This window comes from Vicinamibacteria bacterium (assembly GCA_035570235.1).
Taxonomy (GTDB): Bacteria; Acidobacteriota; Vicinamibacteria; order Fen-336; family Fen-336; genus DATMML01.
In genome coordinates this window covers 1-57,671 of the sequence record DATMML010000037.1, presented here as the reverse complement: position 1 = coordinate 57,671, position 57,671 = coordinate 1, and the positions used below count along the sequence as shown (strand labels likewise).

Genomic DNA, 57,671 nt, shown 5'->3' with positions numbered 1-57,671 from the left:
TGGTCACGTACTGTCCGGTCTCCCCGAGCTGGTCTGCCCGGGCCGCCATCTGCCAATGCGCGCCAAAGACGGCCCGCCGCTCGAGGTCTGCGACCCGGGGGTCCACGTACCAGGGAGCGGGGATGGTGAGGGCTCGCTCCAAGGGCGCGTCCGCGTCATAGGCGCGGACGACCTCGGGCAGGGGCGTCTCCATGGGATCCTCCGCCTGGTCCCGGGCCGGCGTTTCGGCTGGCTTCGGGGAGGCCGGCGGGCTCAGCGCCCGCCTCCGTTCCGGGGGCGGATACGGCCCACGCTCATGGCCCGCGCGGCCGGGGAATCCTTCATGGGCAGGCGATAGCGTCTCTTGCCGTCGAAGGCCTCGAGCGCCCCCGCCACCGCGCCCGCGGTGGGCACGAGGCCGATCTCGCCCACGCCCTTGGCCCCCAGCGGCCCCTCCGGCTCCGGCTCCTCGATCAAGATGATCTCAGTGCGCGGCATGTCGCGCGCGCGCAGCACCCCGATCTCGCGCAGCTTGAAGGTGACGGGCATCCCATCCTCGCAGGGCAGCTCCTCGGTGAGGGCATAGCCCAGGCCCATATGGATCGAGCCCTCGAGCTGCCCCTGACAGAGGGCGGGGTTCACTACCCGGCCCACGTCGTGCGCGGCCACGAAGCGCTCGACGCGGCCCTGGGCGTCGAGGACGCAGACCTGGGTGGCGTAGGAGTAGGTGGTGTGGGTCTTCACCTTGGGCCCGGAAGCCCCCAGGGCGGTGGTGTCGGAGACGACCTCGTCCGCGGCGTAGATCCGGCCCTTGAGGTCGGCGAGGGTCAAACCCCCTTTGAGGTCCGCCTCCAGCTTGCGGGCCGCGCTCATCACCGCCCGGCCTCCGAAGAGTGTGGCCCGGGAGCCGGTAGTCTGGCCGCAGCCCAGGGCAAAGGTGGAGTCCACCTTGGGGCGGAAGACGGAGGGGGAGAGGCCGGTCACCTCCACCGCGAACTGCACGAGCACCGTGAGCAGCCCCTGGCCCATCTCCGTGTAGCCGTTATAGAGGGAGACGGTGCCGTCCTCCTCCACGACCAGGCGGCACTTGCCCCACTCCGCCACCCCGTTGCCGATGCCGCTGTTCTTCATCCCGCAGGCGATCCCCACCGCCCGGCCCGCCTGCCGCGCTTCGTAGTAGATGCCCTTTACCGCCTCCAGCGTCTTGGCGATCCCCACCGACTTGTCGAGCACTTGGCCGGTGGTGGAGAGGTCGCCCAACGAGACCACGTTGCGGCGGCGGACCTCCCAGCCGTCGAGCCCCGCCTTCTGGGCCAGAAGGTCCAAGCAGCCCTCCATGGCGAAGGCGGATTGATTGGCCCCGAAGCCGCGCATGGCTCCGCACGGCGGATTGTTGGTGTAGGCGGCGATGGACTCGACGTCCACATTGGGGACCCGGTAGGGGCCGCAGGCATGGCCGGCCGCGCGCTCCAAGACCTTGCCCCCCACAGAGGCGTAGGCCCCGGAGTCGCCCAAGATCCGGGCCTTGACCGCGGTGAGCCGCCCCTCCGCGTTGCAGCCCACCGTGTAGCGCAGGGTGATCGGGTGCCGCTTGGGGTGGATGCGGATCGATTCCTCGCGGTTGAGGACCAAGAGGACCGGGCGCCCGGAGACCAGGGCCAATAGCGCGGTCTGGGCCTGGACCGACATGTCCTCCTTGCCTCCGAAGGCCCCCCCGTTCGGGACCAGCTCGACCAGGAGCCGTTCCTCGGGCATCGCTAGGAAGCGGGCCACCTGCCGCCGGTCATCGAAGACGCCCTGGCCCTGGCTGTACATGGCGAGGGTTCCGCCCGGCCGCGGCTCCACGAGCGCCGCCTCCGGCTCCAGGAAGAGGTGCTCGACGCGCTGGGTCTGCCAGGTGCCGCTCACCACGTGCGCGCTCGCGGCCAGCGCGGCCTCGGCATCCCCCCGGCTGATCACGGAGCGGGAGAGCAGGTTCGCATGTTTGGGATTCACCCGGGGAGCGCCATCGGCCAGGGCCGCCTCCGGGTCGAGGACGGCGGGCAGGGGCTCGTAGTCCACCTCGATGAGGGCCGCGGCGCGGCGGGCGGTGCGCGCGTCGTCCGCCGCCACCGCGGCGAGCACGTCGCCCACGCAGCGCACCTCCTCGCCCACCGCCACCAAGCCCGGCCAGTCGTCGTAAAGCAGGCCGTACCAGCGCTCGCCGGGCACGTCGGCCGCGGTGACGATCGCGCGCACCCCGGGCACGGCCCGTGCCTTGGTGGTGTCCAGGCCGACGACGCGCGCGCGGGCGTGGGCGGAGAGGAGGAGGGCGCCGTGAAGCAGGCCCTCCCGCGTCATGTCCGCCACGTAGGGCCGCTCCCCCAGGACGAGGTCCGACCCCTGGTAGCGCGCCAGGGACTCCCCCACCCGCCCCCCACACGGCTCGGGGAGCGGCTCCCCCCGGCGGGTCCGGGCCATGAGCTCGACCGCGTCCACGATCTTCACATAGCCCGTGCAACGGCAGAGGTGGCCGTCGATCGCGCGCGCGATCTCCTCCCGGCTGGGGTCCGGCCGCCGATCCAGGAGGTGCTTGGCCCTCAGGGCGATTCCGGGGATGCAGAAGCCGCATTGGAGGCCGCCCACGGCCACAAACGCCCTCGCGGTTGCCTGCCGCTCCTCGGCGCTGAGGCCTTCCACGGTCAGGACCTGCTTGCCCGCCACCCGGCGGGCCTCCACCGCGCAGGTGACGAGGGGATTGCCGTCGACCAGGGCCAAGCAACAGCCACACTGTCCCTGGGGTTGGCAGCCGTCCTTGACGGAGTGGATGCCGCAGCGGTCGCGCAAAACGTCGAGCAGGGATTCTCCCGGCTCGGGCTCGATCGTACGCATCTGGCCGTTGAGGCCGAACTGGACGGGCATCTGGCTCTCCGCGCGGCGCGCGCTCCACGCTTATCATAACCCCGGGGCTGCGGTGGCGGCTCAGTTCCGATTGGTTGCCCGACCTTGCTTAATCCGAATCCCCTCCAAGTGCTTCGGTGGTGGCCTCTCGTGCGTCGGCGGGCGCCGGCGTGAAGCATCGAAGCAAAGCTGTGGCTTGGGGTACTCGTGCCACAAGGTACCGCGCAGCCCCCCGAGGCGGTAAGAGCAAGAGTGCGGGAGCGCCGATTTGACGGCCAGCAAACGTCCCCGGCAGCGAGATTCTACGATCTAACCGCAGTGCGAGAGCAGGAGACAAAAGGAGGCCCAGGGGAAGCTCCCCTGAGCCTCGAAAACCTTCGGCCCGACTAGGGCTGCTGCACCATGACTTCGTCCGCCATCACCTTGCACATACCGTTGGGTGACCCGAGGCCCGAGCCCGCCACGTGCACACGGTTGCCTACTTCGAGCTGGGCGAAGGTCATGGCCGTGTTCCCGTGCCGGATCCGTGTTGTGTCACTCACTTGACACACGTAGTCACCCTTCACCGCGCCCTGTTGAAAAACGGTGATGCTGCCGAGCGTGACGGCCTGCGCTGTGCCCCCACCGACACTGCTACCCGCGCCGCCGCCGGACTTCGAGGTGATAATCCCCTCGACCTCCGCCTTCTCACCTACGTCGAAGCACTTCTGCGCCTTGGGGGAAGGCGAGGGCGACGGGGAGAGTGAAGGCGACGGCGACGAGGTGGGTGAAGCAGAAGGCGAGGACAAAAGCGTCGCCGTGTTGCCCGAGGCCTGGACCGCGATCGTGAGAGTCTGCCCAGCCGCCAAGCTGGAGATTCCGAGATTCGCGTCGATGCCCGGGCCCTGGAAGCGGAGGGTCACCGGGCCCGTGGGCACACCGGTCAATACGAAATGGCCGGAGGAATCCGCGATCGTGGAAATGTTAATCCCTACGACCGCCACCTGGATTGTGGCGGCCGCTCGACCAGCGGAACTGGTGTGCGTCGACATTGCGGCGACAGCGGCCCCCGCGTTGACGGTTCCCTCGATTATGGCCGTACCCGAGGGAGCCAGGGGGCTGTCGCCTCCACACGAGACCAGGGCCAAGCTGGTGAGGGTCACCAGGCCCAAGAAACAAACTCCTCGTCCGTTCTTCATGAAATCTCCCGAGCAAAAAAGGTTATTGCTCAATTCCGTCCATCAGAGTACTTCCGCTCCATCGGAAGTGTGTGACCCGAATCACTTTGGGACTCGAGCGCTGCACCGCCAGCCGCCCTGAAGGGGAGGTTGTCGAGCCGGTCCGCGAAGCCCCGACCCTTCGGCCCCCGCAGCCAGATTCTCCAGCACCCAATGGGTGTTCGTGGGGGCGCTGGCGCAGCGGCCGGCCTTAGGAAGAGAACTTCATTGCCGAGTCGATTTACGTATCACCCGGTCTTTTATTTCGCGCTCGGGCCTCCAGATTCGCCTTTCCGAGTTCGGCGGCTCCGGCTCAAGAGTGCAGGCCAGTAACTCAGGACAGGCCAAAACGAGAGCGGAATAAACCGCCCGGGCTTCCGGGGGGGTGCCGGTTGTCCCGGGTCATTCGGGTCGTGGGTCAGTTTGAGACGGACCCACTTCCCGGGCTGCGGCTTGATTGTGGGGAGCGCCTCGTCCATGCTTTTGGGCCCCCATGCTCTACGGTCCCACGTTCGCCGAGATGCGAGACCCTTCCCTCCTCCCCCCCGCGGTACGGGAAAGAGCGCGCGCGGCCCGGGCGCGACCCCTGGATCCGGCGAACCTCTGGAACCTCTCTTGGCGGGCGGAGGGGGCGGTGCCCTTCGCGGTCCTGCCCGAGGCCCTGACCGGCGTCCCCGCTCCCATCGTGGTCCTCTCCGGTCGCCGCTTTCCCACCGGCTCCCACAAGGTCGGGGCCGCCTACTCGATCCTGGTCGAGAAGCAGCTCGAAGGGGTCTGCGCCCCCGGCCCCCACACCCTGGTCTTCCCCTCCACCGGGAACTTCGGGATCGGGGGGGCCTGGGTGGGGCCCCGCATGGGCTACCGCTCCCTGGTGGTCCTGCCGGAGGAGATGAGCGCGGAGCGGTTCGAGAAGATCCGCGGCTACGGCGCGGAGGTCGTGGCCACCCCCGGCTCGGAGTCCAACGTCAAGGAGATCTACGACCGGGTGCGCTCGCTCGGGGCGGTGCCCGCCAACCGGATCCTGAACCAGTTCGAGGAATTCGGGAACTACCGCTTCCACTACCACTGCACCGCGGCCGCGGCCCGGGAGGTGACCGAGGGGCAGGGCCTCGGGATCGCCGCCTTCGTCTCCGCCCCCGGCTCGGCGGGAACGATCGCGGCGGGGGAGGGCATCAAGAGGAGCTACCCCGCCGCGGTCACGGTGGCAGTGGAGCCGGTGCAGTGCCCGACCCTCTTCAACGTGGGCTTCGGTTCCCACCGGATCGAGGGGATCGGCGACAAGCACGTGACCTGGATCCACAACGTGTGGGCCACCGACCTCCTGGTCTGCGTCGACGACCAAGAGTGCCTGGAAGGCCTGCAGCTCCTCCAGGAGGGGACGGCGACGCTGGAATCGGAGGGGATCGATGGCGGAAGCGCGCGGGGCCTCGTGGACTTCTTCGGAATCAGCGGGATCTGCAACGTACTCGCATCCATCCGCGCCGCCCGTCACTACGGCTTCACCTCCAAGCAGGCGGTGGTCACGGTGGCCACCGACGGGTTCGATCGCTACCCTTCCGTGCTGCGGAGGCTGGACCACGAGCAGGGCCCCATGGACGCGGAGAAGGCGCGTCGCCGGCTCGCGATCTTCCGCGCCCCCAAGGAGGGCTGGCTCCTGGAGGGCACGGCCGCGGTCCGCCGCCGCTGGCACAACCAGAAGTACTTCACCTGGGTCGAGCAACAGGGAAAGACCCCGGCCGAGCTGCGCGCCCTAGAGGACCCCGCCTTCTGGGTCGAGCATCAGGAGCGGACGGGGGAGATCGACCGCCGCATCCGCGAGCGCCGAGAGTGACGGGGCTGCCCTACGTCACCGACCTCACCTGCCTGCGCTGCGGGCGACGCTACCGCCGCGGCCTGGACGGCCCCTGCCCGGCCTGCGGTCCGGAGGGAGTGCTGGACATCGGCTTCGACCTCGCGCGGGCGCGCCGCACCCTGAACCCGCGCAGGCTCGCGTCGCGGCCGCGGAGCCTCTGGCGCTACCGCGAGCTGCTCCCCGTCCCCACCCGCGCCCGCCTCCCGCCCCTCTCCCCGGGGTGGACTCCCATCCTGGACGAGCCGCGCCTGGCCGCCTGGGCGGGGGTCCGCTCCCTCTTGGTAAAGGACGAGGGGCGGAACCCCACGGGCTCGTTCAAGGACCGGGCGAGTGTGGTGGGGGTGGCCCGGGCCCTGGCCCGGCGGGCCCGCGTGGTGGCGTGCGCCTCCACCGGCAACGCCGCCTCCTCGCTCGCGGGGGCGGCGGCCAGCGTGGGCCTGCCCTGCGTCATCTTCGTGCCTGACTTCGCCCCCGAGCCCAAGCTGGCCCAGCTCCTGATCTTCGGAGCCCGGGTCATCCGCGTGAAAGGGACCTACGACCAGACATGGGAGCTCTGCCAGCGGGCCTGCGACCGGTACGGCTGGTACAACCGGAACGCAGCCGTGAACCCCTCCCTGGTGGAGGGGAAGAAGACCTGCGGCCTGGAGATCGCAGAGCAGTGCGGTCGCGAGGTGCCGGCCTGGGTGGCGGTGGCGGTGGGGGATGGCTGCACGCTGGCCGGGACCTGGAAGGGCCTGGTGGAGATGCACGCCCTCGGCTTCATCCCCCGACTGCCCCGCATGCTCGGCGTCCAGGCGGAGGGTGCGCGACCCTTGGTGGACGCTTTCCGAGAGGGCCGGGACCTCCTCCCCGGCCCCGCGGAGACCCTGGCCGACAGCATCTGCGTGGGCCATCCCCGCAACTGGCGCAAGGCGCTCAAGGCCGTCCGCGATTCGGGAGGTGCCTTCGTCGCCGTCCCCGACGACGCCATCCTGGAGGCCATGCGGAAGGCGGGCGGCCTGGCCGGCCTCTTTGGCGAGCCCGCGGGCGTCGCGGGCCTGGCCGGGCTGCGGCGCGCGGTGGCGGAGAAGATCGTGGGTCGGCGGGAGGCCGCACTCGTCGTCCTGACCGGCAGCGGCCTCAAGGACGTGAAGAGCGCCCTGCGCGCCGCCGGCCCGCCCGTGAGCCTGCGCCCGGACGATGGGGAGCTGGCCGCCTATCTTAAGGGCCGGCCGCTCTCCTGAGCCGACCGTCCATGCTGCTCAAGAATGCCGCCCTCGTCGCTCTCGATCCTCCGGGAGTCGAGCGGGGGGACCTCAGGATCGAGGGCGAGACGATCGGGGAGCGGAGCCTGGCCATATCCCCCCGGCCGGGCGAGGAGGTACTGGACCTGGCCGGGGCCCTCGTCCTTCCCGGGCTGGTCGACGCCCACACCCACCTCTACAGCGCTCTCGCCCGGGGCATGCCCGGGCCCGCCCGCGCGCCCCGCAGCTTCGTGGAGATCCTCGAGCGGGTCTGGTGGCGCCTGGACCGTGCCCTGGACGAGGAGTCGATCTACCTCTCGGGGCTCGTGGGGGCGATCGAGGCCGCCCTCTCGGGGACGACCCTCCTCGTGGACCACCACGCCTCCCCCAGCTTCATCCGGGGATCTCTCTTCGTTCTCCGGCGAGCGGTGGAGGAGGTCGGCCTCAGATCCGTGCTTTGCTACGAGACCACGGACCGCAACGGGGGGGAGGGGCGCGACCGCGGGATCGAGGAGAACCTGGCCTTCCTGGCCGATCCCCCGACCGCCCTCAGCCGGGGCATGGTGGGGGCTCATGCCAGCTTTACCTTGAACGAGGAGACGCTGGCCCGCCTGGCCGCGGCGGTGCGGGAAACGGGAGCGAGCCTCCATGTCCACATGGCGGAGGACCAGGCGGACGTGGACGACTGTCGGCAGCGCTACGCGGGTGGCCTCGTGGAGCGATTCGACCGGCACGGGCTGCTGCTTCCCCGCACCCTGCTGGCCCATGGCGTCCACCTCCGCCCCGACGAGATCGAGGAGGCCCAGGCGCGCGGGGCCTGGATCGCCCACAATCCGCGGTCCAACATGAACAACACCGTGGGGCACGCTCCCACCGACGCCTTCAAGCAGGCCGCCCTGGGCACGGACGGGATGGGCGGGGACATGCTCGCGGAAGCACGGGCCGCCTATCTCAAGATGAAGGACGCGGGGCGAAAGGACGCGGTCGGAGCGACCCTCCGCCTCCTGGCCGGCGGGCAGCGGCTCGCCGCCGCCCTCTTCGGCCTGCCCTTCGGCTCCCTGGACAGGGGCGGCCCCGCCGACCTCGGCGTCTTCGACTACCCGTCTCCGACCCCCTTCCGGGCCGAGAACCTGGGCGGTCACCTCCTCTTCGGCCTGGACCGCAGCCACCTCCGGTCGGTCCTGGTCCGCGGCCGTTGGGTGGTGCGGGACCGCCGGCTGGTGACCGTGGACGCGGACGCCGTGTTTGCCCGCGCCCGGGCCGCGGCGGAGGCGCTATGGGGCCGGATCGAGCGGCTCTAAGAGAGTGCGGAAGAACTTCTGATTCGCAGACGAGCTCCAGAGGAGACTACGGTGCGTTAGAGGTAGCTGAGCCAAGCCTCGCGCCGCCCCTGCTTCAACTCCGCGTACCACCTGCAGAGGGGGAACATTGCCACCACTACAAACACCCACACCAGACAGACGAGCGGCAGCGAGTATCCCCAGTCCGGCGGTGCGGTGAAGGGATAGTTCGCAAGGTCGGGCGACTCGAACATCCAATGGCCTGATCCGTACCGTACGATGCAGACAGCGACGGCGAGGGCGTGGATGAGGGAAAAGTGAAGGATGAAATAGAACAACGGCACTCTGCCGATGATGAGCGCGGGCCGAAGGAGTCGCGGCGAGCCATGGTCCACGGACCACAGGAAGATCATCGTCGGACCGAGCGTCATGAGCAGGAATAGCAGCGAGGGCGGGTATTTGGTGGTGTTCAGGAACGAAAGCACGGTGCGGGTCGCGCTGTTCTGGGCCGTCCAGGGCGCCGGGTCGCCGTAGACATTGAAGCCGCGAACAGCGAGAAAAGCCAGACTCAGCGCCAACCCGAGTCGCAGGAGGAACCTCCGTCGGCGATCGGCGCTCCAGCCGTAGATCTGTCCGATTCCATATCCCACGGCAGTAACGCCGACCCAGGGAATCAGCGGATAAGCGACGAACACGACGCGGTCTGGGTTGTTGAGAACAAAACCCGGTGAATGCAGGATCCTCCAGAGCGGGCTCGCCGAGCGCACCGAGTCGAGGAGGTTGTGACTCGCGATCATGAGGACGCCGAGCGCGGTGATGACGGACGGGGGCAGGTGCACGAGCGCGGAGAGGGTGATCATGGCCCAGCCAAGTGCCCACAGGACGACCAGCATCGTCACCCGATAGTCGACGTTGAACTGATAGGCGAAACACCGAAGGACTACGATTTCCAGCAGGAGCAACCACAGCCCTCGAGTGAGGAGGAACCGGGACAGCTCGCCCGGAGACCGACGTCGAAGCGAGAGATACGCGCCCGTGCCCGTGAGCAGGAAGAACACCGGTGCGCAGAAATGGGTGATCCAACGGGCGAGAAACAAGGCGGTGGTCGCGGTGGCCAGATCCGTGGGATTCTGGCCGGGCCTGCCGAAGAAGTCCCGGGTGTGATCGAGGGCCATGATGATCATGATCACGCCCCGGACGAGGTCGATCGACTCGAGGCGCGCCCGACTCGGGGCGGCTTCTCCCGGGTCTTTGGGTGACAAGCGCTCTATTCTCGAGCTCCGGGTGCCCGGCTAGCCGGCCGTCACGAACGCGCTCGGGAACCGCGCGAGGAGCGCGATGGCGTGCTGCAGCTCACGGAGGTCCACACACTCTCCGATACGGTGGGTGTTCTGCTCGAGCCCGGGGCCGATACCCACCATGGGCGGGTGCTTCGTGTTGCCGGAGACCACCCAGCGCTTCCCCTCCGGCACCGCGATCGAGCGATCGTCCTTGGGGACGGGGAAGCCGACGCCGTCGGTAGAGAAGATCCACCGATCCACCCGCGGCTCCTTCCGCAGCGCGCCCGCGGTGGCCCCGCCCTTAGGCTCCTGGACGTGGGGCGTCACCACGCCCCGGTAAGCGGCCACAGCGGCCTGGATCACCGGGTGCTCCTCGGGGGTGAGCCAGCCGAGGTAGACCTGGGGGTTGTCGGCCAAGTAGCCCCGCCAAGTCCTCTGGGCGTACCGGGGGACCGTGACCTCTACCCGAAGCCCCGCCGCGCGCGCGGCCTTTACCGACTCCAGGGCCTCGACGTCCCCGATCGCCCGCTCCGGCGTCTCCCCGATGGTCAGACGCCGATCGAAGCGGAAGGTGAAGCGCTCGGGCACCGCGCAATCGCTGGGGGTGTCGAGGGTGGCGAAGGAGGCGGTGCGCGTGCCGTGGCCGAGGAAGGGGTGGTCGAGGAAGCCGTTGCGGGCCTCATAGCGCCGGGCCGCCTCCGCGACCATGGCCCCCCCGTATTCCAAGGGGTTCAGCCCCTCCCAGGGCATCGAACCGTGGCAGGAGCGCCCCGTGACCGTGACCTCTATCTGCATGCGGCCGCGTTGACCCCGGTAGATGCCGAGCGCGCCCTTCCGCGAGTCGCCCGTCCCCTCCGTCAGGATGACCACGTCGGGGATGAGGGCCGGGGGCGCTCCGGGCAGGACCTTGCCCATGAGGTACATGGGGCCCGCCCCGTCGTTGTCCTCCTCGGCGGCGGTGCCGTAGGAGCGCACGATCGCTCCCCGGAGGGCCCCCGCGGGGGCGAGCTCCAGGAGGATCTTGGTGGCCACGATCTGGGCCACCACGCCGCTCAGTTGATCCGCCGCCCCCCGCCCGAAGAGCAAGTGCTCCCATTCGTTGTCGGGGGGAAGGTAACCGAGCACGCCCCGGAGGGCGGCGCGATCCACGCGCCCGGGGTCGATCAGGCCCTGGTAGCAATCGATGGAGCCGTTTAGCTTCGCACGCCACTGGGGGCGGAGGGCCTGCACGGTGTCGGTGTGGCCGTCCATGTAGATGACCCGCTTGTCGCGGGGGGGGACCCCGTCCGCCTCGTCCTGGACCACCCAGACCAGGTTCCCGTACTCATCGAAGGACGCGTCCTCCGGTCGACGCACGGCGCCGATCTCCACCACCGCCCGCCGCAGGTATTCGAGCCGCGGTCCCTCGTGGTTGCTGAGGCCGCAGAGGGGATCGCCGCCCTCCTCCGGAGCCCGGTCCACGTAGTCGGCGGGGATGCGGATCGCCTCCTGGAGGATCTTGGCCGCGAGGGGACGGTAGCGGCCCGCGAGCTCCGCTACCTGGTCGTCGAGAGAGGGCATCGATTGCCTCCGCTTCAGGCGAGGGCCTCGAGGTGCGCGGCCAGGGCTTCGACCTTGGCTGCGGCCAAGAGGGCCATGATGACGTAGACCTTCTTGTTGGCTTGGCGGGCGACGGCGAGGCGGAAGCGCTCCATCACTCCCGGCGACACCTCGGCCCCGATGTCGGCGGGGAGGCAGTGGAGGTAGAGCGCCTCCTTGGTCAGGCCCATTCGCCGTTCGTCGCAGATCCAGTCCCGGTGGCGGGCGTTCGTCTCGAGGGCGCGAGCTTCGATCTCGGCCAGGCGCCCCCGGTCCCCGGCCCGGTTGGCCTCCACCCGCTCCTGCATGAGCGCGAAGGGCCCCCAGGACTTGGGATAGACGGCGTCGGCTCCCTTGAAGGCCTCGTCCATGGTGGGCACGATCCGGAAGCTCCCGCCCGCCTCCCCCGCATTGTGCTCCGCCTTCTTCAGGGAGCCCGCGAGCAAGGGGTAGCCCTCGGGATGGGCGAGCCGGACGTGGGCGCCGAAACGGGGAAGGAGGGTGATCAGCCCCTGGGGGACGGAGAGCGGCTTCGCGTAGCTCGGGGAGTAGGCCCAGGAGACGGCTATGGTCCGGCCCCGCAGGGAGCCGCGGAAGTGCTCGCGCAGCCAGAGGAGGTCGGCGAGGCTCTGCGTGGGGTGGTCCTCGTCGCACTGGAGGTTGACGATGGGCACCCGCCTCCGCGCCTCCGTGGCCTTAAGGTAGGCGTCGATCCCCTTCTTGACCTCCCGCATGAAGCGGTTGCCTTCCCCAAGGATGAGGTCATGGCGGATGCCGAGGGCGTGAGCGTTCATGCCCAGCATGGCCCCCGTCTCCGCCGCCGTCTCCCCGTGGGCTACCTGGGTGGAAGAGCCGTCCACGATGACCGGCTTCATCCCCAGGCGGGCCGCCGCCCCCGCCCAGGCCGACTTCGTGCGCGTCGAGTTGTCGAAGAAGAGGGCGTAGGCGAGCTCGTCCGGGAGCAGCGCCGTCGGCCGCCCCTCGCGATCCCGAGCCTCCAGCCGCGTGGCCAGGCCCAGGAGCGCTTCCAACTCGGGGGTCGACGCATCCTCGGTGGTGAGCAGGCTCCGTCCGAGAAGGGCCCGCAGGGGGTCGGAGGCGCTCGTCATCGCGGGTCCGATTATGCCGCAACTTCGCGGCCGCTAACCGCTCCGGGCTCCCGGCAGGTCCCGGCCCGTGATCCCGGCAATGGCGCGTCGGGAGGCCTCGAGCGCGGCGTCGATCTGGGCCTCGGGCCCGGACATGTAGAGGCGGCCGTAGGCCCCGAAGAGCGAGGCGTCGACGAGGTTGACCCTCGCCGTCTTCAGGGCTTCGTTCGCGGCGAAGGCTACGTAGCCGGCGGGCTCGACCTCCAGGATGTAGAGCGACTCCCCGCCCAGGATCATGTCCCCGAAGCGCGTCTTGTTGATGATCTGGGCATGATAGGGCTCGACGCCGCGGATCACCTCCTCCGACACCACCCGCGGCTTGAGCCGGTCCGTCTCCGCCAGGCCAAGGTGGTCCAAGACCGCTTTGCCGGCCAGGAGCACCTGTCCCTGGTCCTGGTGGTGGACCTCGAGGAGTCCGAACGATCGCTCGACGACCATGATCCCGGGGGTGGTGGCGGTGGTCTTCAGGGCCACGTCGGTGAGCCGATTGATGACCAGGCCGGGGGCGGTCTCGATGAACATCGCCGCTACCCCCCCCACCGGGAGGTAGCCCCGGGCGATGGTGCCGATGAAGCCGGCGAGCTGGGGCTGCATGCTGTCGATGAACACGTAGGTGCGCAGGGTGAAGTCGGCCACGCCTGAGACCTTAGCGGTAAGACGGCATCGGGTCAACGCGGGTGCCCGGGCGGGGTAAACTCGCCGGGGGGTGGCGGGTGGCTGAACTGATTCCGGCTCCGTTCGCGGCCCTCCTGCGGCGCCTGTTCCACGAGTTCGAGGGGGAGGGCAAGGTCTACGACCTGCCCGCGCGGAAGTTCTGGCACGGTTCCCCCGACCTCGACACCTCCGTCCTCCTCCATGGGCATCGGGCGGCCAACCCCGTGGGCCCCGCCGCCGGGCCCCACGGCCAGATGGCCCAAAACATCGTCCTCTCCTGGCTGGCGGGAAGCCGCATCCTGGAGCTCAAGACGGTCCAGATCAACGACCGCTTGACCATCCCCCGTCCCTGCATCGACATGACCAACGTGGGGTACAACGTGGAGTGGAGCCAGGAGCTTCGCCTGGGGGAGAGCCTGCGAGAGTACGTGGCGGGCTCCATGCTCCTCGACGTCCTCCGCGAGGTCAACCTCCTCGGCCGCCCCTCGGACCCTGCCAAGGACGCCACCATCCTCGACATGAGCGTCGGCTACGACTTGGCGGGGATCAGCTCCCCCGCGGTACGGTCCTGGATCGCGTCCATGAAGGACGCCCGGGCCTCGGTGGAGGCCTTGCGCCTTCAGATCCCGGACGACCTCCGCCGCTTCCGCGACCTGGACTTCCGGACCGCCCTCTCCGACCAGGTCACCCTCTCCACCTTCCACGGCTGCCCCGCCCACGAAATCGAGGGCATCGTGCGCTTCCTGCTCGAGGAGATGGACCTCCACGTGACGGTGAAGCTCAACCCCACCCTCCTCGGGCAGGAGGCGGTGGACGGCCTCCTCCACGACGCGCTCGGCTACGGGGAGATAGAGACCCGGCGGGAGGACTTCGAGAAGGACCTGCAGTGGGGGCCGGCCCTGGAGATGACGGACCGGCTGGCGGAGCGGGCGCGCGCGCTCGGCCGCACCTTCCGGGTCAAGTTCTCCAACACCCTGGTGGTCAAGAACCACCGCCCCTTCTTCCCCAAGGGGGAGGCGGTGATGTACCTCTCGGGGGCCCCCTTGCACGTTGTCACCTTGAACCTGGTGGAGAGGTACCGCCGGGCGCGACCGGAGGTGCCCATCTCCTTCTCCGCCGGCGTCGACAATCGGAATTTCCCCGACTGTGTGGCCCTGGGCTTCGCTCCCATCACCGCCTGCTCGGATCTGCTCCGTCCCGGGGGCTACGGCCGGCTGCCCCGCTATCTGGAGAACCTCGAGGAGCGCATGCGGAGGCTGGGCGTCAAGGACCTGCGCGACTACGTGATCAAGGCGGGCGGGAAGGGGGAGGAGGCGGTGCGCACGTTGGTCGGGTCCTCCCCCTTGCGGGAGGCTCTCCTCGCCTCCCTGGCGTCGGAGAGGGTAGAGCTGCGGGCCATCCTGGCCGCCGCCGGGCAGGAGGCTCTCCACGACCGCCTGGTGCAAACGGCCTCCCTCCTCAACACCCCCGTCGTCGTCGCGCGCGTCACCGCCGACCCCCGCTACCGCGCGGAAGAGAACCGCGGCCTTCCCCGGAAGATCGGCTCCCGCCTGGCCCTCTTCGACTGCATCAACTGCGACAAGTGCGTGCCCGCCTGCCCCAACGACGCCAACTTCGTCTACGAGACCCACGCCCACGCCGCCGACTACGAAAACTACCGGGTCGTGAGGGGGGAGGCGGTGCGGGTGCCGGGCGGCCGCTTCGAGGTCCGCGAGGCCCATCAGATCGCGACCTTTCAGGACTTTTGCAACGACTGCGGGAACTGCGACACCTTCTGCCCGGAGGACGGGGGGCCCTACCTCGAGAAGCCCCGCTTCTTCGGCTCCCTCGAGGGCTGGCGGCGGCTCAAGGAGCGGGACGGCTTCTTTGCCCGCCGGGGGGAGGACGTGGACGCAATCTGGGGACGGCTTAAGGGCCGCGAGTATCACTTGGAGGTGGACCGGGCGCGCGACCGCAGCCTCTTCACCGACGGGAGCGTGAAGCTCGAGTTGCGGCACAGCGAGAGGAGGCCGCTCAAGGCCACGGTGGGGCCGGGGGCGGTGGAGGGACACGTCCTCGATTTTTCGGCCTACCTCAACATGGCCCTCGCGGTGGACGGCGTCCTCGACCACCACCGCGCCAACCCGGTGAATGCGGCCTCCTGACCGCGCTTGAATGTCGGGGCCGGCTCGTTCATGCTAGGCGACCGCGTGACGAGAGCCATGGTTACCCGCACGGGGGAATCCACCGCATGATCGTCGGCCAGCGGGTGCGCCGCCCCGACGCCCCCGGCAAGGTCAAGGGCACCGCCCTCTACGTCGAGGATCTGGCTTTCGGGGGCTCGCTCTGGGCCGGGGTGCTGCGCTCGCCCCACCCCCACGCGCGCATCACGGATCTCGACGTGTCCGCGGCCCGTTCCGTCCCCGGGGTGCGGGCCGCCCTCACCGCCCGCGACATCCCGGGCCAGAACCTGATCCCCCTTATCCAGCCCGACTGGCCGGTGCTGGCCGGGGAGTACGTCCGGCACGTGGGGGAGGCTGTGGCCCTGGTGGCGGCGGAGACCCGCGAGGCCGTGCGTCAGGCCCTGGAGGCCATCACCGTGGCCTACGAGCCCCTGGTCGCGACCCTGGACATGGAGGCGGCCCTGGCCGCGGGGGAGGTGATGGCCCACTGGAAGATCCGGCGGGGCGAGGCCTCGGTGGCCATGAGCCGCAGCGACCTCGTGGTGGTGGAGGGGACGTACCACACCCCCTACCAGGAGCACGCCTACATCGAACCCAATGGAGTGATTGCGCTGCTCGATGGGGCGGGGGGGGTCGTGGTGCACGGCTCCCTGGAGTGTCCCTTCTATGCGCAGAAGGCGGTGGCCTCGGTCTTGGGCTGGGACCTGAACCGCGTGCGGATCATCCAGGCCGTGACGGGAGGCGGCTTCGGGGGGAAGGAAGACGCCCCCTGCGGCCCCGCGGCCCAGGCCGCGCTCCTGGCCGTGGCCACCGGACGTCCCGTTCGCCTCGTCCTCTCGCGGGAGGAGGATATGGCGGTCATGTCCAAGCGCCACCCAGCCCGGATCCGCTGCCGGACGGGAGCCACCAAGGACGGCTTCCTGTTTGCGGCGGAGGTGGACTACCTGCTGGACGGTGGGGCCTACGCCACTCTCTCCCCGGTCGTGCTCTTCCGCGGCACCGTGCACGCCTGCGGCCCCTACCGCGTCCCCAACGTGCGGGTGGACGCGCGCGTGGTGCGCACCCATAAAGTCCCCTGCGGCGCCTTCCGCGGCTTCGGGGAGCCACAAGTCGTGTTTGCCGGCGAGAGTCAGATGGACCTGCTCGCGGAGCGGCTGGGCATGGACCCTCTGGAGCTGCGCCGCCGGAACGCCCTGGATGTTGGGGAGGAGACCATCACCGGCCAGAAGCTCACGGCCAGCGTAGGCCTCAAGGAGGTCCTGAACCGCGTGGCTGACTCCTCGGACTGGGTGCGCCGGCGGAAGGCCTACGCGGGGGACAAGGGCCCGGTCCGGCGGGGGATCGGCCTCGCCGCCTGCTACTACGGGGTCGGCCTCGGGGCTATGGGCCGGCATCTGAACCCGGCGGGCGCGAGCGTGGTGGTGGCGGCGGACGGGAGCGTGACGGTGGCGGTGGGGACCACCGAGACTGGGCAGGGCATGCTCACGGTGCTCTCCCAGATCACGGCCGCGGCTCTGGGTTGCCCCCTGGAGCTCGTGCGCATCGTAGAGGCCGACACCTCCCGCGTGCCCGACAGCGGGCCCACGGGGGCCAGCCGCACCACCGTGATGAGCGGCAACGCCATCCGCGATGCCGCGGGCAAGATTCGGGCCGCGATGGACCCGGTGGTGGCGGACCATGGCTTGGCCTGGCGGGCGGCGGTGCACGCCTGCGTCAAGAAACAGATCGGCCTGGCCGCCTACGGCTGGTCGGTCCCGCCCGAGACCAGCTTTGACCCCGCCACGGGCCAGGGCGAGCCCTTTAGCTCCTATTCCTTCTCCGCGAACGTGGTGGAGGTGGAGGTGGACACCGACACCGGGGAGACCCGCGTGATCCGCGTGCATTCCGGGCACGACGCGGGCCGAGTCGTGAACCCCACCACGGGCGAAGGCGAGGTGGAGGGCGGCGTGGTCCAAGGGCTGGGCTACGCGCTCCTGGAGGAGCACCTGCTCAAGGATGGCCGGATCCTCAACGACCAGTTCTCCACCTACCTCGTTCCCACCCCCCTCGACGTGCCCGAGATCCGCACCGTGTTCGTGGAGCACAACTCGCCCGACGGCCCCTACGGGGCCAAGGGCCTGGGCGAGATCCCGATCATCGCCATCGCCCCCGCCGTGACCGCGGCCATCGCGAACGCGGCGGGGGTGCGGCTGCGGGAAATCCCGGCCACGCCGGAGCGGGTCTTCTCGGCTCTGCGCGGCCAGGCGAGCGGAACCCCGCCGCCGACCAGCCCGGCCGAGCCCGAGGAACTGCTTGGCTGAGATCCTCGACGTCGCCTTCGCCCTGAACGGGCACCCCCGGCGGCTCCGGGTGCGGAGCGACCAGCGGCTGCTGGACGTCCTCCGCGAGGACCTGCGCCTCACGGGCGCCAAGGAGGGTTGCGGCAAGGGCGAGTGCGGGGCCTGCACGGTGATCGTGGACGGCCAGGCCGTCGACTCCTGCCTGATGATGGCCTACCAGGCGGACGGGGCGCGGCTGGAGACGGTCGAGGGTCTGGCCCAGGGTGACCAGCTGCACTCCCTGCAGGAGGCGTTCATCGAGCAGGGCAGCGTGCAGTGCGGGATCTGCATCCCCGGGATGCTGATGGCGGCCAAGGCGCTCCTGGACCGGAGCCCGGCCCCTCCCGGGCCCGAAGATATCCGCCAGGCCCTGGCCGGCAACCTCTGCCGCTGCACGGGCTACAGCAAGATCTTGGCTGCCGTGGCCCGGTCCGGGGGCGTAGCTCAAGCGGCCCCTCCCCCGCTCGCGATCGAGCCCCTCGCCCCCGCATACTACCGGCCCCGGTCGCTCGAGGAAGCCCTCGAGATCCTGGTCCAGCGGGCGGGGGAGGTGCGGCCCCTGGCGGGGGGGACGGACCTTCTGGTCCTGGCCAAGGACGGCCTCGTCAACCCCGCCGCCCTCTTCGATCTCAACTCCGTCCCCGAGCTCAAGGGCATCGAGGAGGAGGACGGCCATCTCCGCATCGGGGCCGGGGTCACTCATGCCGAGATCGTGGGCTCGGCCCTGGTCGACCGCTACTGTCCCGCCCTGCCCATGGCCTGCGCGTGGATAGGGGGGCCGCAGATCCGCAACCGCGCGACCCTCGGCGGGAACTTGGCCAACGCCGCCCCCGCCGCCGACACCGTGCCCCCCCTCTACGCGGCGGATGCCGTGGTTCAGGTCGTCTCCGTGTCCGAGCGGCGGGACGTTCCCATCGCCGAATTCTTCACCGGCCCCCGCAAGAGCGTGCTCGCTCCCGACGAGCTGATCCTGGGCGTGAAGGTGCCCCGGCGTCCGGGCGTGCGGGCCGCCTTCCTGCGTCTGGGCCAGCGCCAGGCCCAAGCCATCTCCAAGGTCTCGATCGCGGTGGCCATGACCTTCCGGGACGGGCGCCCCGATTGGGTGCGGGTGGCCCTGGGGGCGGTGGGGCCCACCGTGATCCGGGCCACGGAGACGGAGAAGGCGCTCATGGGGGGCGGCTATGACGCGCTCCGGCAGGCGCTGGCCGCGGTCAAGCAGGAGGTTCGACCCGTCGACGACCTGCGATCGAGCCGCGAATACCGGCGGGAGATGTCGGCGGTGCTCCTGGAACGTGCCATCCGGAGGCTGACCGAAGCCTGAGCGGCGGCCGGGCCCCCGCCCGTGAGACCGGGCCCCACCTGCGGCCCGGGAGCCGGACGCCCCCTAGCGTGGGACCGTGCCGTCCACGACTTTCTTGGACTCCGGCCGCACCCGCACGCAGACCATCAAATCCTGGTACAGGTCCGGTCGATCATAGAGCCGTTCCAGCTCCTTGCGGAGGGAAGCGGGCGATGCCAGAGCGCCCGTCAGCAGCTTCTTCCCCACGACCTCTACGTGGAGGACATCGGGCCGCAGCAAGGAGTATCGGGCCAGGGTCCACGGCTTGGCGGGCAGCCGGGGATCGAGGTCCTTGACGTTGAGGAGCGTGGTTCCCTTCAAGAGCGACGCGTGGGCCTCGTATCGCTCCGCCTCTCCTTGCCCCTCCTGGAAGGCAATGGCGTACACGACGTCGGTCTTGCGGCCGACGGTAAGGGTGGCCGCCTCCACGTCCGAACCCGCCCCGAAGGACAGGCAACGCCAGGCGCCGACGAGGGCCGGGTCGATGCTGGCCTGCGGGGCCTGGTCGAGAGGCACCTCGGACTCGTAGCAGCCCACCCCCGTCATGGCGAGAACGACGACTGCGGCGAGCCTATTCATTCACCCCTCCCCCCTGTCTTTCTACGCCCCTCTGGCACCCCAAACAACCGGCGCCGCCCGCGCCCTGTGGGGTCCATCGGTGCCTTGGTCACGCTCGCCGCTCCAGGATCTGTTTCGCCGCGTAGTATTCCACACCATTCGCTCCTCGCAGCGCGCCTCCGCCCGCTCGACAAATCACGGAAAGCAGGTGGAGGCGGGCAGACCCCTATGCCAACATGAGGCGAGTGGCTGGTCCCGATCCGGCGGCGACCGCGCGGGGGCCGGGGGGCGGTCGGCTCCCCTGGCCCCTGATCCTGCTCGGGGGCGTTCTGGGGCTCGGCCCGACCGTGGGGTGCGGCGACGCGGCCCGCGCCCTGGCCCCGAGCCCCCTCGAGGCCCAGGCGGAGGGCGACCTCCTCCTCGGGGCCTTGGCTTCGCGTTTCGGTCCCCTGGAGCTGGAGCCGGCTTTCGCGGCCCTTCGGCCCAAGCTGTTGCGGGCCGCCTTTGTCCCCTCCCTGGTCTTTGATGACGGAACCGCCTGGCTGGGGGGCGGCGGGGACACGCGCGCGGTCGACTTTCTGGGAGGCCGCCGGGGCGGGCGGTATCGGCTTGGCGTGCGCGCCATCGCTCCCAGCCCCGAGCAGCCGGGAGACTACCGGGGCCGCCTCCGGCTGCGCAAGGTAGGAGAAGGCCAGTTCGAGTGGTGGTTGCGGGAAGAGCTGGCGGTGGGCGATGTGCGGGCCCAGGGCTTGGCCAGCGTGCTCACCGTCCTCTTCAGGGGGTCGGAGGGCCTGAGCGGCGCGGAGGGGGGGGCCCAGGCGCGGCAGGCCTTGCCCCGGACGACGCTGGCCCTCGGGCGGCTATTCTCGCTGGAGACCTTGACCCTCGCCCCCGCTGCCTCCGGGGGCGCCGCGGTCACAATCGGGTTCCAGCTTTCCCCCCCGAGGATTCGGGCGGACTTCCCCCACTATGCGGCGTTCTTGGAGCGGTTCACTCTCCCCATGCGATTGCGTGCGGTCGCGTCCGCCGCCGCGGGCGAGCGCTTCTGGGAAATCGAAGGAGCGGACGGGCGCTTCACCCTGCGCGCTCGCATTCACGACGGTGATCTGGCTTCCCTCGAAGGGCCACCGCGCAGGCTGCCCGAGACTCTCCACCTCCGAATCGACTATTCGCTCAAGCCCGGTTTTTTTCGCCTAGGCTTCCGAAGCCTGGAAACGGAAGTGACCCTCGTCCGCGAGCCCCACGAGAAAGGCTTTGCCGCCCGCTTCCGGCAGCCACCGGATTGGCAGCTGCCCCTTTTGGTCGAGCCCCTCATCCGATCGCCCCTGCGTCACCCCTTCAGCGGAGAAGGAGCCCTCCTCGCCTTCGCCCTTCGCGACGGGTCGCCCAGCGTTCTCTCGTTCGAGTACCGGCTCGAGGTCAAGGAGAGCTGGATCCTACGCTGGCTGGGGGGCTCCGCCGGATCCATGGTGGGCGCCTTCCGGGGAGGGGCCGAGGAGGAAGCCGACCGCTTCAGCGGCGACGCACTCTCCGCTCTGCGCGCGGATGTCTTCGCCCTCTTCGGGGGAGGCTGAGAGAAGCCCCTGATCGAACGCCGGGTTCTTTGCTCGACGGGCTGGAGGGAAGAGGTCTGAAGGCTTTTCCCCCGGGGACACGTGAGGGCTCCTCGCGCCGTCGAGCGGACGCTTCTTCGCCGTCCACACGATCACGTCCTCGAAGGGGCTGCCGCGGGCCGGTGAGCTAGCTCGGGCGCGCTTCGGCCTCACGCTTTCCGGCGGGCGGAGAGGGGCTAAGGCGTCCGTCGCTTCCGAGGGGCGTCGGGTCGTCGCCTGGCTCCCGGCCGGGAAGCGGATCCGGAGGCGCGCGGTCGGTGGGCTACCGCCAGCAGATGGGGGCCGAGCCCGATCAGGGAAGGCTCACGCTCTACCGCGCGCACGAAGCGGAGCAGGGTGTCCCGCCGCCGGGGATCGGCCCAAAGGAGGTCGAGGTCGTGGAGGAAGGCTCCGGGCCCCTCGAGGGCGACGAGGTCGTCTACGATGAGTCCCCCTGCGCGGACCTCGCTCCGCAGCTCCTCCGGCCGGTGGAAGAAGGCGCTCGTGAAGTACTGCGGCCGGTCCGTGGGGTTGCGATGCTGGCCGTCGACGAGATCCTGCTCCACGATCCGCTGGAAGTCGGGGTCCGCGAAGAGCGCTCCCCGGAGGCCATCGAGGAGAGAGGCGAAGCGGGAGATGGCGGCCGCGAAGAGGAGGCCGCCCGGCCGCAAGACCCGTCGGGCCTCGCGGAGAGCGGCCAGTCGCTCGGCGCGCCGCAGAAGGTGGTAGAGCGGCCCCAGAAGCAGGACCACGTCCACGCTGGCGCGGGCTCGCTCCAGGGAGCGCGCCTCTCCCCGCCTCACGCTGGCCAGCGGGGCCGACTGGGCGGTGGAGGCCCGCTGCGCCTGCTCCACGTGGAGGGGCACGGGGTCTACGAGGTGGACCTCATAGCCCTGCCCGGCCAACCAGAGCGCGTAAGCCCCGGCCGCGCCCCCCACGTCCAGGATCACCGCGGGGGCGGGCGGCAGATAGCGGGTGAGAAGCTCCCGGGTGCGGGCCTGCTCGAGCCGGAACTCCTGGTCGAGCCGCCCCGCCTCCGTGCCCTGCCCGTAGAAGGCAGAGACCTCGGGCGGGATTTCCATGGTGGGTGATTCTAACCTGGCCTCAGCCGGCGCCTTTTGGCCCCGCCGCCCGCGCCAGCCGTCCCACCATCCACGCCACCACCGCGATCCCGGCCAGGAACAGGACCAGGAAGAGGACAAAGGGGGCCGTCTGGGCTTCGACCCGCAGCCTCCCCGCCGAAAAATGAGGGGCCAGCGAAGCCTCGCGCACGCGATGCCGGACGATCGCCATCCCCGTCAGGGCCGCCCCCACCAGGCCCATGCCCGCGAGCAGGTGACGGCCAACCACGGCCAGGGACAGGAGGGCCAGCGCAACCGACCCCCAGAGGAGGGCGGCGTCGGCGGGGTCGCCCCCCAGGAAGAGGGTGCGGACGGGCCCGGGCAGGGAGAGCAGGAGCCAGAGGCCGGAAGCGAGTTGGACGAGCGTGGCCAGGGAGAAGAGGCGGAGGCCGAACCGCTTCATCCAGCCCCCGGTTTCCGGGTCGCGCTTCTCGCGCCCGCGTCCGAGAAGGGCCACCGCCAGGCCGGTCAGGGCGAAGGATGCAATCCAGAAATGGAGGAAGCGGGGCCAGAGGACGGGGTCGGCCAGATTGAGGTGCAGGCCCCGCTCGTCCCCCGCGTAGAGCGCCGCCCAGATCTCGGGCCTCAGCATCAAGGTCATGTTGTTGGTGAAGATCAGGGCGATCACGGAGAATGCGCCCGCGCTCAAGAGGGCGAGCCCGGGGCTCGGGCCCGACCCTCGGCCGAGGGAGAAGCCGTAGGTGCTGTAGTAGCCGACGAGGAGGAGGCCGATCACGGCCAGCCAGCTCCAGGCCATGAGCACCGAGGAGGTGAAGAAGAGCTGGCCGTAGAGAACCTGGAGGAAGAGCAGGGGCGCGATGCCGGTGGTGATCGTGAAGGCGGTGGCGGGGGGGAGGAGCCGAGCCAGATCTCCCGTGAGCAACCGCCAGGGGAGGGCCCCCGCTCCGCCGGCCCGGCCCTTGAAGGCCGCCCAGGCGGCCACGAAGGCGCCGCCCACGATCAGGTTCATGGGCAGGAGGTGGAGCGCGAACGTCGCGACGAGCAGGGTCTTGAGGACCCAGGCGGGGGCGGGGAGGCCGAGGGGGTCGGGGTCGGGCAGGATTGGGCTCAAGGGCGGGTCTCTTCCCCTCGGGGAGCCGCGGCCTTGAGAAAGGGGGGGCCTAACGGCTTCTCACCGGTGAGCCCGGCCAGCCAACGGGCGAGCAAATGCCGCTCCTCGTCCGTCCCCGTGAAGGGCGGCATGAAGCCCTTGAGTTCGTTGAGGTGGCGGAGCTGGTATTCGATGAAGTCCTCCCGCCAGCCCTTCACCATGATGCGGATCCCGTTGTAGCCCTCGATGGTGTGGCAGCTCCGGCACTCCACACGGAAGATCTCGTAGCCGGTCCGGCGCCAATCGGGGTCGTTCACGTCGTGGGAAGAGACCCATTTGGCGGTGGCGAGCACTCCCCGCTGCCCCAAACGCCCCTCCTCCCCGACCCGCACCGCATTGGAGTACATGTAGCCGTAGATGATGTAGGGCTTGCGCACCGCCTCCCGCACCCACTCCGTCACCCCCGTCACGGCCAGACCCAGGAAGGCGATCACTGCCACCAGCACCACCCCCGTCTCCTCCGGTCGGCGGAAGGGGCCAAAAAACGTGAGAAGTACCACGCCAACGGAGAGGGCCACGGAGAGGGCGGCGAAGATCGCCACCGCGGGAGCGCCGCCCATGGAGATCTCGCGGGCCAGGGGCGGGATCTGGCCGATGTACCACAGACCCAGGAGGGGGATGGGCAGGCAGCCCGCGAGCACCCAGCCCGCCGCCTCACGGGTGACCCCTTGGCGGAGGTGATGGTCCTCGATGGTGGAGGCGGTGAGCAGCGCGTAGAGGCCGGCCAGGGCCACCGCCACCGCGGTGCGGATGAGCAGCGAGGGAAGCATGGTGGGGTTGAAGTAGGCGTCCACGAAGCGGTGGCTGCTCAGCCATTCCCCCGGGGTGAGCATGAAGGTCAGGATCCCGTTGATCGCGGCCAGGCTGAGCCAGGCCGCCCCAAAGTAGATCCACCCCACGGTGAGGTGGGTCTGCCGGTCCAGCCGCTCCCAGCCGTAGTAGTAGACGAAAGCCGCCGCGATCTCCACGAAGAAGAAGACCCACTCGATGGCCCAGGCCCAAACAAAGACGTGGATCAGGGTAGAGGTGGCGGTGGGGTGGACGAGACCGATGGTCCACCAGATGCCGGCCCCGCTCACGGCCCCGAAGACGAGCACCACCAGCACGAAGAAGAGAGAGTGCCGCTTCAGGTAGGCCAGGAGGGCGGGATCGTTTCGGCGGTAGGCCCGGGCCTCGGTCAGGACAAGGAACAGTCCCCCCCCCACCGCGAAATGGGAGACGAAGACGTGGAGGATGGCGATCAAACCGATGAGAACGCCGCCCCCCAGCAGAGGCAGATCCCAGACCGGGAAGTTCATGCCGGCGGCACGGTATGCCCGGGTGCCCTCCCTGTCAACGCAGGGGAGGTTCTGAGGACTCCCCCGGGTTCTCGCGCGTCTCCACGGGCAGCCCGAGGCCTCGCCAGGCGCTCAACCCACCGGCCAGGGGTCGCACCCTCGTGATCCCGCGCGCCCTCAAGAGCAGTGCCACCCGGGCACTCGTGGCCTCGTTCGGTCACGTGCAGTAGAGGACGATCTCCCGGTCGCGGGGGATCAAGTCGTGCCGCTCCGCGAGCTCCTCCGCGGACACCCGCAGCGCCCCCGGGATCACACTCGGGTCGGCCGCGAAGTCGAGGGCGCCCCGCAGGTCCACGACCACGATCTCCTCCCCCGCACCCAGCTTGAGGTGGAGATCCTGGGGGCTGATGCGGGCCATCCGCAGGTCGCGGAGGAAGCGCTGCCGCTGGGCGTACTTCCAGGCCAGCCACGCGACGAAAGCGGCGACGAAGAAGGCGCCCAGGGTGGCCGCGTGCCGAGCCACATCCTCCAGCTGGTCGCTGAAGATGAAGCCGAGGAAGAAGTAGGTCGCGGCCCAGATCAGGGCTCCCGCCCCCGCCCAGGGGACGAATCGGGAAAGGCGCATGCCGATGACGCCGGCGAGGGGCGGGGCCACGGTGGCGAGGCCGGGAACGAACTTGGCCACGAGCAGGGTGCGCGCGCCGTGGCGGATGAAAACATCCTCCGTCCGGCGCACGCAAGAGTCGGGCTCCAAGGAGATGCGGCAGAGCAGGCTGAGAATCGAGCTCCCCCGGCGGCGCCCTGCCTCGTACCAAGCGAGCTCGCCGAGCACGGAGGCGACGACGCAGACGCTCAGCGCGGAAGCGATGTCCAGTCGGCCCTGCCCCGCGAGCGCCCCTGCGGCAAGGAGGAGCGGCCCCGTGGGGAGGGGCAGGCCGAGCTGGTCCGCCAACACCGCCGCCGAGAGCACGGCCAGGGGGTGGTGGAGGAGGAAGGCGAGCGGGCCCGTGGGGGAGACTCCAGCCAAGCCCTGATTATGACCGATCCATGGCGCCGGACGCGCCCAGTCTGCTAGCATCGCAGCTCCAATGGTCGGGATGGTCGGAAGCGTCACCTACGAGGAGGTGGCGGCGGCGTCGCGCCGCCTGCAGGGGGTGGCCTCCCGGACTCCGGTCATGACCTCGCGGACCCTGGACCACGAGCTCGGGGCACAGGTTTTCTTGAAGTGCGAGAACCTCCAGCGGGCGGGGGCCTTCAAGTTCCGCGGGGCCTACCATGCGATCTCGCGGCTCTCTCCGGGCGAGAGGCAGCGGGGAGTTCTCACCTACTCCTCGGGTAACCACGCCCAGGCCATCGCCCTGGCCAGCCGGCTGCTGGGGGCGGCGGCCACGATCGTCATGCCCCGGGACGCCCCCGCGGCCAAGCGCCGGGCGACCGAGGGCTACGGGGCGCGGATCGTCCCCTACGACCCCGCCACCGAGAAGCGGGAGGAGGTCGCGCGCCGGCTGCAGGCGGAGACCGACCCCGTGCTGATCCCGCCCTACGACCACCCCGATGTGATCGCGGGCCAGGGCACGGCCGCGCAGGAGCTGCTGGAGGACACGGGGCCCCTCGACCTCCTCCTCGTGCCCTGCGGCGGGGGCGGGCTGCTCTCCGGTTGCGCCCTGGCCATGCGCCGTCTCTCTCCCGGGGGACGGGTTTTGGGAGTGGAGCCGGAGCTAGCCGACGATGCCACCCGCTCCTTCCGGACGGGGGAGCTCCAGACTGTCCACAATCCCCGCACCATCGCGGACGGGGCGCGCACCCCCTCCCTGGGGGCGCTCACCTTTCCGCTCGTGCGGCAGCACGTCGACGACATGGTCACCGTCTCCGACGACGACCTGGTCCGCACCATGCGCTTTCTATGGGAGAGGATGAAGCTCGTGGTCGAGCCCACGGGGGCCCTGGGCCTGGCCGCGGCCTACCGGGGGAGAGTGACGGTGGCGGGCAAGCGGGTGGGGGCCATCCTCAGCGGTGGCAACGTGGATCTTCTGGCTGCCCTGGAGCTCTTCCGGCAGCTTCCCGCCGAGTGAGGAGGCCGCACGGCCAAGCGACCGTGCGGCCCGATTCTGGAGGGGAACGCCGTCAGTTCTTCGCGGGCGCGGGGGCGACGTCCTTGGAGTTGATGTCCCAGGTGATCATGAAACCGTTGGTGCCCTTGAACTCGAAGGCGTTGGGTCCCACCCGATAAGCTTCCACCTCGTTGGGCATGAGGACGAAGCCGTCGTTGCGGGGGACGCCCCAGTACTTGAGGTTCTTGATCAGCACGGGCTCCGCGGTGTTGCCGGGGAAGCGCTTGAGCCGGACTTCGGCCGTCTTCCCGCCATCCATGGCGGCGTGGGCCTCGTCCTTGTTGAACACCCAGGTGTCGATGTTGGCTTCGGCGGTGGTGAAGGAACGCCACTTCACGGGGAACACGTGCCCCATTACCGCTCCCACCGCGTCGCGCTGTTCCTTGGTCATGGCCTTGTCGAAGTAGAGGACGGCCCAGTCCATCCCCTTCTCGAAATCGCCGCCCAGATCGCTCGCCACCCAGAACTTCACGCCGTCCAGGTTCACAGTGCCGTAGCGGCCCTTGTTGACCTTGTAGGCGAGGTTGGCGCGGCAGAAATGCTCTCCCGCCCCCGCGTGCTCGTGATGGCCGGCGGGCTTGGTGTTGAAGTAGCACTGGCAGAACATGGGGCAACTGCAGGCCTCGATGGCGGTGGCATTCACGGACCACTCCGGGCCCGCCGGCTCCGCGGCCCGCGTTACCGAGCGCGAGGATGTCCCCACGCCGAGGACGACGATACAGACGAAAACGCTTGCGGCCGCGAATGACCTTCGCAACATGATCACCTCCGTGACCTCACGGTTGACCCGAGCCAAACTGTTCCCGGCTCTGACCGCCTGGGTTGGCCTGTCGGGCAAACACTCTTTTCTCGCTTGAGGGAGCCGGAGGCGATGATAGGTTGCAGGGCACGGGCTGTCAACAACAGACGTTGTCGGTGAGCCCGTCGACCGGCGATCCGCTATCGGGATCAGGAAATGGGCCCGATCTACACGCGCGCTCAGAGCGAGGCCGCAATAGCCGAATACGCCCCGTCGACTTCAAGGCGTTTCCTCCCGCCCCGGCATCGACGCCCGTCAGAGCATGATCAGAAGGTGAGCCTTGCCCCGAGTTGAACGTTGCGCGGCGGCGCCGCTTGGTTGAGCGTCCCAAAGCCACCCGCGGCCAGGTTCGTCGTCACCGACGCCGCAGTTCCGGTCGTGAAGCTCGTCTGGTTGAGGACGTTGAACAAGTCGGCCTGGATGGCGAGCCGCACGTCCCCCTTGAGGGGGAGTCCCTTGCGGAAGGACAGGTCGATGGTCTTGTAGCTCGGCCCCCTGAACTGGCCGCGCGTGGTGTTGCCCAGCCGGCCGTCCGGCGCGGGAGCGAAGGCCGCGGGGTTGAGCCAGTAAAGGGTACCCGGCGTCTTCGACCCGTTGGAACCGGAGAGATAGGGGTCTCCGCCTATGTAGTCTGCGCGCCGGTTCCCGATGACCGTGTTTCCGGTGACGGTGAGGGGCGCCCCCGACTGGTAGCGGGCGATGCCGCTCACCTCCCAGCCGCCCAGGACAGCGCCCAGGCCCTTCTCTTCCTTGAAGAAGGGAAGCTTCCAGGTCCAGGTAGCCACGACGATGTGTGGCCGGTCGAAGTCGCTGGGTCCGTAGTTGTAGTCTCGACTCAAGGCGAAGTCGATCGTCTCCGTGGCGCCCGTGCCCGCGGTGTTCGAGCTGGCGTTGTCACGGGCGCGGGAGAGCGTATAGCTCACCGTCCAACGGAGGCTGCCCAGGCGCTTGGCCAGATACAGCTGCATCGCGTTGTAGCTCGAGCTCGCGTCCGAGACGCGCTGGAAGATCTGCGAGTAGCCCTTGTAGGGGCGCAGGAAGTTCATGTTGGCCCGCTGGGCGGCCGGCAACGCCGCGTTGGCGGCGAGACTGTCTAAGGAGGGGAGATTGATGTCGGGTTCGCGGAGGAGGTTCTGGCCCTTGCTCCCGATGTAGCCGATCTCGCCGAAGACGCCCCAGGGGAGCTCCCGCTGGAAGCTGATGCTCCAGTTCCACTCGCGGGGCACACTCAGGTTGGGGTCGACGGCGGCAATGGCGCCGAGGGGCGCGGGCGCGGGGACGCTCCCGCCCCCGGGCGCGGCCAGGTTTCCATTCTCGTACTGGGCGCTCAAGTTGTAGGGGGGGTCATTGAGCGTTCCGTTGGCGCCCCCCCCGAAGAGAAGGTTTCCCTCCGGCCGGTCGTAGAAGAGTCCGACCCCCCCGCGTATCGCGGTCCTGCCGTCGTCAGTCGGGGTCCACGCGAAGCTGAAGCGCGGTGCGAACAGGTTCTGGGTCTGATAGAAGCCGCGAGGGGCGCCCGCGGGCACGGCCAGAACGGTGGGGCTGTTGCCGACGGGGACGCGGGAGAGCTCGCTGGCCGGAACCCCGTTTCCCGCCCGGATCATTCCATCGAAAGGGTTGCCGGAGCCGGGAACGAGGGTTCCCTTGCGGTTCACGGTGACGGCTTGGCTCGGGTCGTAGAGCGCGGGATCGAAGCTCGCCATGTTGTTGGCCTGGGTGTACATGGGCTGATGCCACGTGTAGCGCACGCCCATCTCCAAGCTCAACCTGCGCGAGACGCGCCAGTCGTCGGAGACGAAGCCCTCCGCCTGCCAGAAACGGAAAAACCCGACCGGGTCGAGCTGCGACTCGGAGTAGGTGCGGAAGTTGCCGAGAAGCGCGTCCGCGAAGGCGTTGCCGGTGGAGTTGGGGTTTCCGGACGGGTTGAAGGCGAGCGAACCGGCGTAGAGAGAGCGCCCATTTTGGTCCTTCCGGTCGCGGATCACGAGGGCACCGGTCTTGAGGGTGTGCGCGCCCTTGATCCAGCTCAGGTTGTCGCTGAGCTGGATGTCCGTGGTGGGAGATATCAGGGAGCGAGCGGCGCCGAAGAAGCTCGCGTAGCCGCTGACGGTGGTGTCCGGAATGCTGTTCTTGTACGGCCCGCCACCGGAGAAGATCTGAGGGTATGTGAAACCGTAGGTATCGCGCTTCCAGGCGTCGCCGATGGGGGGTACGCGCTGGCTGTTCCAGGAGGTGTTAGCCTTGAACTCGTTGATGAGGTTGGAGTGGATGGTCCATGTGTGTCCGAGCTGTATGTTTCTCCCCGGCCGCTTGCGGTCGTTTGGCACCGTGGGAATCGCCGAGGTGATGAAGGTGCCCGTCGGATCCACGGTGTCGTAGTCATCGAGAAGGATCCGCAGGGTGAAGCGCTGGGTTTGCGATTGCTGCAGGTCCAGCCGGATGAGGTCCTGCCGGAAGTCAAACGGGTTGTCGCCCTGGAAGAAGGCGTTGTTGGGGACGGCACGGTCTGTGAAGGAGCGCGCCACCTGCTCCGCACCGGCGTAGACCGCGGCGATGGCTCGCCCATCGGGCGTAATCCTATTCGCGGGGATGATGTTCCCGGGGAAGGGTTGGCCCGTGAGCGGGTCGCGGATGGGCGTCGGGAGCGCGCTGAAGTCACCCCCTTCCATGGCGCTCGTGGGCAGCGTGCCGAGCGGGAATGTGGAAAGGCGGCTGATCTTCTTCCATTCCTCTCCCGCGTAGAAGAAGAGCTTGTCGTTCTTGATCGGGCCGCCCAGACTCCAGCCGAAATCGTTATAGCGAAGCTTGGCCTTGGAAACGCCCTTTGCGTCGTTGAAGAAGTCGTTGGCATCGAGGTGGTCGTTGCGGCCGTACTCGTACGCGCTGCCGTGGAATTGGTTGCTGCCGCTCTTCGTGATGACGTTGATCGCGGCCCCGGAGTTTCGGCCGTATTCCGCCGAGAAATTCGCGGTCTTGATCGAGACCTGGTCGATGAAGTCTAGGCCGACGTTGCTGATCTGGCTGTTGTTGGAGCCGGAGTCCATGTTGAAGCCGCCATCGACCAGAAGCAGGCTGGAGTTGCCGCGGCTTCCGTTGATCGAGGTGTTGATGCCGAGGCCCACCATGATGTTGAGGGCGTTCGTATCGAGGACGGGCGAGCCCGGGATCAACGTGGCGAGCTGCATGTAGTTGCGGCCGTTCAGGGCCAGATCCTGGACCTGCTCCCGGTCCACGACCCTCGCGATCTCCCCCGAGACCGTGTTCACGGTTTCCCCGGGCGCCCTCACCTCGAGCGCCTCCGTCACTCCCCCCACCTCGAGGTTGAAGTCCACCGTGAGTCGTCCGTCGGCGACGAGCACGTAGCCCGTCTTGTTGACCTTCCGGAATCCGCTCAGTTCCGCGGTCACCGAGTAGATGCCGAGGGGCAGGCTCACGAGGACGTAGTCGCCCCGCGCGTCGGTGGTCGCGGTCCTCATGAAGTGCTGTCCGGTCTCCGTGGCCGTCAAGGTGACACCGGGCAGCACCCCGCCCGAGCTGTCGGCAACCCTGCCCGAAATCCGGCCGCTCGTGCCTTGCGCCCACGCTGCGGGCGCAAGCAACAACCCCAAGGCCACGCCCCATCCGCGCCGGGAGGCCAAGATCCAATTCAACGGCCTGATCGCTCCACTCATGGGATGCCTCCTCGACGGGGAAACATGGTCAACGCGACCGCAGGACGGTCGCAAACCGGGGATCCTCGGAACGCGATTTTGGACCTAAAGTATGCAAAAGGCCTCAGGATGTCAACAAACTTTATGCGGAGGGAGTAGAAAAGCACAGAGGGTGCTGTAACATAGGGTAAATGCGTGGCTTCTGGTCGGGGCCACGGTGCGCTAGCTGTCAAGTGTTTGCGCCGACTAGGTGCAAGAAGAGGGATTACCAGAGCGTTGCGAAAATTGCACCCCAAGCTCCTGGCCATCGCCACGCGGGGGACACACCGGGCCATCAACCGCCAGGTCGTGCTCAACTTGCTCCGCGCGTATCAGCCGATCTCGCGGGCCGAACTCGCCCGCCGGCTCCGCATGCAACGCGGCGCGATCGGGCGCATCGTGAACGGTCTCATCTCGGACGGTCTGGTGCGCGAAGGTGGGCCCGGGGACGCGGATCGCGGCCGCAAGCCAACCCTCCTTCATCTTGATTCGCGTGGTCGCTGGTCGGTGGCGGTGGACGTTCGCGTCACCCGAACGTTCTTGGTCATCACGGATCTCGTCGGTAACGAGCTGTCGCCCATCCGCAGCTTCGTTACCGATGCCGACCCGAAGTCATTTGCGTCCCACCTCGCCGGCGAGGTGCGGCGTTTGGTTGCCGACCACAACGAGGCGGGGCAATGCCACGGCGTGGGCATTGCCTTCCCGGGCATGCTCGATCGGCCGGGCAACATCGTTCTTCGCGCGCCCGCCCTCGGTTGGCGAAACGTGCCCCTAAAGCGTCTTCTCTCCGCTGCCCTCGGGTTGCCGGTGGAGTTGGAGAACGCGGCCCGCGCCTGCGTCTTTGCTCAGATGTGGAGCCTTCATGGCGAGGCACCGCCCGGGGATCTCGCGTTTGTGAGCGTCTCCGACGGCCTGGGCGTCGGGCTCCTGATCGCGGGCGATGTCCTGCGCGGGCGTCACAACATCGCGGGAGAGTTCGGGCACCTGCCCCTCGACCTCGGCGGCCCGCCCTGTGCCTGCGGGGCGGTCGGCTGCTGGGAGGCCTACGTCTCCAATCTGGCCACCCTGTCCCGGTACCTGGGGACCCCGATCCGACCCGGGCAACCCGTGTCCTCCGAGGTCGCACAGCTCAGCATCGGGGACTTCATGGCCCGGGTTGAGGAGGGTGATGCGAAGGCGGTATCCGCGCTCGCGTCTACGGCTCACTACCTTGGCCTGGGGCTGGCCTCGATCGTGAACGCCTTCGATCCGGAACGGATCTACATAGGTGGCGAAATCATGGCCGCCTGGGACCTCATGAAGGCGGACGTGCGCCGGGGGCTCGCGCAGAGAGCCCTGCTGGAGAGCGCGGCCGACGTCGAGATTGTGCCCGTCGCCGCTCACGAGCATCCACGGCTGCGGGGCGCATCTGCGCTCGTGGGGGCACAGATCTTCGTGGCCGGGGGCGCCGCCACGGCCTAGGGGTGCCGGGAGACGGCCCGTCGACGCGGGCCATGGGTTGAAACGAGCGGAGCCCGCGAAGGCGGTGACGCTCGACAGGCCGTCAGGCCCGGGCCGGGAGACCGCGGGCCATCACTTCGCGGGAGCGGGCTCGGGTGACGTGAACGTGGTGTCCGGCACCGTTGACGGGGCTTCCAGCACGGGGAAGTAGATGCGGGTGCCGTCCTTTGGGTTCACGCGATCGTTGGCGAGGAGGACCTTACCGTAGCGGACCCAGCCCTTCCAAAGGAACGGGGTGGCGGGGCCGGGGCCCCCCTTGAGGATGTACTCCCATTTGTCCACGAGGCCGGTGTCGCGGTTCACGTAGACCCAGTACTTGTCCTTGGGGGTCAGGCCCACTCCGTCAAACGTGAGAACCACCTTGTCCCAGGTGTCGTTTCCCTTCTTCTCCGCCCCGTCCAGGGTCAGGATCACGCCGGGATCCCGCATCTTGTAGGGCATGAGCAGCCAATAGGTGTCGTTCACCCAAGTGGCGTAGGCTTGCTCCAGGTACTTCTTCTCCTCCTCGCCCGTGAGTCGCTTGCCCTTCAACCAGGCCGAACCCTCCCTGGTGTTGACGTTCACGAGGACGGTGTAAGGGTCGCCCTCCTTGGTCTTGGCCTCCAGCCGATACCGCCCCGTCCACTTGTCCCAGGTGTGGGAGCGGGAGACCACCGTCTTGCCCTCGCGGTCCACCGCGAACTCGAAGCGGAGGTACCGCGTGTCGTTCCAGGCCTCGGGCCCGCCAAGGGCATGCATGACCCGGTCGGCAATCGCCGCCGCCGAGGGCGGGGACCCGGCTACCGGCTTGTCCTCGGCGGCCCGCAGCTGGGCGGCCAAGGCCAACACAACGGCCACGGGGATTAGTCGGACGCAGCTCACGATTTCACCTCCTCGTTCCCGCCCCACTCTAGCCCAGAGGGGGGACGCTTCCCACCTCTACTTGGCGGCCTTCACGGAGAAGGCGCCCGCCCGGGCCGCCCGCTCCAGGGTCTCCAGCACGTCGGCCGCCCGCACCGAGCCGTAGTACCACTCGCCCGCGGCCAGGGCCTCCGCGGCCACCGCCTCGTACACCTCGTAGGCGTTGCGGCGGCCGTCCGCGAAGTTGTAGACCTCGAAGCTCATCAGGGGATGGAGACCCTCCACCGGTTTCACCTTCTGGAGGGCATCCTCTTGGGCCCCGAAATCCGCCTCCGGCACGAAGACCTTGGCCGCCATGGCGCGTTCGTCCCGGCTCAGGTCCACGTTGGGGGGGGTCTTGCCCGTCATCGCCGTGTAGGCGCGCTCCAAGCCCGCGTACTCGGCACCCAGCGCGGACTCGAGTTGGCCGCTGGCCGAGGCCACATATTCGGCCGTCCGCCCCCGGGGCCCCAGGCGGCGGGCCGAGGCCAGAGCCGACGTTTCCCGCCGGTAGGACTCGCGGACCAGGCTGCGGGCCTCCCGGAAGGCGGCCTCGCGCGCGCCGGGCGCTGCTTCCGCGATATGGGCGAGGGCGGTGGCCACGTCCCCCGCGATGCGGGCCCGGCCCCGGGCCGCCGCGTAGGCGACCAGGGCGGGAGCGTCCTCGTCCCCCACGTTCGCAAAGTAGAGCGCTACTGCCGCCACCACCACTGCGTTCCGTCCCAGCTGGGTGGGGTCAATGTTCTCGAGGTCGTCCGCGGTACTGTGGATGAACTCGTCGGGCCAGTTGGTGAGGCTGCTGGCCGGGACCCCCACGCGGGCAGGGGTGAAGGCGTGGTGGTCGGTGGAGTCGTAGTAGGGGACCATGCCGGCCTGGAAGGGCTCTCGCGAGCCCTTCACCGCGGTGATCTCGCGGCTGAAGGGGGTGGGCATCTTCGTCCCCCGCAGGGCCAGGAAGGAGGTGTTCCCGTCCCGGATGGTGGTGAGCACGCTCTCGAGCACGTCCTCCAGGGGATGGGGCAGGCTCCAGGGCAGGCGTGAGGCGTACTGCACGCGGCCGCCCCAGCTCTGGCGGGCCCCCACCATGTCTTGGTTCAGGTCGATGAGGATCCGCCGCGGCTCCTTGGGGTTGTCCCGGAAGTAGCGGGGCTCGCTGCTCAGCTCCGTGACCCACCAGAAACGGAGGTCGCGGCGAGGCCGGGGGATCTTCCCCTCCTTGATGAGGCGGGCGAGGGCGCGGCCGATCTCCAGCATGTTGGCGCAGCCGCTGCCGTCGTCGTTGGCCGAGGTCGTCTCCTGGATGTGGGCGGTGAAGACGATCTGCTGATCGTGGATCTCGCTCCCCCGGATCCAACCCTCGACCATGGCCTGCTCCTGCTTATCGGGGTAGCTGGCTTCGATGTCGATCTTCACCCGGAGGGGTTTGGCCCCCGCCGCCATCTGCCGCTGAATCCAGCGGCCCCGGCGGGGGGAGATCATGACCGCGAAGGTGCCGGGCGTGCCCTCCTTGACCCCGTCCTCCTCCCCGGCGGCGTAGGGCATGTGCCCCCATGCCACCTGGTCGGGGGCGTCGAAGGCCTCCGGTCGGTTCGTCATGGCGGACAGGATGCCCAGCGCGCCCCGCTTCCAGACCGCCTCCCGGGTGACCGTGGACACCACCCCCGAGGCCAGCACGACCTTGCCCTTCACCTCCTTGCCCTGATAATCCGCCTCCGTCACCCCCGCCCCCACGTCCACGAGCTCGGCCGTGAGGTGGGTGGTGCGGCTGTCATCGGCGATCGACATGGCGACGTCTCCGTAGGATGCGAGCTTGAACTCGGGCTCGACCAGCCACGCCTGGCCGAAGCGGCAGGACCAGCCGTGGCCCTCCCAGGGCTGGCGAATGAGCTTCACTTCCTCCAGGCCCCCCGCCTCGGCTGCGCCCCGGATCCACTCCGTGGCGGCAAAGAAGTCCTGGCTCCCCGCCGTCTTGTGATAGTGGGTCAGGTGGCGCACGTTCTCGAAGGACCGGTCCCCGGAGATCTCGTTCACGAGGTGGTAGTAGAGGGGATCCGGCAAGAAGGGCGAGGTCTGGGCGCTCAGTCCGGGGGGCAGAAAGAGGAGGATGGTCAGAACCAGGCGGGAGAGCGCTTTCACGAGACACCTCCGAGGGGAGAGGAACCCAGGGTCGCAGGTCTGGCCGTTGGTTGCCGGGCCGGAGTATACAACCTCGGACCTGCCCCCGCGGAGGGGTTCCACCGGGTCGCGCACCGGCAGGGGGCGAGCCGTCGCGGGCCTAGAACCCCAGGCTCCGTCCCGCCTCCTGGAACTCCCGGAACAACCGCCGGCGCGTCCCCGTCTCCGCCAGGCCGTAGCGGAGGCCGTTCAGGTTCAGCTCCCAGAGCTCGGCCGGACTCAAGCCCAGTTCGCGGTGGGCCCGCTCATACTCTCGGTTCAAGTCCGTGTCGAAGAACGGCGGATCGTCGGTGGAGAGGGTCACGGGAACGCCCGCCGCCATCATCCGGCGAAGGGGATGCGCCCGGACCGCGGATACGACCCCCAGGCACTCGTTGCTGGTGAGGGCGACATCACAGCAGATCCCGCGTTCGGCCAGGAGCCGGAGGACGGCCTCGTCCTCCACCGCCCGCACGCCGTGCTGCACCCGTCGCGCCTTCAGGTCCAGCACCGCCTGGCGCACATGCTCCGCCCCCCCCGTTTCGCCCGCGTGGGCCACCGCGGGGTAGCCGGCGGCCCGGGCTCGTTCGAAGTAGGGGGCCATGGCGGCGCGGGGGAAGCCGGCTTCGGGTCCGCCCAAGCCCAGGGCGACCACCAGCGGGTTGGCCTCCTCCTCCAGGAGGCTGGCCGTAAAGAGGCCGCTCGCGGGAGCGGACTCACTGGGGATGTCGGTGATGAGGCGGACCACCGGGCCTCCCGCCTGCTCCGACGCCTCAAGCCGCCGGGTAACGACCGTGAGCGCGCGCCGGGCCCCGAAACCGTAAATCTCGTGGTTGTAGGGGGTGAAATGGGCCTCCACGTAGCGGATGTTCTGGCGGCCACACTCGCCCAGGAAGCCGTCCACCATGAGCTCGTAGTCGGCGGCGGTCTTGAGGCACGCGCACATGGCCAGCCAGAGCGCTATGAACTTCTCGAAGCTCTCAAAGGAGTAGAGCGCCTTCAGCTCCCCTCGCGTTCCCACAGGCAGGGCTACGTGGTTGCGCTCCGCCATGGCCCAAAGGGCGTCCGCGGAGATGGTTCCCTCGAGGTGCAGGTGCAGCTCGGCCTTGGGCATGCGGGCGAGGTCGTCCGGGGTCATTCGAACGCCTTGCGGGCCTCGTCGACGGCCCGCTCGAACGAGCGATAGATGGCCAGCCGGCCATGGCGGTCGCGCCATCCCGCCCGCGCCATGACCCGCAGGGGCTGGGTTTGGACCCCGGCCAGAATCACGAAGATCTGGTCGCGGTGGAGCCGCTCGAAGGCGGATTCCAGGCCCACGAGGGCGGTCGCGTCCATGGCGGGCACGGAGCGCAGATCCAGGATCACCACCCGCACCCCCGTATCGACCTCCTTCAGCGCGGCCATGGCCTGGTGGGCGGCCCCGAAGAAGAGCGGGCCCGCCACCTCGTAGATGAGGACCCCCTTGGGTAAGGGCTTGTCCAGGGTGAGGGGATGCTCTTCGACCAGCCGCACCCCCGACACTTCGGCCATGCGCTTCATGAAGAGCAGCGAGGCCAGCACCACTCCCACCGTGACCGCGACCACCATGTCGAAAAGGACGGTGAGGCCAAAGCAGATGAGGAGTACGGCCACGTCGGAGCGGGGGGCCACCCGCAGCATGCGCACGAAGTGGTCGCGCTCGCTCATGTTCCAGGCCACGAGGAGGAGGAGGGCGGCCAGGGAGGCCATGGGCAGGTAGCCGAGCAGGGGGGCCAGGGCGAGGACGGCGCCCAGCACCACCAGGGCGTGGAAGAAAGCGGCGAGGGGGGAGCGGGCCCCGGAGCGGACGTTGGTGGCGGTGCGGGCGATGGCGCCCGTGGCCGCGATCCCCCCGAAGAACGGGACCACCAGGTTGCCCACCCCCTGGGCCAGAAGCTCCACGTCGGGGTCGTGCTTAAAGCCGGTCATTCCGTCCGCCACCACCGCGGAAAGAAGCGACTCCATGGCCCCCAGCAGGGCGATAGCGAAGGCGGAGGGAGCGAGGAGGCGGATGAGGGGGAAGGAGATGAAGAGCGGCCGGCCGTCGGGCCCGGGCATGTTCCAGGGCAGAACCGGGAGGGGGGGAGTGCGCGGGATACCGGGCAGGGTAGCTCCGTCCAGGACGTAGTGGAACCGGCTCTGGATCGTCGCCACCTCGAAGCCGGGAATGAAGCGCGCGGCGAGCGCGGCCGCCCCCGCGCCCACGGCCAGGGCCACCAGCGGGCCGGGGATCCTGGTGGTCACCCGGGGCCAGCAGATGAGGAGGGCGAGGGTCAGCGATGCGATCAGGACATCTTCCAGCCGCGTGGAGGGGAGGGCGAGAGCCAGCGCCTCCAGCCGGTCCAGGTAGTGTTCCGGCATCGCCTCAACGGTCAGGCCCAGCAAATCCTTGATCTGGAGCGTCCCGATCACGACCGCGATGCCGGCGGTGAAGCCGGTCGTGACGGGGTAGGGGACGAACTCGATCAGTCGGCCCATGCGGGCCACGCCCATCGCGATCAAGAGCAGGCCGGCCATGAGGGTGGCGAGGAGCAGGCCTCCCAAGCCGAAGCGTTGGGAGATCGGGGAAAGGATGACCACGAAGGCGGCGGTGGGGCCCGAGACCTGGACCCGCGACCCCCCGAGGAGGGCAATCAGCCCCCCGGCCACGATGGCGGTGTAGAGCCCGTGCTGGGGGGGGACGCCGGCAGCGATGGCCAGGGCCATGGAAAGGGGCAGGGCCACGACACCGACCACCATCCCTGCCATGAGATCGGCGCGCAGGCCGGCGAGCCCGTAGCCCTTGCGCAGGCTCTGGCGCAGGGCCAGGGCGGGAGGGGGCCAATCCATTCGGGTGGGACTCCAGTGGCGGCCGTTCATGCCCCCATCCCATCAATTGCGGCCACCACCCTAGCGGGGGCGAGAGGAAGCTCGCGCACTCGAGCGCCGGTGGCATGGGCAACGGCGTTGGCGATGGCGGCGGCGGGGCCGCAGGCGGCCAGGCCGCCCAGGGCCTTCGCGCCCAGGGGGGACGCGGGGCCGGAGCCCGCCAGCAGAACGACGATCTCGGGGGCGTCGATAGCGGTGAGGATCAGGTGATCCCGGAGGGATCGGAACGTCCGGCCACCCATCCGGTCCGTGGGCGCCTGCTCGTGGAGAACCTCGCCCAGCGCGCGGAGGGTGTCGCCTTCGACCTGCGCCTCCACGATGCGCGGCTGCTCCACCGGCCCCACGTCCAGGGCTTCGACCAGCTTCAGCACCCGCACCCGCCCCGTCTCCAGGTCGACCTCCACCTGCGCGAAGACCGCGACGCCCGCGGGGGGGGCGTCGGCCACGGAGTGGAAGGCCTCCGCGCCCACGGGGGTGCCGTGACGGATGGCCGCGAGGGCGACTTCGGCAAGGCTGGCTGCGGCTCCGTCCCCGGCCCGCACCCATCCGTCCTCCACCGTGAGGTCCCGGGTGTCCCGGCGCAGCAAGCGGGCCGCGGTGGCGCGGATCTGCTCAAGCAAGAGTTCCGCCACCCGCTGCACCGCTCGTTCCGTGGGCTGGGGGGTGGGAGCGGTCGCGCCCGGGTCGAAGGGGGAGGCATCCGTGTCCGACGCCTGGAGCACGACCCGTTCGACGGCCACCCCCAAGCAGCGGGCGGCCGCCTCACGATAGATCCTCTCCGCCCCCGCCCCCAGGGCGGCCGGGCCCACGATCAGGGCAAAGGAGCCGTCCTCGGTCATCTTCAGCGCGGCGACGCCGCGCTCCCCGCTGGACCGGGAGGGGGCGTGGCGGGCGAGGGCGAGGCCGATCCCGCGCCGCAGGGGCCCCGGCCCCGGGGAAGGCTTCCAACGACGGCCCCACTCGATGGCCCCCGCGCCCAAGCGGGCGGCTTCGACCAGGCGGGAGCCCTGCGCGATCTCGCCCGCCCCCCCGAGCGCCTCCACGATCGCCGCTTTGTCTCCCGGCGTGGCCTGGTTGCGCAGACGGAACTCCAGCGGATCCTCGCCGAGGGCGGCGGCCACCTCGTCCACGTGGCTCTCGAGAGCAAAGAGGCCCGCTCCCCCTGGGAACAGCGCTCCGGGAGGCAGGTGGGTGCGGAGAGCCCGGCCCTGGAAACGAGCATTCGCGACGCGGTAGAGGCCCAGGGTCTCCCTCCCCGTCTCGCGCAAGCCCTCCGCGGCGGATCCCCGGCGCGCCCCCACGTTCTCCAGGACCCGTACCTCGATGGCGGTGATCCTTCCCTCCTTCACCCCCGTCTTCAGGGTCAGGTCCTGAGCGGGCCGCGCGCTGGTGGCGGTGAGCTCTTCCTCGAGCGTGTGCAGAAGGCGGACCGGGCGTCCCGTGCGCAGGGTGACAAGGCCGCAGAGGTCTTCCACGATGAGGTCGTGCTTGCCTGCGAAACCGCCCCCCACTCCGGGGGCAATCACCTTGATTCCGGCCGCGGGCATGCCCAGGAGGGCGGCCAGGCTCCGCCGCACGTGGAAAGGGACCGCGCTCGAGGTCCGGACTATGAGCCGCCGGTCCGGGTCCAGCCAAGTGAGGGCGACGTGCGGCTCGAGCATCCCCGCCAACCCGGGGGCCACGCGGTACGTCGCCTCGAACACCCGGTCGGCCTCGGCGAAGGAGCGGTCGACGTTCCCCACCTCGACCTGGACCTCGCCCGCCAGGTTGCCCGGCCCCTCGTGGACCAGCGGCGCTTCCGGTTCCCCCGCCCTTTCGGGGTCCAGCACTGCGGGCAGGACCTGGTACTCGACGCGGACGGCCTCGGCGGCGCGGTAGGCCACGTCCGGGTCCTCCGCCGCCACCACCGCTACCCGGTCCCCGACGAACCGCACCGTCCGGTCCAGGATGGGAGGGGCGGACCCGGGGGGAGAGAGGTCCTCGGCCGCGAGCACAAGGACCACCCCCGGGAGGGTGCGCGCGGGGGAGGCGTCGAGGCGGACGATCTGGGCGTGCGCGTGCGGGGAGCGAAGCACTCGGGCATAGAGCATGCCCGGGAGGAGGATGTCGTCGGCGAAGCGGGCGGGACCGACGGCGAGGGAGACCGTCATCCGGCGTTCTCGCCCCCGGCGGAGGCGGCTCGCAGCACGGCCTCCACCGGTTTGACGTACCCCGTGCAGCGGCAGAGGCAGCCGGCGAGGGCGTCCCGCACCTCGCCCTCGTCGGGGTCGGGGATCGCATCCAGGAGGGCCTTGGCCGAGAGCTGCATGGCGCTGGTGCAGAAGCCGCAACCAATGGCTCCCGAGTCCCGGAAGGCGGAGGGCAAGGGGTGCGGCTCGTCCGCCCGACCCAGGCCCTCCACGGTATGGACGCTCCGGCCCTGGGCCCCCACGGCCAGCTTCAAGCAGGCGTTCACGGGGCGCCCGTCCAAGAGCACGGCGCACGCCCCGCAGTCCCCGGTCTCGCATCCGAGCTTGGCCCCCTGGAGGCCCTGGCTTCGCAGGAGGGCGAGGAGGGTGGTGCGAGCCTCCACGTCCGCGCGCAAGGGATGGCCGTTCACGGTGACCTCGATGCGCCCCGACGTGAAGTAGGGCAGGGTGGTGGGGGCGCGTTGCGACAGGCGGGGCCGCAGGCGGGGGATCTCGAGGGGGGAACGCCGGCGGGCCTGGGTCACCGCCCGCCTTAGCGCGCGCAGGGTCAGGACGCGGGCCACCCGCCGCCGGTAGGCGGCGGACACCTGGCCATCCTCGCGGAAGGGCGCCCGCGCCACCACTTGGTCCACGCACCGCACGAGCGCCTTCTCGTCGCCGCCCGTCCTTTCCACGTAGGCCTCCGCTTCCAGCACGCGGGCGGGACGGGTCTCGAGGCCGGTGAGGGCGATGCGGGCCCGGGAGCAGTTCTCGCCCGCGAAGGTGACGGTAGCGGCCACGGACAGCAGAGGGGGGGCCGAGGGCGCCACCGCCAGCCGCTCCAGAGCCGCCCCGTCCGGGGCGCCCGGAATCACGATGGCCTGTACGATCCCGCCCCCCACTAGGTCCTCCGCGGGATTGCGCAGGAAGCGCAGGGCCGGGCTCTCGCGCGATTCCTGCGGGTGGGCGACGATGTAGACCGCGTTCAAGGCGAGCAGCGCGGCCACCACCTCGGAGTCACGGTCGCCGTGGACCGACTCTCCGCCCAGGGTGGCCATGCCGCGGATCATGCGCGAGGCGGACTGCGCGCGGCAGGCGGTGGGGAGGAGGCCGGCGGTGGCGGGGTAGGCGAGGGGGGAGTCCATCGCGTCCTGCAGGGTGGCCATGGAGCCCAGCACCAGGTCCTCATCCTCGGTCTTCATGCCCATGAGGTCGAGGGCCGAGAGATCCACGATGTTCGGGACCTCCGCGCTGGTGGCGAGCAGGCGCGTCCCCCCCGCCAGGGGGACGGCCCCCTGCGCGACCAGGCTCATGGCCTCCTCCAGGCGGGTGGGCCGATGGTAACTGCGGATGCCTCGGGCCAGCATGGGCGGGGCTAGTCTAGCCTTTCTGGAAGTAGTCGCGCCCAGTGGCTCGGGAGGCGGACCTCAGCAGGGCTTGAGATATCGCCTCCACCCGTTCTACGAGGACGGGCACGTCCAAGCCCACCACCTCTCCTCGCTCGACCACGATCCGGCCGTTCACGATCACGGTGTCTACGGGCTCGGGGAAGGGCGAGAAGATGAGGGCGGCGAGCACGTCGCTTCCCGACCCCGCGTAGGAAAGCCGGCGGGTGTCGATGAGGATGAGGTCGGCGGCCTTGCCCGGCTCCAGGCTGCCGATGTCGTCGCGCCCCAGGCAGCGGGCCCCCCCGCGGGTGGCCATCCACAGCACCTCCTCCGCGGTGAGCCAGCGCGAGGGGTCGGCCCCCGGGCGGGGGGCGAGCAGGGCCTGGCGGGCCTCGGCCAGCATGTTTGAGCTGTCGTTGCTGGCGGACCCGTCCACGCCTAGTCCCACCGGAACCCCCGCCTCGAGCATGGCCCGCACGGGGGCAAGGCCGGAGCCCAGGCGGAAGTTCGAGGAGGGGCAGTGGGCGACGCCGGTGCCGGTCTCGCCCAGGAGCCGCACCTCCGGGGGCGAGAGGTGCACGCAATGGGCGAGCCAGACATCCGCTCCCAGCCAGCCCAGGCGGCGCAAGTACTCCAGGGGCCGGCAGCCGTAGACCTCCTGGCAATAGCGCTCCTCGTCCCGGGTCTCGGCGAGATGGGTGTGGAGGCGGAGGCCATGCTCGCGGCCGAGCTCGGCGGTGCGCCGCATGAGGTCGTTGCTCACCGAGAAGGGCGCGCAGGGGGCGAGGGCGATGCGGGTCATGGCACGCGGGCGAGGGTCGTGGTACTCGCGGAAGAGCCGCCGAGAGTCGAGGAGGATCGTCTCCTCGTCTTCACAGACGTCGTCGGGGGGAAGGCCGCCCTGGCTCTTCCCCCGGCTCATGGACCCGCGGCTGGGATGGAAACGGATGCCGAGGTCGCGGGCGGCCGAGATCTCGGCGTCGATCAGGCGCTCCTGGCCCCGGGGAAAGAGATAGAGGTGGTCGCTGGTGGTGGTGCACCCTGTGAGCAGCAGCTCGCCCAGGCCCACGCGAGCGGCGGCTTCCACCGCCGCCGCGTCCAGGCCCCGCCAGACCTCGTAGAGCTCGCTCAGCCAGCGGAAGAGGGGGGCCTCCTGCACGCGGGGCACGTTGCGGGTGAGAACCTGCGGGAGGTGGTGATGGGTGTTCACGAGACCGGGCAGGACCACCTTGCCCCGGGCGTCGATCCGGCGATCAATCTTGCCCGCCAGGGGTACGGTTCCGGTTCCGACGAGGAGGATGCGATCGTCCTCGATCAGGACGTGGCCCTCGGGGAGCCGGGTCCGCGCGTCGTCCATGGGCGCGACCAGGCGCGCGTCGTGGATGAGGGTGCGCACGTCGTCACTCTAACCCGAGAGCGGCTCCCGGGGCCCACCCGTGCTCCAAGGTGGACGGACGGTGGGGGGAGAGGGAGAGCCCAAGAACCTCGAGTGCCGTTGCGATGCTCCCGCGCTCAGGAGGTCGGTGGGCAGAAACGCCGCCCCTGTGTTGAGCGGCGCTCCTCGATGACAACGCGCACGCGCGGCGGCCCCTTCATGCGCCGGGGCCCGGGGGCCGAGGGGCCCGAACCCGTGCCCCGGGGGCGCGCGTGGCTAACGGGGCCAGAGCCAGCCGAAGATGCCCGCGGTCAGCAGCGCGTAGAGCAGGCCGTCCGCCATGTCCTTGAGGGTCACGCTCCAAGGGCGGCCCCACCAGATGGAGCTGGTGCCGTGGCCCACCGCGTAGGCCATCACGGCCACTGTCCCCGCCACCCGGAAGACCCGCAGGTAGTCCGTCCCCGGGCCGAGGGTGCGACCGGTGAGATAGGCCACGAACACGGAGACCACGAGCAGATAGACGAACCACACGGACAGGGTGCGGCCCATGGAGAAGGGACCAGGAGGAATCACCACGAGGTGGCCGACGGGTCCTTTCTTCTGCTTCTCGAGGAAGGCGGGCGTCTGCATGGCCTTTTGATCGGCGGCCCAGGGGAAGCGGTACTGGCCCGGGGGAAGAGCCGTCCGGCCCAGGACCTCCATCGCGCCCGCCTCGTCGGGGAGGGGCTTCCAGTCGCCTTTGTGATGGGGCAGGGCCATCCAGACGAGTGAGCTCGCGATGAAGACGAGGACCGCGGACAGCACGATGGGCAACCACAGCGTCCCGAGTGTCACCATGGCATCTCCTCCTGCGGGGTGGGGCCCCGCCCGGCGCCTTCACAACGGAAAACCGGGGGCGACGAAGGCCCGATCATAGGAGCGCGCCCCTCGGCTCGTCAACGCACCGAATCGGTCGGTGGCGCGACAGGCCCGACCGCCTCGGGCTGCCTCCTGCCTCCTGCCTCCGGCTTGACCCCGAAGCGGCCGCGCGCATAGTCTCTCCGTATCCGCGTCATGCCCGCCCCCGAGAACGCACACGAGATCGCCGGCCTCAGCGGGGTGAGCGCCCAGGCCCTCGCCCGGGTCCCGATCCGCACCCGCTCCGCGAGCGTCACCGTCTCCGCCTGGCGGCTGGAGGTCACATCCGATCAGGGCCCGGGCACCATCGTGCTCGTCGAGCCCCCGAGCGGCGAGGCCCACTACCGGGGCGACGGGATCTTCCTGGGCTGGGAGCAGGAGCGCCTGGCGGAGGCGTACGCCGCCCTCCGGGCCCGGGAGGAGGAAGCCGGGCTCGACTTGCCCCAATTGGGCTGAGTCAGGAACGCCCGCGAGGCTTCAGACGCCGGCCAGGCCCGGCTCGATCCTTTGGAACCCTTGCTCCGCGGCCCAAAGATCCAGGGCCAGGGAGACGAGGTCGTCCACCTCCGGGATCGACCGCGCGTCCACCGTGAGGTCGATCGACTTCAAGTAGCGGTGGCAGGTCTCGCAGCCCTCGATCCGAACAAAGGGGTGGGCGTCGGTCTGGAAGGAGGGGAGCCGGGCGGGGTTCTCCTCCTCGCAGGCCGGGCACCGGACCCGGTTGACGGGCCACTCTCCTCCGCAGAGGGAGCAGCCCAGGAAGCGACGGGCCCCGTCCACATCCGGGCTCGACCGCCGCGCCGCGATCCAGGGGGGAGCCGCGCAGAACGGACAGCCTCCCGGGCGCTGTGATCGGTCGGGCGCGATGCCCAGCCCGGCCAGGACCTCGAGGTAGGGCCGCAGGAGGGCGCGCGAGAGGTAGTCCTCTCCGGTCGCACAGTCGCCGCTCCAGCAGGCTTCAAGCCGAGCCCGCGCCACTCCCATGTCCTCCGTTTCCCGCGAGCGCGCTTCCTCGGCCAGGGCGGGGGGACCCGCTCCTGCGGCGTAGCGGAGGAGAGCCCGGAGGGCGCCCGCGAACCCGTCCAAGTCGCTCTGGAGCCGCCCCACGAGGGGCCGCTGCCGGTGGGCGCTCGCGACGGCCGCGGCGAGAGTCGCCTGGGCCCGGTAGAGGCCGGCCGCGAAGCGCAGCGGGCCAAGGGCGGCGCGGGACGAGCCCGCGAGTTCGTCCGCGCGCGCCGCGCGGCGGGCAAACGCGGCCTCGGCCGGCTCCCTAGGGGTGGCGGGACTGGTCACCCGTGATCTCGCGATACCAGCGAGGATGGTGCAGACGGGCCCAGGAGCGGGCCACGGTGCCACGGGTCATGGAGCGGAACGTCCCCGGCTCTGCCGCCGTCCCCAAGTAGATGTGCAAGATGATGGCCACGGCAAAGAGGATGAAGGTGATCTCGTGGATGACGATCCCGAGCTCCCTCAACCATGGGGGAAAGCTCAGCGGGAACCACAGGATGAGGCCCGAGGCCAAGAGCCCGAGGGCCCCCAGGGAGACCGCGAAGAAGAAGATCTTCTGCCCTCCGTTGTACTTGCCGGTCTCCCAGTCGTCGATGGCCTCGTGCCTCATGTACGCGAAGAGCTTGGACCCGAACCAGTCCTTCTCGCTGGGGAGAAGAACCATCTCGGAGAGCCAGCGGAAGAACATCACGCTCGAGGCCAAGAAGAAGGTCGAGCCCGCCCACGGGTGGAGCCAGCGGCATACCGAAAGCCCGCCAAAGAGCGGGGCCATCCAGCCGAAGATGGGGGTCCAGATGGGCATCCCAGTCAGGAGGGCGACCGCGAAGGCCAGAGCCACCGACCAGTGGATCAGGCGGGACGACAGCCGATGGCGGACGATCTGGTCGCCCACCGCCACGTCTTCCGCATCGCGGGCCCGGATGACCGCGGGGTCGAGAGCGGGGTTCGGAATGCTGGCGCTCATCGGTCTGCCTCCCGGGCCTCCTTGGGACCGTGGTTCATGAAGTGCCCGAAGGTTCCCACTATGGCCCCGAACATCGCGAGCAGGCCGAAGGGCCTGAGCACCGACTTCCAGACGCGGACGGCGGTGGGGACGTGGGGGTCGCGGGGCAAGCCATACCACTCGGGCTTATCGCCGTGGGCGAGGACGGTGACGACACCCGTGCCGCCCACGCCGGACGGGTTGTAGAGGGCAGCGTTCGCGAAGCCGCCGGCCTGGAGTTGCTTCACGCGGGTGTTGCCCCGCGCCACCATGTCGTCCTTGGTCCCGAAGGTCAGGCAGCCGGTGGGGCAGGCCTTCACGCAGGCCGGCTCCAGGCCCACCTCCACCCGGTCCACGCAGAGCGTGCATTTCGCCATCTTGCCCGTCTTGGCGGAAAACTTCGGCACCTCAAAGGGGCAGCCGGTCTCGCAGTAGCCGCAGCCGATGCATTGCTCGGGGTTCACGTCCACGATGCCGTTCTCGTACTGCACGATGGCGCCGGGGGCGGGGCAGGCGGCCAGGCAGCCGGGGTCTTCGCAATGCATGCACTGGTCCTTGCGCATCAGCCAGGCCACGCCCCCCTCGAACTCCTGCTCGTTGAAGCGGATCAGGTTCCAGAACTCGGGGTCCAGGGCGGGCATGGTCTGGTAGGTGCCCGTCTGCTCGGTCGGCACCGGCCCCAGGTCGTTCCACTCCTGACACGCCACCTCGCAGGCCTTGCAGCCGATGCAGGTCGAGGTGTCGATGTACTTCGAGACCACGGGCAGCTGGCGGATGCCGGTCCGGCCCCCCCATAGGGAAGCCGAGGAGCGGCGGATCTGCAGGGTCTGGGCGCTCATCGCTCCTCCTCAGGCCTTCTCGAGCCGGACCAGGAAGGCTTTGAACTCCGGCGTCCAGGTGTTGGGGTCCATGGCCGAGGCCGTCAGCAGGTTGGCCAGCGTCCCCGTGTGCCCCGGATCGCCGGCGTAACCCCAGTGGATGGGGAAGCCGATCTGCCACATCTGCTTCCCGTCGACGGTCATGGTTCGGAGGCGCTTGGTCACCATGGCCAGGCCCTGGATCTGGCCGCGCGCGGAAATGACCTTCACCTGGGAGCCGTTGGCGATCCCCTTCTCGCGGGCCAGCGCCTCCGGAATCTCCACGAAGAATCCCGGCTGGAGCTCGTTCAGATGCCCCTGGTGCTGGTGCTGGGTCCAGTAATGGAAGTGCTCCGTGAGGCGGTAGGTGGTGCAGATGATGGGGAAGTCCTCCCTCTTGCCGTACACGTCCTTGTCGGAGGAGAACCTCTTGAAGCAGGGGTTCGAGGTCACCTTGGGGTGGAGGGGATTGTCCAGCGCCGCCTCCACCGGCTCGTAGTGCTCGGGCAGGGGCCCGTCGCTGAGGCTGGAAGCGAACAGACGCGCCACTCCCTCCTGGTTCATGATGAAGGCCCCGTAGGTGCCGGGCGGGGCGTCGGGCTTCATGTCCGGGACGTCGCCCACCCATTTCTCGCCGTTCCAGGAGATGCCCGCGCGCTTCGGATCCCAGGGCTTGCCCTCAGCGTCGGCCGAGGCCCGGTTGTACATGATGCGGCGGTTGGCCGGCCAGGCGAACGCCCAGTTGTGGTACATGCCGAGGCCGGTGGGGTCGGAGTTGTTGCGACGCTGGGCGTTGTTTCCGCCCTCCGTGTAGACGCCGGAGTGCAGCCAGTTCCCGCACATGGTGGTGCCGTCGTCCATGAGCTGGCCGAAGCCGTCAATCTGCTGGCCGGCGGTCTTGATGACCTTGGTCTTGTCCTTGGGATCGTGGAGGTCGGCCAGGGCCTTGCCGTTCATCTCCTTCAGGACCTCGCCGAGGTCGGGGTTCACGGGATTGGAGTAGCCCCAACTCAGGTTCAGGACCTGCTCCGGTAGGGCGCCGCCCTCCTTCTTGTAGAGGTCGCGCACGGCCAGGACCAACCGGGCCAGAATCTCCTGGTCGGCCTTGGCCTGGCCGGGGGGATCCAGGGCCTTCCACTTCCACTGGAGCCAGCGGGCGGAGTTGGTGAAGGTGCCGTCCTTCTCCGCGAAAGTGGCGGCGGGGAGGAGGAAGACCTCGGTCTGGATCTTGGCCGGCTCCGGACCGTCGTACTCCTTGGGGGCCTTCCAAAAACCGGCCGTCTCCGTCTCCGCATTCTCGACCACGACCATCCACTTGAGCTTGGACAGCGCGGCCACCATCTTCTTGGAGTTCGGGCCCAGCCCCACCGGGTTCATGCCGAAGGTGATGAAGCCCTCGGGCCCCGGTTCCTTGCCCCCCGCTCGCGTGGAGTTGCCGCGATACATGTCGTCGAAGATGTACATCCAGGAGTAGTTCCCGTCGACCTTGGGGAGCCAGGCATAGCCGAAGTCGTTCTCCTTGGTGGCGGCCTTGCCGTAGGCCGTTTTCAGCAGCGACACCATGAACTTGGGGTAGTTCTGCCAGTAGTTCATGGAAGCCGACTCGAGCGGCTTGGGGGTGTTGACGTCGAGGTACTCCTTCAGGGTCTGCCAGGGCCCGGCGGGCGTCTTCAGGTAGCCGGGCAGGATCTCGAACGTGCCTGCGGTGTCGGTGGCGCCCTGAATGTTGGAGTGGCCGCGGAAGGCGTTCATGCCGCCCCCCGGACGGCCGATGTTGCCGAGGAGCAACTGGAGGATCGCGCCCGCCCGGATGATCTGCACGCCGGTGGAGTGCTGGGTCCAGCCCAGGGCGTAGGTGATGGTGCCGACCCGCTCCGCGTTACCGGTCGAGGTCACGATCTCCGCGACTTTCAGGAAGGTGTCCTTGGGAACGCCGCAGATCCGCTCCACCATCTCCGGGGTGTAGCGGTCCACATGCTTCTTCAGGAGCTGGAAGACGCAGTTCGGGCTCTCTAGGGTGGGATCGGACTTGGCGAAGCCCTTGGCGTCGAGCTGGTAGGCCCAAGAGTCCTTCGCGTAGTCCCCTTTGCTCTCGTCAAAGCCGGAGAAGACCCCGTCGTTGAACGCGAACTTCTCGTTGATGAGCAGGGCGGCGTTGGTGTGGAGCTTGACGTAGTCCTCGTGGTAGCGCTTGTTCTCGAGGGCGTAGCGGATGATCCCGTAGAGGTAAGCGATGTCCGTGCCGACCCGGATGGGGGAATAGAAGTCGGCTACCGCCGCCGTACGCGTAAAGCGGGGGTCGACCACGACGAGCTTGGCGCCGCGCGTGATCTTGGCCTCGATGAACCACTTGAAGCCGACGGGGTGGTTCTCGGCGGCGTTGCCCCCCATGGCCAGGATGACGTCGGCGTTCTTGATGTCGACCCAGCCATTGGTCATTGCGCCCCGGCCGAAGGTGGCGGCCAAACTGGCCACCGTGGGGCCGTGTCAAACACGGGCCTGGGTGTCGCGGTACGCGACTCCCCAAGCCGTCACCGCTTTCCACTGGAGGAGGTTGAACTCGTTGGTGTCCGTGCACCCCCCGATCATGGCCAGTCCGGGGTTGCGGTTCACCACCTGTCCCTTAGCGTTCTTTGCCACGAAGCACCGGTCCCGGGTGTCCTTGACGTGGCGGGCGATCTTGGAGATCGCCTCGTCCCACGATATATCCTCCCAGCGCTCCGAGCCCGGGCGGCGCACCTTGGGCGCCAGTATCCGGTTCTTGTGGGTGATGTCGTCCTTGAGGGTCGCTCCCTTGGGGCAGAGGGTCCCGCGGCTGATCGGGTGGTCGGGGTCCCCCTCCACATGCACCACGGCGGGAGTGACGTTCTTGGCCTTATCGCCCAGAGTGTGGATGATCACACCGCACGAGACCGCGCAGTAGGGGCAGGTGCTCCGGGTCTCGGTGGTGCGCGAGATCTTGAGCTCGCGCATCTCCGCCCGGGCGGTCGAGACATCGAAGCCTATGGCGACGGCGCCCCCAACGGTCGTGGCTTTGAGGAAAGTCCGACGCTCCATGGGGCCTCCTGGGATGGGTCTTAAGTCTGGGACCCGCGGATCGGTGTTGTCAAGGGATTTGTCGCCCCGGTGCGCCCCCCTCAGCCCGCGAGGCTCTTGGCTACCGCCTCCGCGACCGCCACGTAGGCGCGGGCGGCTGGGGATTCGGGGGCGAGGGCGACGATGGGGCTCCCGGAGTCCCCCCCGACCACGATCCGGGGGTCGAGAGGGATCTCGCCCAAGAAAGGAACCTCTAGCGCCTCCGCCGTCCTCCGTCCTCCCCCCCGTGTGAAGATTGCCTCCTCGCGGCCACACTGCGGGCACAGGTAATAAGACATGTTCTCGACGATGCCCAGGAGGGGAATGCTCGACCTGCGGAACAGGTTCAGGCCCTTGCGGGCGTCGATCAAGGCCACCTCCTGGGGGGTGGTGACGATAACGGCGCCGGAAAGAGGAACACGCTGGGTGAGGGTGAGCTGGACATCCCCCGTGCCGGGCGGAAGGTCGACGATGAGCATGTCCAGCCGTCCCCAGCGCACCCCGGCCAAGAGCTGGTCGACCGCCTTCATGACCATGGGCCCCCGCCAGGCCGCGGGCTGATCGGCGTTCATCACCGCGCCCAGCGTGGCCACCCGCACCCCGTGCCGCTCGATGGTCAGGAGCTTGTTGTCGTTCTTGTCCACGAAGGGCTTCTCGTCGATCCCCATCATGATCTGCTGGGAGGGACCGTAGATGTCCGCGTCCAGAAGCCCCACCCGCTGGCCAAGGCGGGCCAGGGACACGGCCAGGTTGGCGGCCAGAGTGGATTTGCCCACTCCACCCTTGCCCGAGGCCACCGCGACCTTGAAGCGAACTTGGGGGAGGAGGTCCATGCGGCGGCAGGATACCCCGCCTTGACCCCTCCCCGGGCGGGGGCGTAGTCTCGTCCTTGGTTTCACCCCTCGCACCATGAGCTCCCAAAGCAAGGTCGCGGCCCGGGTCTGGAGGGTGGAGGGAGGGGTGCCGGAAGAGCGAGCGGACCAGCTCGCCGCGGAGGAGCCCCTCGAGATCCGCCTTCTGGCCCGGGGGGGGCCGCGGCTCCTCCTCGCTCCGGACCTGGGCGCGCCCCGCGAACTGCGGCAGACGGTGGCCATCACCATGCGCACCCCGGGGCACGACTTCGAGCTGGCGGCGGGGTTCCTCTACGGGGAAGGCGTCGTTAAGGGCGCCGCGGACATCGCTGATATCTCCCATTGCACCGACCCCGCGGTGGAGGAGGACCGCCGCCACAACATCGTGAACGTGGAGCTCAGCAGGGAGCGTCTGCCGGACCTCAAGGCGCTGGAGCGGCACTTCTACACCACGAGCGCCTGCGGGGTCTGCGGCAAGGCCAGCCTGGAGGCCCTGCACCTGCAGGCGGATCGCCTTTCCCGGCCGGGGCCGGAGGTGGAGCCGTCCGTACTCTGGAGCCTGCCCGAGAAGCTGCGCGCGCACCAGGGTGTGTTCGCGGCTACGGGGGGACTGCACGCGGCGGGGCTCTTCGATTCCAAGGGGGAGCTCCTCGCCCTGCGGGAGGACGTGGGCCGCCACAACGCGCTGGACAAGCTCGTGGGCTGGGCCCTTCGCGAAGGCCGGCTGCCCCTCGACGAGCACATCGTGATGGTGAGCGGCCGGACCAGCTTCGAGATCCTCCAGAAGTGCCTGATGGCGCGCGCTCCCATCCTCTGCGCGGTGTCGGCACCCAGCACGCTGGCGGTGGCCCTGGCCAAGGACTTCGGTATCACCCTCGTTGGCTTCCTGCGCGGGGAGCGCTTCAACGTCTATGCGGGGGTCGAGCGAATCCGCGTATCCGAGCCCGCCCGAAGCTAGGCGACGCTCTCGCCGCGGCCGGCCGTGCCCGCCCGGCAAGGGTGTCCCCGACTCATGAGGGCCGCGCACCGGCCTCTCCCGTTTGGAGCCGATCATGCAAGGTGCCTACGAGCGGGCCTACCGGGCCTGCCTCGACGACCCTGAGGCTTTCTGGGGCCAGGCCGCCCAGGAGATTGACTGGTACCGGCCTTACGAGAAGGTCCTCGACGCCTCCAACCCTCCGCTGTATCGCTGGTTCGTGGGGGGGGAGCTGAACACCTGCCACAACGCGATCGACTACCACGTCGAGAACGGCCGCGCCGATCAGCTGGCTGTGATTTACGACAGCCCGGTCACGGGGACCAAGCGCAAGCTGACCTACCGCCAGCTTCGGGGCGAGGTCGCGCGCTTCGCGGGCGTCCTCACCTCCCTGGGCGTGACCAAGGGCGACCGCGTCGTCATCTACATGCCCATGACGCTGGAAGCGCTGATCGCCATGTACGGCTGCGCGCGGATCGGGGCCATCCACTCCGTGGTGTTCGGGGGCTTCGCCGCCTCCGAGCTGGCGGTCCGCATCGAGGATGCCGCGCCCAAGGTGGTGGTCTCCGCCTCCTGCGGGATCGAAGTGAAGCGGGTGGTGGCCTACAAGCCGCTCCTCGACCGGGCGCTGGAGCTGTCCGCGCACAAGCCGGCCCGTTGCATCGTCCTCCAACGCGAGCAGGAGCGCTGCCCGCTCACTCCCGGCCGGGACCACGACTGGCACGAGTTGATGGCCGCTGCGCATCCCGTCGACTGCGTGCCGGTCAAGGCCACGGATCCGCTCTACATCCTCTACACTTCGGGCACCACCGGCCGGCCCAAGGGCGTGGTGCGCGACAACGGCGGCCACGCGGTGGCTTTGAAGTGGTCCATGCGGAATGTGTACGGGATGCAGCCGGGCGAGGTGTTCTGGACCGCCTCCGACGTGGGCTGGGTCGTCGGCCACTCCTACATTGTGTACGCCCCCCTCCTCCACGGATGCACGACCGTCGTCCACGAAGGGAAGCCGGTGGGCACCCCCGACCCCGGCGGATTCTGGCGGGTGATCGAGGAGTACGGGGTGCGCGTGCTCTTCACCGCTCCCACCGCCTTCCGGGCCATCAAGAAGGAGGACCCCCGCGGAGAGTACCGGCAGAAGTACGACCTCTCCGCTTTCCGCTACCTCTTCCTGGCCGGCGAGCGGCTCGATCCCGACACATATCACTGGGCGCGGAGCCTGCTCGACCGGCCGGTGATCGACCACTGGTGGCAGACGGAGACGGGATGGCCCATCGCCGCCAACTGCATGGGCCTGGAGCCCCTGCCTGTGAAGCCGGGCTCGCCCACCAAACCCGTTCCCGGCTACCGGGTGGAGATCCTAAGCGAGACGGGGCAGCCCCTGTCCCCGGAGAAGGAGGGGGCGGTGGCGCTGCGGCTCCCCCTGCCCCCCGGCACCCTGACCACGCTGTGGCAGAACGACGAAAAGTTCAAGCAGGCCTACCTCGCCAAATACCCCGGCTATTACCTGACCGGGGACGGGGGGTACATCGATGAGGACGGCTACGTCTTCATCATGGGCCGGATAGACGACGTGATCATCGTCGCCGGCCACAACCTCTCGACCGGGAGCATGGAGCAGGCCATCGCCAGCCATCCCGACGTGGCGGAGTGCGCCGTCTTCGGGGTCAAGGACCCGCTCAAGACCCAGCTACCGGTGGGGATGCTCGTGCTCAAGGCGGGCGTGACCCGCCCCCCGGCCGACATCCTGCCCGAGGTCGTGGCCCTCGTCCGTGAGCAGGTGGGGCCGGTGGCGAACTTCAAGCAGGCCGCGATCGTCAAGAGACTACCCAAGACCCGCTCGGGCAAGATCCTGCGCGGGGTCATGCGCGACATCGCGAACGGGGACCCGTTCAAGGTCCCCGCCACCATTGACGATCCCCTGACCCTGGACGAGATCAAGGAGGCCCTGCGGACCCTGGGCTACGCTAGGGGGGCGAAGGGAACGATCGCCAGCGAGTGAGCCCTCGGGTGGCACCGATGCCAGGGGCCCACCCTCACTTGACCGCGCCCACCGTGAAGCCGGCGATGAAACGGTCCAGGAAGAGGTTGTAGACGAAGGCGGTGGGCAGGCTCGCGATCAGGCAGGCCGCCATCAGCGATCCCCAGTAGTAGACATCCCCGCGGACGAGGAAGATCGGGACCCCTACCCCCACCGTCTGGTGGGCGGCGGAGGAGATGAAGGTGAGCGCGTACACGAACTCCTGGGTGACGAGGGTGAAGGTGAAGATCACCACCGTGAGGATGCCGGAGGTCGACATGGGGATGACGAGCTTGACGAAGGCCCCGAACCGGCTCAGGCCGTCCACCATGGCCGCGTCCTCCAGCTCGCGGGGGATGGATTTGAAGAAGCCCATGAGGAGCCAGATCGAGAAGGGAATGGTGAAGCTGGGATAGACGAGGATGATCGACCCCAGGCTGTCCTGGAGCCCAAGGTTGGCCACCACCCGGGAGAGGGGGATGAAGAGCAGGGTGGACGGGACCAGATAGGTTAGGAAGATCGCGATGCCCAGGCGCTCACCCCAGCGGCCGGTGAGCCGGGCCAGGGCGTAGGCGGCGGGGAGGGCGAAGAGGAGCGTGATTCCCACCACGAGCACGCCCACCAGGGCGGTGTTGCCCAGCCACCGCAGGAAGAGGGTTTCGCCAAAAAGCAGCCGGAGGTGCTCGAGGGTGGGCGGGGCGTTGAAGATGAAGGGGTTGTTCTTCAGGTTGTAGAGGTCGCTCCCCTGCTTGAAGGTGGTGATGGTCATCCAGTAGAAGGGGAAGCCCAGGACCAGGAAGAAGAAGGCGAGCACCAGGACGTGCCCCGCCCGCCGGAGAGGCGCGCCCAGGCGCCCTCCCGGCCTCACGTCACCTCCGCGCGGCGGGCCACGCGCAGCATGAGGTAGGCCACCACGGCCAGGAGGGGTACGAGGAAGAGCGATATCGCCGCGCCCTCCGCGAGATCGCCGCCCAGGATCCCGGTGAAGAAGGCGAGGGAGGGCAGGACCTGGGTCGTGTCATAGGGCCCGCCCCGGGTCAGGATGTAGATGACGGTCATGTCGGTGACGGCGAAGATCACGCCGAAGAGCATGGCCACGTTCAGGATGGGACGAAGCATGGGTAGGGTGATCTGAAAGAGCGTACGGAAGAAGCCCGCCCCATCCACGGCCGCTGCCTCCGGGATGTCCTTGGGGATGGAAGTGAGCCCAGCCAGGATGATGACGGTCGAGAAAGGCAGGATGCGCCAGACGTGGACGGCGATGACCGACATCATGGCCAGGCTGGGCTCGCCCAGCCACATGGGGGCCGCGAAGGGCTTGACGAGATGGAGCGCCACCAGCACCCAGTTGATGACGCTGTAGAGGGAGTCCAGGATCCATTTCCAGCCGATAGACCCGATGGAGATGGGGGCGACCCAGGGGAGGAGGATCACGAAACGCACGATCCCCCGCCCGGGGAACTTCTCTTTTAGGGCGAGGGCCAAGGTGAGGGAGCCCGTAAGCACCAGCACCTGGGAGGAGATGGTAAAGAGGAAGGAGTTGCGGAGGGCGCGCAGAAAGGCGGGATTTTCGAAGATGCTCCGAAAGTTTCGCAGCCCCACGAAGTGGTAGCCCACGCTGCCCACCTTGACGTCGCCAACCGCGTAGAAGAAGGCCAGGATGAAGGGCACCCCCACCAGGGCCACGATGTAGAGCACGGCCGGCAGCAACATCGCGGGGCCCAGCCAGGCCTGCCGGCCCTTCATAGTCCGGCCAGCGGGCGCGGCGCCGTACGCTTGCCGGTGCCGCGGTCGAAGAACTTCAAATCGCGTTCGCGCACCGAGAAGTCGTAGAGCGAACCGACCGCGTAGGGGGCGGGCAGGGTCGCGGACAGCCGCGAGACGACGGCCTCCCGGGATTGGAAACCGCCCCCCTCCACCACGCCGTACAGGATGCGCTCCGCTCCCAGGTATTCGGTGTGCTTGATCCGGAAATGGACGGGAACGCGGGCGCCCTCCACCTTCAGGTCCGCGGGGTGCAGGTGTTCGGGCCTGAAGCCCACGATCACGTCCGGGCTCTCCAGCAGGTTCATGGGTGGAGAGCCCAGGAAGGTGGCCACGAAGGTATCCGCGGGATCGTCGTAGACCTCGGTGGGCGCCCCCACCTGGCGGACCTGACCTTGGTTCATGACCACGATGCGGTCGCCCATGGCCATGGCCTCGACTTGATCGTGGGTCACGTAGAGCGTGGTCGTCCCGACCCGGCCGTGGAACTGCTGCAGCTCCTCCCGGGCCGAGGCTCTTAGCTTCGCGTCCAGGTTCGAAAGCGGCTCGTCGAGCAGGAACAGGGTGGGCTCGCGGACGATGGCCCGGGCCAGGGCCACCCGCTGCCGCTCGCCCCCCGAGAGCTCGCGCGGCTTGCGGGCGAGGAGGGAGCCGATGCCGAGAAGGGAAGAGGCCCACTCGACCTTCGGCCGGCGCAGCTCCTTCTTGACCCCCTGCGCCCGCAAGGGGAAGGCGATGTTGTCGAAGACGGACAGGTGGGGGTAGAGGGCGTAGCTCTGGAACACCATGGCGATGCGGCGTTCCCGGGGCGGGAAGGGGGTTACGTTCACCCCCCCGATCCAGACCTCGCCGGAGGTTGGCACCTCCAGCCCCGCGATCATGCGCAGGAGAGTGGTTTTGCCGGACCCGGACGGGCCCAGCAGGACCAGGAACTCACCCTCCCGGCTCTCCAGGTTGACCCTGTTGACCGCCCCGAGCTCGCCTTCCTTGAAGACCTTGGTCAGATCCCGCGTTTCGACGACCGCCATCGCGCTCCCGGGGTCCCCGTCACGCCCACTTGGCGAAAATGCGCTTCAGCTCCGTCTCTGCGACCTTGACCCCTTCCTCGGGAGTCATCTCCTCCCGGGCCACCTTGGCGAACATGGTGGGCAGGACGAAGGTGTTGAAGGCCTCGTCGATGGCCGCGCTCGCGTAGCCGGGGAAGCCGACGTTGGTCGCCCACTCGAGCACGTTGCCCAGGACCTTGTACTTGTCGGGAGGAACCGCCTTGGGGTCGTTGGCGATCTGGGTGCCGAGGTCCGGGACCGTGGAGGGGAAGCAGGGGAAGTTGTAGAACTCGCTGGCCTTGAAGGCGGTGTTGAACGTGTCGACGAGGTCGACCAAGAACTGCTTGGCCCCCTCCTTGTTCTCCGCGAAGTTCCAGATCACGTAGCAGTCCATGACGTGCTCGGCGGCGATCCCCCGGACGGGTCCCTTGAGGGCGGGTGTGAGCTGGATCTGCTTGGACATCTCGGGATTGTCCTTCTCCGCCTGCCGCGTCACGGAGATCGCGTTCTGGACGAAGGAGAGCTTGCCGGCCAGGATGCCCCGGTTGTTGGAGGAGGGATCCCAGGTGAAGATCTCGGAGGTCATGGTCTCCTTGTAGAGGGCCCGCATGTACTTCAGGGCCTCGATCGTCTCCTTCGAGTTGATGATCACGCGGCCGGCCTCGTCCTGCTCGGCCCCCCCGTAGGACCAGAGCAGGGCC

Annotated in this window: 43 protein-coding genes (1 of these 43 running past the window's edge); 12 read left to right on the top strand and 31 right to left on the bottom strand. The window is 69.2% G+C overall.

Annotated features, from left to right (window positions below; genetic code table 11):
* From VN461_06015 to VN461_06005, 3 genes are all read right to left on the bottom strand, one after another.
* Positions 1–193, bottom strand: the start of a protein-coding gene (locus tag VN461_06015) for an aromatic ring-hydroxylating dioxygenase subunit alpha (protein HXB54318.1). 926 nt of this gene lie to the left of the window's left edge; only the first 193 of its 1,119 coding nucleotides appear in the window; its start codon is at positions 191–193; the stop codon falls past the left edge of the window.
* Between the two features lie 59 nt (positions 194–252).
* Complete coding sequence (gene xdh / locus VN461_06010; protein ID HXB54317.1) at positions 253–2,880, bottom strand: selenium-dependent xanthine dehydrogenase; 2,628 nt, start codon at positions 2,878–2,880, stop codon at positions 253–255.
* 365 nt (positions 2,881–3,245) lie between these two features.
* Complete coding sequence (locus VN461_06005; protein ID HXB54316.1) at positions 3,246–4,037, bottom strand: carboxypeptidase-like regulatory domain-containing protein; 792 nt, start codon at positions 4,035–4,037, stop codon at positions 3,246–3,248.
* A 511-nt stretch (positions 4,038–4,548) separates the two neighbouring features.
* Here VN461_06005 and VN461_06000 point away from each other — a divergent pair.
* Genes VN461_06000 through VN461_05990 form a run of 3 tightly spaced genes read left to right on the top strand, consistent with a single transcriptional unit; the run spans position 4,549 to position 8,431 of the window.
* On the top strand, positions 4,549–5,886 hold the full coding sequence (locus VN461_06000) for a pyridoxal-phosphate dependent enzyme (GenBank protein ID HXB54315.1): 1,338 nt from the start codon (positions 4,549–4,551) through the stop codon (positions 5,884–5,886).
* The gene (gene thrC / locus VN461_05995; protein ID HXB54314.1) at positions 5,883–7,130 is read left to right on the top strand and encodes a threonine synthase; all 1,248 of its coding nucleotides are present in this window, start codon (positions 5,883–5,885) and stop codon (positions 7,128–7,130) included. The genes VN461_06000 and thrC overlap by 4 nt, the downstream gene beginning before the upstream one ends.
* An 11-nt stretch (positions 7,131–7,141) precedes the next feature.
* Positions 7,142–8,431 (top strand): amidohydrolase family protein, encoded by a 1,290-nt coding sequence (locus VN461_05990; protein ID HXB54313.1) that lies wholly within the window; start codon positions 7,142–7,144, stop codon positions 8,429–8,431.
* 56 nt (positions 8,432–8,487) lie between these two features.
* On the opposite strand, the gene VN461_05985 is transcribed toward VN461_05990, so the two are convergent.
* From VN461_05985 to VN461_05970, 4 genes are read right to left on the bottom strand one after another with little or no spacing between them, the layout of a single operon-like run.
* Complete coding sequence (locus tag VN461_05985; protein HXB54312.1) at positions 8,488–9,672, bottom strand: heparan-alpha-glucosaminide N-acetyltransferase domain-containing protein; 1,185 nt, start codon at positions 9,670–9,672, stop codon at positions 8,488–8,490.
* A gap of 30 nt (positions 9,673–9,702) precedes the next feature.
* On the bottom strand, positions 9,703–11,250 hold the full coding sequence (locus VN461_05980) for a peptidase dimerization domain-containing protein (GenBank protein HXB54311.1): 1,548 nt from the start codon (positions 11,248–11,250) through the stop codon (positions 9,703–9,705).
* 14 nt (positions 11,251–11,264) lie between these two features.
* Positions 11,265–12,377 (bottom strand): knotted carbamoyltransferase YgeW, encoded by a 1,113-nt coding sequence (locus tag VN461_05975; GenBank protein ID HXB54310.1) that lies wholly within the window; start codon positions 12,375–12,377, stop codon positions 11,265–11,267.
* A gap of 33 nt (positions 12,378–12,410) precedes the next feature.
* On the bottom strand, positions 12,411–13,052 hold the full coding sequence (locus VN461_05970; GenBank protein HXB54309.1) for a hypothetical protein: 642 nt from the start codon (positions 13,050–13,052) through the stop codon (positions 12,411–12,413).
* A 77-nt stretch (positions 13,053–13,129) separates the two neighbouring features.
* Between VN461_05970 and VN461_05965 the strand changes: the two genes are divergently transcribed.
* The 3 genes from VN461_05965 to VN461_05955 all read left to right on the top strand — a co-directional run bounded on the left by VN461_05965 (position 13,130) and on the right by VN461_05955 (position 18,871).
* A complete protein-coding gene (locus VN461_05965; GenBank protein ID HXB54308.1) occupies positions 13,130–15,214 on the top strand; it encodes a 4Fe-4S dicluster domain-containing protein in 2,085 nt (694 codons plus the stop codon).
* An 86-nt stretch (positions 15,215–15,300) separates the two neighbouring features.
* Positions 15,301–17,532, top strand: a complete 2,232-nt coding sequence (locus VN461_05960; GenBank protein HXB54307.1) for a xanthine dehydrogenase family protein molybdopterin-binding subunit — start codon at positions 15,301–15,303, stop codon at positions 17,530–17,532.
* Positions 17,525–18,871, top strand: a complete 1,347-nt coding sequence (locus VN461_05955; GenBank protein ID HXB54306.1) for an FAD binding domain-containing protein — start codon at positions 17,525–17,527, stop codon at positions 18,869–18,871. The genes VN461_05960 and VN461_05955 overlap by 8 nt, the downstream gene beginning before the upstream one ends.
* A 63-nt stretch (positions 18,872–18,934) precedes the next feature.
* On the opposite strand, the gene VN461_05950 is transcribed toward VN461_05955, so the two are convergent.
* Positions 18,935–19,468, bottom strand: coding sequence for a hypothetical protein (locus VN461_05950; protein HXB54305.1), 534 nt, complete (start codon positions 19,466–19,468; stop codon positions 18,935–18,937).
* A gap of 215 nt (positions 19,469–19,683) precedes the next feature.
* Between VN461_05950 and VN461_05945 the strand changes: the two genes are divergently transcribed.
* Entirely contained in the window at positions 19,684–21,021 is a 1,338-nt protein-coding gene (locus VN461_05945; GenBank protein ID HXB54304.1) for a hypothetical protein, read from the top strand.
* A gap of 215 nt (positions 21,022–21,236) precedes the next feature.
* Here the strand turns inward: VN461_05945 and VN461_05940 are convergent, their stop codons facing one another.
* From VN461_05940 to VN461_05925, 4 genes are all read right to left on the bottom strand, one after another.
* A complete protein-coding gene (locus VN461_05940) occupies positions 21,237–22,121 on the bottom strand; it encodes a class I SAM-dependent methyltransferase (GenBank protein HXB54303.1) in 885 nt (294 codons plus the stop codon).
* A gap of 22 nt (positions 22,122–22,143) precedes the next feature.
* Positions 22,144–23,232, bottom strand: a complete 1,089-nt coding sequence (locus VN461_05935; protein ID HXB54302.1) for a hypothetical protein — start codon at positions 23,230–23,232, stop codon at positions 22,144–22,146.
* Positions 23,229–24,569 carry a cytochrome ubiquinol oxidase subunit I gene (locus VN461_05930; GenBank protein ID HXB54301.1) on the bottom strand — a complete coding sequence of 447 codons (1,341 nt, stop codon included), beginning with the start codon at positions 24,567–24,569 and terminating at the stop codon, positions 23,229–23,231. Before VN461_05930 ends, VN461_05935 begins: the two co-directional genes overlap by 4 nt.
* 196 nt (positions 24,570–24,765) lie before the next feature.
* On the bottom strand, positions 24,766–25,575 hold the full coding sequence (locus tag VN461_05925; protein HXB54300.1) for a VTT domain-containing protein: 810 nt from the start codon (positions 25,573–25,575) through the stop codon (positions 24,766–24,768).
* 61 nt (positions 25,576–25,636) lie between these two features.
* Here VN461_05925 and VN461_05920 point away from each other — a divergent pair, with 61 nt between their 5' ends.
* Entirely contained in the window at positions 25,637–26,620 is a 984-nt protein-coding gene (locus tag VN461_05920) for a threo-3-hydroxy-L-aspartate ammonia-lyase (GenBank protein HXB54299.1), read from the top strand.
* 52 nt (positions 26,621–26,672) lie between these two features.
* Here the strand turns inward: VN461_05920 and VN461_05915 are convergent, their stop codons facing one another.
* Both VN461_05915 and VN461_05910 read right to left on the bottom strand, forming a co-directional pair.
* The gene (locus VN461_05915; protein ID HXB54298.1) at positions 26,673–27,419 is read right to left on the bottom strand and encodes a DUF1326 domain-containing protein; all 747 of its coding nucleotides are present in this window, start codon (positions 27,417–27,419) and stop codon (positions 26,673–26,675) included.
* Between the two features lie 305 nt (positions 27,420–27,724).
* Entirely contained in the window at positions 27,725–31,129 is a 3,405-nt protein-coding gene (locus VN461_05910) for a carboxypeptidase regulatory-like domain-containing protein (GenBank protein HXB54297.1), read from the bottom strand.
* Between the two features lie 255 nt (positions 31,130–31,384).
* Here VN461_05910 and VN461_05905 point away from each other — a divergent pair, with 255 nt between their 5' ends.
* Entirely contained in the window at positions 31,385–32,608 is a 1,224-nt protein-coding gene (locus VN461_05905; protein HXB54296.1) for an ROK family transcriptional regulator, read from the top strand.
* 111 nt (positions 32,609–32,719) lie between these two features.
* Here VN461_05905 and VN461_05900 read toward each other — a convergent pair whose 3' ends face one another.
* The 8 genes from VN461_05900 to VN461_05865 all read right to left on the bottom strand — a co-directional run bounded on the left by VN461_05900 (position 32,720) and on the right by VN461_05865 (position 44,334).
* A complete protein-coding gene (locus tag VN461_05900) occupies positions 32,720–33,508 on the bottom strand; it encodes a hypothetical protein (protein HXB54295.1) in 789 nt (262 codons plus the stop codon).
* Between the two features lie 57 nt (positions 33,509–33,565).
* Positions 33,566–35,662 (bottom strand): M28 family peptidase, encoded by a 2,097-nt coding sequence (locus VN461_05895; GenBank protein ID HXB54294.1) that lies wholly within the window; start codon positions 35,660–35,662, stop codon positions 33,566–33,568.
* 139 nt (positions 35,663–35,801) lie between these two features.
* Positions 35,802–36,818: an adenosine deaminase gene (gene add, locus VN461_05890; protein ID HXB54293.1), complete on the bottom strand. Its 1,017-nt coding sequence runs from the start codon at positions 36,816–36,818 to the stop codon at positions 35,802–35,804.
* A complete protein-coding gene (gene dauA / locus VN461_05885; GenBank protein ID HXB54292.1) occupies positions 36,815–38,557 on the bottom strand; it encodes a C4-dicarboxylic acid transporter DauA in 1,743 nt (580 codons plus the stop codon). The genes add and dauA overlap by 4 nt, the downstream gene beginning before the upstream one ends.
* Positions 38,554–40,716 carry a molybdopterin cofactor-binding domain-containing protein gene (locus VN461_05880; GenBank protein HXB54291.1) on the bottom strand — a complete coding sequence of 721 codons (2,163 nt, stop codon included), beginning with the start codon at positions 40,714–40,716 and terminating at the stop codon, positions 38,554–38,556. Before VN461_05880 ends, dauA begins: the two co-directional genes overlap by 4 nt.
* Positions 40,713–42,101, bottom strand: coding sequence for an FAD binding domain-containing protein (locus VN461_05875; protein ID HXB54290.1), 1,389 nt, complete (start codon positions 42,099–42,101; stop codon positions 40,713–40,715). The genes VN461_05880 and VN461_05875 overlap by 4 nt, the downstream gene beginning before the upstream one ends.
* A 13-nt stretch (positions 42,102–42,114) precedes the next feature.
* Positions 42,115–43,518 carry an 8-oxoguanine deaminase gene (locus VN461_05870; GenBank protein ID HXB54289.1) on the bottom strand — a complete coding sequence of 468 codons (1,404 nt, stop codon included), beginning with the start codon at positions 43,516–43,518 and terminating at the stop codon, positions 42,115–42,117.
* Positions 43,519–43,773: 255 nt separating this feature from the next.
* Positions 43,774–44,334: a hypothetical protein gene (locus tag VN461_05865; protein HXB54288.1), complete on the bottom strand. Its 561-nt coding sequence runs from the start codon at positions 44,332–44,334 to the stop codon at positions 43,774–43,776.
* Between the two features lie 216 nt (positions 44,335–44,550).
* On the opposite strand from VN461_05865, the gene VN461_05860 reads away from it, so the two are divergent.
* Positions 44,551–44,850, top strand: a complete 300-nt coding sequence (locus VN461_05860) for a hypothetical protein (GenBank protein ID HXB54287.1) — start codon at positions 44,551–44,553, stop codon at positions 44,848–44,850.
* A gap of 21 nt (positions 44,851–44,871) precedes the next feature.
* Here VN461_05860 and VN461_05855 read toward each other — a convergent pair whose 3' ends face one another.
* From VN461_05855 to VN461_05835, 5 genes are all read right to left on the bottom strand, one after another.
* The gene (locus VN461_05855) at positions 44,872–45,687 is read right to left on the bottom strand and encodes a formate dehydrogenase accessory protein FdhE (GenBank protein ID HXB54286.1); all 816 of its coding nucleotides are present in this window, start codon (positions 45,685–45,687) and stop codon (positions 44,872–44,874) included.
* Positions 45,665–46,366 (bottom strand): formate dehydrogenase subunit gamma, encoded by a 702-nt coding sequence (locus VN461_05850; protein ID HXB54285.1) that lies wholly within the window; start codon positions 46,364–46,366, stop codon positions 45,665–45,667. The genes VN461_05855 and VN461_05850 overlap by 23 nt, the downstream gene beginning before the upstream one ends.
* On the bottom strand, positions 46,363–47,223 hold the full coding sequence (gene fdxH / locus VN461_05845) for a formate dehydrogenase subunit beta (protein ID HXB54284.1): 861 nt from the start codon (positions 47,221–47,223) through the stop codon (positions 46,363–46,365). Before fdxH ends, VN461_05850 begins: the two co-directional genes overlap by 4 nt.
* A gap of 9 nt (positions 47,224–47,232) precedes the next feature.
* Entirely contained in the window at positions 47,233–50,298 is a 3,066-nt protein-coding gene (gene fdnG, locus VN461_05840) for a formate dehydrogenase-N subunit alpha (GenBank protein HXB54283.1), read from the bottom strand.
* A gap of 80 nt (positions 50,299–50,378) precedes the next feature.
* Positions 50,379–51,149 (bottom strand): Mrp/NBP35 family ATP-binding protein, encoded by a 771-nt coding sequence (locus tag VN461_05835; GenBank protein HXB54282.1) that lies wholly within the window; start codon positions 51,147–51,149, stop codon positions 50,379–50,381.
* A 76-nt stretch (positions 51,150–51,225) separates the two neighbouring features.
* On the opposite strand from VN461_05835, the gene fdhD reads away from it, so the two are divergent.
* Both fdhD and VN461_05825 read left to right on the top strand, forming a co-directional pair.
* Positions 51,226–52,125, top strand: coding sequence for a formate dehydrogenase accessory sulfurtransferase FdhD (gene fdhD / locus VN461_05830; protein ID HXB54281.1), 900 nt, complete (start codon positions 51,226–51,228; stop codon positions 52,123–52,125).
* 94 nt (positions 52,126–52,219) lie between these two features.
* Positions 52,220–54,142, top strand: a complete 1,923-nt coding sequence (locus VN461_05825; protein HXB54280.1) for a propionyl-CoA synthetase — start codon at positions 52,220–52,222, stop codon at positions 54,140–54,142.
* A gap of 34 nt (positions 54,143–54,176) precedes the next feature.
* Here the strand turns inward: VN461_05825 and VN461_05820 are convergent, their stop codons facing one another.
* From VN461_05820 to VN461_05805, 4 genes are all read right to left on the bottom strand, one after another.
* Complete coding sequence (locus VN461_05820) at positions 54,177–54,977, bottom strand: carbohydrate ABC transporter permease (GenBank protein HXB54279.1); 801 nt, start codon at positions 54,975–54,977, stop codon at positions 54,177–54,179.
* Between the two features lie 47 nt (positions 54,978–55,024).
* Positions 55,025–55,906, bottom strand: a complete 882-nt coding sequence (locus tag VN461_05815) for a sugar ABC transporter permease (protein ID HXB54278.1) — start codon at positions 55,904–55,906, stop codon at positions 55,025–55,027.
* Positions 55,903–56,952, bottom strand: coding sequence for an ABC transporter ATP-binding protein (locus VN461_05810; GenBank protein HXB54277.1), 1,050 nt, complete (start codon positions 56,950–56,952; stop codon positions 55,903–55,905). Before VN461_05810 ends, VN461_05815 begins: the two co-directional genes overlap by 4 nt.
* 19 nt (positions 56,953–56,971) lie before the next feature.
* On the bottom strand, positions 56,972–57,671 hold a 700-nt coding region (locus VN461_05805), incomplete at its 5' end, for a carbohydrate ABC transporter substrate-binding protein (GenBank protein HXB54276.1).

Coding starts and splice junctions, on each gene's coding strand:
- xdh (HXB54317.1), bottom strand. CDS start 2,880: ATGCCCGTCCAGTTCGGCCTCAACGGCCAGATGCGTACGATCGAGCCC.
- VN461_06005 (HXB54316.1), bottom strand. CDS start 4,037: ATGAAGAACGGACGAGGAGTTTGTTTCTTGGGCCTGGTGACCCTCACC.
- VN461_06000 (HXB54315.1), top strand. CDS start 4,549: ATGCTCTACGGTCCCACGTTCGCCGAGATGCGAGACCCTTCCCTCCTC.
- VN461_05990 (HXB54313.1), top strand. CDS start 7,142: ATGCTGCTCAAGAATGCCGCCCTCGTCGCTCTCGATCCTCCGGGAGTC.
- VN461_05980 (HXB54311.1), bottom strand. CDS start 11,250: ATGCCCTCTCTCGACGACCAGGTAGCGGAGCTCGCGGGCCGCTACCGT.
- VN461_05975 (HXB54310.1), bottom strand. CDS start 12,377: ATGACGAGCGCCTCCGACCCCCTGCGGGCCCTTCTCGGACGGAGCCTG.
- VN461_05960 (HXB54307.1), top strand. CDS start 15,301: ATGATCGTCGGCCAGCGGGTGCGCCGCCCCGACGCCCCCGGCAAGGTC.
- VN461_05950 (HXB54305.1), bottom strand. CDS start 19,468: ATGAATAGGCTCGCCGCAGTCGTCGTTCTCGCCATGACGGGGGTGGGC.
- VN461_05945 (HXB54304.1), top strand. CDS start 19,684: ATGAGGCGAGTGGCTGGTCCCGATCCGGCGGCGACCGCGCGGGGGCCG.
- VN461_05940 (HXB54303.1), bottom strand. CDS start 22,121: ATGGAAATCCCGCCCGAGGTCTCTGCCTTCTACGGGCAGGGCACGGAG.
- VN461_05930 (HXB54301.1), bottom strand. CDS start 24,569: ATGAACTTCCCGGTCTGGGATCTGCCTCTGCTGGGGGGCGGCGTTCTC.
- VN461_05920 (HXB54299.1), top strand. CDS start 25,637: ATGGTCGGGATGGTCGGAAGCGTCACCTACGAGGAGGTGGCGGCGGCG.
- VN461_05915 (HXB54298.1), bottom strand. CDS start 27,419: ATGTTGCGAAGGTCATTCGCGGCCGCAAGCGTTTTCGTCTGTATCGTC.
- VN461_05910 (HXB54297.1), bottom strand. CDS start 31,129: ATGAGTGGAGCGATCAGGCCGTTGAATTGGATCTTGGCCTCCCGGCGC.
- add (HXB54293.1), bottom strand. CDS start 36,818: ATGACCCCGGACGACCTCGCCCGCATGCCCAAGGCCGAGCTGCACCTG.
- dauA (HXB54292.1), bottom strand. CDS start 38,557: ATGAACGGCCGCCACTGGAGTCCCACCCGAATGGATTGGCCCCCTCCC.
- VN461_05880 (HXB54291.1), bottom strand. CDS start 40,716: ATGACGGTCTCCCTCGCCGTCGGTCCCGCCCGCTTCGCCGACGACATC.
- VN461_05875 (HXB54290.1), bottom strand. CDS start 42,101: ATGCTGGCCCGAGGCATCCGCAGTTACCATCGGCCCACCCGCCTGGAG.
- VN461_05865 (HXB54288.1), bottom strand. CDS start 44,334: ATGGTGACACTCGGGACGCTGTGGTTGCCCATCGTGCTGTCCGCGGTC.
- VN461_05860 (HXB54287.1), top strand. CDS start 44,551: ATGCCCGCCCCCGAGAACGCACACGAGATCGCCGGCCTCAGCGGGGTG.
- VN461_05850 (HXB54285.1), bottom strand. CDS start 46,366: ATGAGCGCCAGCATTCCGAACCCCGCTCTCGACCCCGCGGTCATCCGG.
- fdxH (HXB54284.1), bottom strand. CDS start 47,223: ATGAGCGCCCAGACCCTGCAGATCCGCCGCTCCTCGGCTTCCCTATGG.
- VN461_05835 (HXB54282.1), bottom strand. CDS start 51,149: ATGGACCTCCTCCCCCAAGTTCGCTTCAAGGTCGCGGTGGCCTCGGGC.
- fdhD (HXB54281.1), top strand. CDS start 51,226: ATGAGCTCCCAAAGCAAGGTCGCGGCCCGGGTCTGGAGGGTGGAGGGA.
- VN461_05825 (HXB54280.1), top strand. CDS start 52,220: ATGCAAGGTGCCTACGAGCGGGCCTACCGGGCCTGCCTCGACGACCCT.
- VN461_05815 (HXB54278.1), bottom strand. CDS start 55,906: ATGAAGGGCCGGCAGGCCTGGCTGGGCCCCGCGATGTTGCTGCCGGCC.
- VN461_05810 (HXB54277.1), bottom strand. CDS start 56,952: ATGGCGGTCGTCGAAACGCGGGATCTGACCAAGGTCTTCAAGGAAGGC.